General features: G+C 39.3%; 57 protein-coding genes, 1 tRNA gene, 1 pseudogene and 1 riboswitch (1 of these 60 running past the window's edge). Of the genes and pseudogenes, 47 read left to right on the forward strand and 12 right to left on the reverse strand.

Annotated features, from left to right (window positions below):
• The 3 genes from DFO72_RS12835 to DFO72_RS12845 all read left to right on the forward strand — a co-directional run.
• Nucleotides 1–432, forward strand: the 3' portion of a protein-coding gene (locus DFO72_RS12835; RefSeq protein WP_243856139.1) for a DUF6376 family protein. The gene continues 9 nt to the left of window position 1, outside the view; the window shows 432 of its 441 coding nt (coding positions 10–441); the start codon falls outside the window, past its left edge; the stop codon is at nucleotides 430–432.
• Nucleotides 433–538: 106 nt separating this feature from the next.
• Nucleotides 539–2,287 carry an ABC transporter transmembrane domain-containing protein gene (locus DFO72_RS12840; protein ID WP_113882055.1) on the forward strand — a complete coding sequence of 583 codons (1,749 nt, stop codon included), beginning with the start codon at nucleotides 539–541 and terminating at the stop codon, nucleotides 2,285–2,287.
• Nucleotides 2,288–2,291: 4 nt separating this feature from the next.
• On the forward strand, nucleotides 2,292–4,085 hold the full coding sequence (locus DFO72_RS12845) for an ABC transporter ATP-binding protein (RefSeq protein WP_113882056.1): 1,794 nt from the start codon (nucleotides 2,292–2,294) through the stop codon (nucleotides 4,083–4,085).
• A gap of 37 nt (nucleotides 4,086–4,122) precedes the next feature.
• Here the strand turns inward: DFO72_RS12845 and DFO72_RS12850 are convergent, their stop codons facing one another.
• Nucleotides 4,123–4,884, reverse strand: coding sequence for an MBL fold metallo-hydrolase (locus DFO72_RS12850; protein WP_113882057.1), 762 nt, complete (start codon nucleotides 4,882–4,884; stop codon nucleotides 4,123–4,125).
• Nucleotides 4,885–5,002: 118 nt separating this feature from the next.
• On the opposite strand from DFO72_RS12850, the gene DFO72_RS12855 reads away from it, so the two are divergent.
• Nucleotides 5,003–5,410 (forward strand): Lrp/AsnC family transcriptional regulator, encoded by a 408-nt coding sequence (locus tag DFO72_RS12855; protein ID WP_113882058.1) that lies wholly within the window; start codon nucleotides 5,003–5,005, stop codon nucleotides 5,408–5,410.
• Between the two features lie 60 nt (nucleotides 5,411–5,470).
• Here DFO72_RS12855 and DFO72_RS12860 read toward each other — a convergent pair whose 3' ends face one another.
• Nucleotides 5,471–5,641 carry an aspartyl-phosphate phosphatase Spo0E family protein gene (locus DFO72_RS12860; protein WP_009330553.1) on the reverse strand — a complete coding sequence of 57 codons (171 nt, stop codon included), beginning with the start codon at nucleotides 5,639–5,641 and terminating at the stop codon, nucleotides 5,471–5,473.
• Nucleotides 5,642–5,987: 346 nt separating this feature from the next.
• Here DFO72_RS12860 and DFO72_RS12865 point away from each other — a divergent pair, with 346 nt between their 5' ends.
• The 3 genes from DFO72_RS12865 to DFO72_RS12875 all read left to right on the forward strand — a co-directional run bounded on the left by DFO72_RS12865 (nucleotide 5,988) and on the right by DFO72_RS12875 (nucleotide 7,974).
• Complete coding sequence (locus tag DFO72_RS12865; RefSeq protein ID WP_113882059.1) at nucleotides 5,988–6,695, forward strand: cytochrome c biogenesis CcdA family protein; 708 nt, start codon at nucleotides 5,988–5,990, stop codon at nucleotides 6,693–6,695.
• Nucleotides 6,696–6,974: 279 nt separating this feature from the next.
• Nucleotides 6,975–7,334: a response regulator gene (locus tag DFO72_RS12870; protein ID WP_113882060.1), complete on the forward strand. Its 360-nt coding sequence runs from the start codon at nucleotides 6,975–6,977 to the stop codon at nucleotides 7,332–7,334.
• A 151-nt stretch (nucleotides 7,335–7,485) separates the two neighbouring features.
• The gene (locus DFO72_RS12875) at nucleotides 7,486–7,974 is read left to right on the forward strand and encodes a CcdC family protein (protein WP_113882061.1); all 489 of its coding nucleotides are present in this window, start codon (nucleotides 7,486–7,488) and stop codon (nucleotides 7,972–7,974) included.
• Between the two features lie 50 nt (nucleotides 7,975–8,024).
• Here DFO72_RS12875 and DFO72_RS12880 read toward each other — a convergent pair whose 3' ends face one another.
• On the reverse strand, nucleotides 8,025–8,519 hold the full coding sequence (locus DFO72_RS12880) for a DinB family protein (protein WP_113882062.1): 495 nt from the start codon (nucleotides 8,517–8,519) through the stop codon (nucleotides 8,025–8,027).
• 352 nt (nucleotides 8,520–8,871) lie between these two features.
• The gene (locus DFO72_RS12885) at nucleotides 8,872–9,297 is read right to left on the reverse strand and encodes a DUF2621 domain-containing protein (RefSeq protein ID WP_113882063.1); all 426 of its coding nucleotides are present in this window, start codon (nucleotides 9,295–9,297) and stop codon (nucleotides 8,872–8,874) included.
• Between the two features lie 331 nt (nucleotides 9,298–9,628).
• On the opposite strand from DFO72_RS12885, the gene DFO72_RS12890 reads away from it, so the two are divergent.
• From DFO72_RS12890 to DFO72_RS30580, 10 genes are all read left to right on the forward strand, one after another.
• Nucleotides 9,629–10,384: a tyrosine-type recombinase/integrase gene (locus DFO72_RS12890; RefSeq protein WP_113882064.1), complete on the forward strand. Its 756-nt coding sequence runs from the start codon at nucleotides 9,629–9,631 to the stop codon at nucleotides 10,382–10,384.
• 34 nt (nucleotides 10,385–10,418) lie between these two features.
• Complete coding sequence (locus tag DFO72_RS12895) at nucleotides 10,419–11,240, forward strand: phage portal protein (RefSeq protein ID WP_243856140.1); 822 nt, start codon at nucleotides 10,419–10,421, stop codon at nucleotides 11,238–11,240.
• A gap of 425 nt (nucleotides 11,241–11,665) precedes the next feature.
• Nucleotides 11,666–12,355 (forward strand): DUF4145 domain-containing protein, encoded by a 690-nt coding sequence (locus tag DFO72_RS12900; RefSeq protein ID WP_113882065.1) that lies wholly within the window; start codon nucleotides 11,666–11,668, stop codon nucleotides 12,353–12,355.
• 26 nt (nucleotides 12,356–12,381) lie between these two features.
• The gene (locus tag DFO72_RS12905; protein ID WP_113882066.1) at nucleotides 12,382–13,113 is read left to right on the forward strand and encodes a DUF4145 domain-containing protein; all 732 of its coding nucleotides are present in this window, start codon (nucleotides 12,382–12,384) and stop codon (nucleotides 13,111–13,113) included.
• A 225-nt stretch (nucleotides 13,114–13,338) separates the two neighbouring features.
• Complete coding sequence (locus DFO72_RS12910) at nucleotides 13,339–13,623, forward strand: hypothetical protein (protein ID WP_113882067.1); 285 nt, start codon at nucleotides 13,339–13,341, stop codon at nucleotides 13,621–13,623.
• 56 nt (nucleotides 13,624–13,679) lie between these two features.
• Nucleotides 13,680–14,027 carry a hypothetical protein gene (locus tag DFO72_RS12915; protein WP_113882068.1) on the forward strand — a complete coding sequence of 116 codons (348 nt, stop codon included), beginning with the start codon at nucleotides 13,680–13,682 and terminating at the stop codon, nucleotides 14,025–14,027.
• A 71-nt stretch (nucleotides 14,028–14,098) separates the two neighbouring features.
• Entirely contained in the window at nucleotides 14,099–14,443 is a 345-nt protein-coding gene (locus tag DFO72_RS12920) for a hypothetical protein (RefSeq protein WP_113882069.1), read from the forward strand.
• Nucleotides 14,444–14,809: 366 nt separating this feature from the next.
• Entirely contained in the window at nucleotides 14,810–15,220 is a 411-nt protein-coding gene (locus tag DFO72_RS12925) for a hypothetical protein (protein WP_134177244.1), read from the forward strand.
• Between the two features lie 131 nt (nucleotides 15,221–15,351).
• Nucleotides 15,352–15,448: transfer RNA gene (locus tag DFO72_RS29465), tRNA-Sec, on the forward strand.
• Between the two features lie 204 nt (nucleotides 15,449–15,652).
• A complete protein-coding gene (locus DFO72_RS30580; protein WP_309472960.1) occupies nucleotides 15,653–15,793 on the forward strand; it encodes a hypothetical protein in 141 nt (46 codons plus the stop codon).
• Nucleotides 15,794–15,965: 172 nt separating this feature from the next.
• Here the strand turns inward: DFO72_RS30580 and DFO72_RS12935 are convergent, their stop codons facing one another.
• A complete protein-coding gene (locus DFO72_RS12935; protein WP_113882071.1) occupies nucleotides 15,966–16,268 on the reverse strand; it encodes a hypothetical protein in 303 nt (100 codons plus the stop codon).
• 143 nt (nucleotides 16,269–16,411) lie between these two features.
• Here DFO72_RS12935 and DFO72_RS12940 point away from each other — a divergent pair, with 143 nt between their 5' ends.
• The 6 genes from DFO72_RS12940 to DFO72_RS12965 all read left to right on the forward strand — a co-directional run bounded on the left by DFO72_RS12940 (nucleotide 16,412) and on the right by DFO72_RS12965 (nucleotide 22,148).
• Nucleotides 16,412–16,906, forward strand: a complete 495-nt coding sequence (locus tag DFO72_RS12940) for a DUF1456 family protein (RefSeq protein WP_113882072.1) — start codon at nucleotides 16,412–16,414, stop codon at nucleotides 16,904–16,906.
• Between the two features lie 466 nt (nucleotides 16,907–17,372).
• Complete coding sequence (locus DFO72_RS12945) at nucleotides 17,373–18,644, forward strand: ABC transporter substrate-binding protein (protein WP_113882073.1); 1,272 nt, start codon at nucleotides 17,373–17,375, stop codon at nucleotides 18,642–18,644.
• Nucleotides 18,645–18,739: 95 nt separating this feature from the next.
• A complete protein-coding gene (locus DFO72_RS12950) occupies nucleotides 18,740–19,630 on the forward strand; it encodes a carbohydrate ABC transporter permease (protein WP_113882155.1) in 891 nt (296 codons plus the stop codon).
• Nucleotides 19,631–19,645: 15 nt separating this feature from the next.
• A complete protein-coding gene (locus DFO72_RS12955) occupies nucleotides 19,646–20,455 on the forward strand; it encodes a carbohydrate ABC transporter permease (protein ID WP_113882074.1) in 810 nt (269 codons plus the stop codon).
• Nucleotides 20,456–20,466: 11 nt separating this feature from the next.
• On the forward strand, nucleotides 20,467–21,207 hold the full coding sequence (locus DFO72_RS12960; RefSeq protein ID WP_113882075.1) for an MBL fold metallo-hydrolase: 741 nt from the start codon (nucleotides 20,467–20,469) through the stop codon (nucleotides 21,205–21,207).
• Between the two features lie 161 nt (nucleotides 21,208–21,368).
• Nucleotides 21,369–22,148 (forward strand): HAD-IIA family hydrolase, encoded by a 780-nt coding sequence (locus DFO72_RS12965; RefSeq protein ID WP_113882076.1) that lies wholly within the window; start codon nucleotides 21,369–21,371, stop codon nucleotides 22,146–22,148.
• A 45-nt stretch (nucleotides 22,149–22,193) separates the two neighbouring features.
• Here the strand turns inward: DFO72_RS12965 and DFO72_RS12970 are convergent, their stop codons facing one another.
• On the reverse strand, nucleotides 22,194–24,002 hold the full coding sequence (locus tag DFO72_RS12970) for a lamin tail domain-containing protein (protein ID WP_166672473.1): 1,809 nt from the start codon (nucleotides 24,000–24,002) through the stop codon (nucleotides 22,194–22,196).
• On the opposite strand from DFO72_RS12970, the gene DFO72_RS29470 reads away from it, so the two are divergent.
• The gene (locus DFO72_RS29470; protein ID WP_166672474.1) at nucleotides 23,995–24,171 is read left to right on the forward strand and encodes a hypothetical protein; all 177 of its coding nucleotides are present in this window, start codon (nucleotides 23,995–23,997) and stop codon (nucleotides 24,169–24,171) included. The genes DFO72_RS12970 and DFO72_RS29470 overlap by 8 nt on opposite strands.
• Nucleotides 24,172–24,503: 332 nt before the next feature.
• Nucleotides 24,504–25,040, forward strand: coding sequence for an MgtC/SapB family protein (locus tag DFO72_RS12975; protein ID WP_243856141.1), 537 nt, complete (start codon nucleotides 24,504–24,506; stop codon nucleotides 25,038–25,040).
• Between the two features lie 42 nt (nucleotides 25,041–25,082).
• Here DFO72_RS12975 and DFO72_RS12980 read toward each other — a convergent pair whose 3' ends face one another.
• Entirely contained in the window at nucleotides 25,083–25,652 is a 570-nt protein-coding gene (locus tag DFO72_RS12980) for a glycerol-3-phosphate responsive antiterminator (RefSeq protein WP_113882078.1), read from the reverse strand.
• Nucleotides 25,653–26,020: 368 nt separating this feature from the next.
• Complete coding sequence (locus DFO72_RS12985) at nucleotides 26,021–26,989, reverse strand: helix-turn-helix transcriptional regulator (protein WP_113882079.1); 969 nt, start codon at nucleotides 26,987–26,989, stop codon at nucleotides 26,021–26,023.
• A 97-nt stretch (nucleotides 26,990–27,086) separates the two neighbouring features.
• On the opposite strand from DFO72_RS12985, the gene DFO72_RS12990 reads away from it, so the two are divergent.
• Both DFO72_RS12990 and DFO72_RS12995 read left to right on the forward strand, forming a co-directional pair.
• Nucleotides 27,087–27,998 (forward strand): SDR family oxidoreductase, encoded by a 912-nt coding sequence (locus DFO72_RS12990; RefSeq protein WP_113882080.1) that lies wholly within the window; start codon nucleotides 27,087–27,089, stop codon nucleotides 27,996–27,998.
• A gap of 162 nt (nucleotides 27,999–28,160) precedes the next feature.
• Entirely contained in the window at nucleotides 28,161–30,206 is a 2,046-nt protein-coding gene (locus DFO72_RS12995) for a sigma-70 family RNA polymerase sigma factor (RefSeq protein WP_243856142.1), read from the forward strand.
• A 678-nt stretch (nucleotides 30,207–30,884) separates the two neighbouring features.
• On the opposite strand, the pseudogene DFO72_RS30695 reads toward DFO72_RS12995, so the two are convergent.
• Nucleotides 30,885–32,228 (reverse strand): annotated as a pseudogene (locus DFO72_RS30695) (purine-cytosine permease family protein).
• A 430-nt stretch (nucleotides 32,229–32,658) separates the two neighbouring features.
• Nucleotides 32,659–33,768 (reverse strand): carbohydrate kinase, encoded by a 1,110-nt coding sequence (locus DFO72_RS13005; RefSeq protein WP_113882082.1) that lies wholly within the window; start codon nucleotides 33,766–33,768, stop codon nucleotides 32,659–32,661.
• A gap of 311 nt (nucleotides 33,769–34,079) precedes the next feature.
• On the opposite strand from DFO72_RS13005, the gene DFO72_RS13010 reads away from it, so the two are divergent.
• The 6 genes from DFO72_RS13010 (at nucleotide 34,080) to rbsK (ending at nucleotide 40,518) form a co-directional block, all read left to right on the forward strand.
• On the forward strand, nucleotides 34,080–35,024 hold the full coding sequence (locus DFO72_RS13010) for an EamA family transporter (protein WP_113882157.1): 945 nt from the start codon (nucleotides 34,080–34,082) through the stop codon (nucleotides 35,022–35,024).
• A 246-nt stretch (nucleotides 35,025–35,270) separates the two neighbouring features.
• On the forward strand, nucleotides 35,271–36,365 hold the full coding sequence (locus DFO72_RS13015; protein ID WP_166672479.1) for a carbohydrate kinase: 1,095 nt from the start codon (nucleotides 35,271–35,273) through the stop codon (nucleotides 36,363–36,365).
• Complete coding sequence (locus tag DFO72_RS13020) at nucleotides 36,366–37,283, forward strand: pseudouridine-5'-phosphate glycosidase (protein WP_113882084.1); 918 nt, start codon at nucleotides 36,366–36,368, stop codon at nucleotides 37,281–37,283.
• A 150-nt stretch (nucleotides 37,284–37,433) separates the two neighbouring features.
• Nucleotides 37,434–38,615 carry a NupC/NupG family nucleoside CNT transporter gene (locus DFO72_RS13025; protein ID WP_113882085.1) on the forward strand — a complete coding sequence of 394 codons (1,182 nt, stop codon included), beginning with the start codon at nucleotides 37,434–37,436 and terminating at the stop codon, nucleotides 38,613–38,615.
• A 23-nt stretch (nucleotides 38,616–38,638) separates the two neighbouring features.
• The gene (locus DFO72_RS13030) at nucleotides 38,639–39,568 is read left to right on the forward strand and encodes a nucleoside hydrolase (RefSeq protein ID WP_113882086.1); all 930 of its coding nucleotides are present in this window, start codon (nucleotides 38,639–38,641) and stop codon (nucleotides 39,566–39,568) included.
• A gap of 68 nt (nucleotides 39,569–39,636) precedes the next feature.
• Nucleotides 39,637–40,518 carry a ribokinase gene (gene rbsK / locus DFO72_RS13035; protein ID WP_113882087.1) on the forward strand — a complete coding sequence of 294 codons (882 nt, stop codon included), beginning with the start codon at nucleotides 39,637–39,639 and terminating at the stop codon, nucleotides 40,516–40,518.
• 200 nt (nucleotides 40,519–40,718) lie between these two features.
• Here rbsK and DFO72_RS13040 read toward each other — a convergent pair whose 3' ends face one another.
• Nucleotides 40,719–41,435 (reverse strand): FadR/GntR family transcriptional regulator, encoded by a 717-nt coding sequence (locus tag DFO72_RS13040; RefSeq protein WP_113882088.1) that lies wholly within the window; start codon nucleotides 41,433–41,435, stop codon nucleotides 40,719–40,721.
• A 199-nt stretch (nucleotides 41,436–41,634) separates the two neighbouring features.
• Here DFO72_RS13040 and DFO72_RS13045 point away from each other — a divergent pair, with 199 nt between their 5' ends.
• The 10 genes from DFO72_RS13045 (at nucleotide 41,635) to argH (ending at nucleotide 54,236) form a co-directional block, all read left to right on the forward strand.
• On the forward strand, nucleotides 41,635–43,026 hold the full coding sequence (locus DFO72_RS13045) for an FAD-binding oxidoreductase (RefSeq protein WP_113882089.1): 1,392 nt from the start codon (nucleotides 41,635–41,637) through the stop codon (nucleotides 43,024–43,026).
• A 4-nt stretch (nucleotides 43,027–43,030) separates the two neighbouring features.
• Nucleotides 43,031–44,005 (forward strand): bile acid:sodium symporter family protein, encoded by a 975-nt coding sequence (locus DFO72_RS13050; protein ID WP_113882090.1) that lies wholly within the window; start codon nucleotides 43,031–43,033, stop codon nucleotides 44,003–44,005.
• A gap of 258 nt (nucleotides 44,006–44,263) precedes the next feature.
• The gene (glpT, locus tag DFO72_RS13055) at nucleotides 44,264–45,631 is read left to right on the forward strand and encodes a glycerol-3-phosphate transporter (RefSeq protein WP_113882091.1); all 1,368 of its coding nucleotides are present in this window, start codon (nucleotides 44,264–44,266) and stop codon (nucleotides 45,629–45,631) included.
• Nucleotides 45,632–45,831: 200 nt separating this feature from the next.
• Nucleotides 45,832–46,596 carry an NUDIX domain-containing protein gene (locus DFO72_RS13060; protein WP_113882092.1) on the forward strand — a complete coding sequence of 255 codons (765 nt, stop codon included), beginning with the start codon at nucleotides 45,832–45,834 and terminating at the stop codon, nucleotides 46,594–46,596.
• Between the two features lie 30 nt (nucleotides 46,597–46,626).
• Entirely contained in the window at nucleotides 46,627–47,322 is a 696-nt protein-coding gene (gene pnuC / locus DFO72_RS13065) for a nicotinamide riboside transporter PnuC (protein WP_113882093.1), read from the forward strand.
• Nucleotides 47,323–48,345 (forward strand): multifunctional transcriptional regulator/nicotinamide-nucleotide adenylyltransferase/ribosylnicotinamide kinase NadR, encoded by a 1,023-nt coding sequence (gene nadR, locus DFO72_RS13070; RefSeq protein ID WP_113882094.1) that lies wholly within the window; start codon nucleotides 47,323–47,325, stop codon nucleotides 48,343–48,345.
• Between the two features lie 45 nt (nucleotides 48,346–48,390).
• Nucleotides 48,391–48,490, forward strand: a riboswitch (purine riboswitch).
• Nucleotides 48,491–48,545: 55 nt separating this feature from the next.
• Nucleotides 48,546–49,547 carry an adenosine deaminase gene (add, locus tag DFO72_RS13075; RefSeq protein ID WP_113882095.1) on the forward strand — a complete coding sequence of 334 codons (1,002 nt, stop codon included), beginning with the start codon at nucleotides 48,546–48,548 and terminating at the stop codon, nucleotides 49,545–49,547.
• A gap of 320 nt (nucleotides 49,548–49,867) precedes the next feature.
• Nucleotides 49,868–51,181, forward strand: coding sequence for a hypothetical protein (locus DFO72_RS13080; RefSeq protein WP_113882096.1), 1,314 nt, complete (start codon nucleotides 49,868–49,870; stop codon nucleotides 51,179–51,181).
• Between the two features lie 190 nt (nucleotides 51,182–51,371).
• Entirely contained in the window at nucleotides 51,372–52,901 is a 1,530-nt protein-coding gene (locus DFO72_RS13085) for a Na+/H+ antiporter NhaC family protein (protein WP_243856146.1), read from the forward strand.
• Nucleotides 52,902–54,236, forward strand: coding sequence for an argininosuccinate lyase (gene argH / locus DFO72_RS13090; RefSeq protein ID WP_113882097.1), 1,335 nt, complete (start codon nucleotides 52,902–52,904; stop codon nucleotides 54,234–54,236).
• A 214-nt stretch (nucleotides 54,237–54,450) separates the two neighbouring features.
• Here argH and DFO72_RS13095 read toward each other — a convergent pair whose 3' ends face one another.
• A complete protein-coding gene (locus DFO72_RS13095; protein WP_113882098.1) occupies nucleotides 54,451–54,951 on the reverse strand; it encodes a GNAT family N-acetyltransferase in 501 nt (166 codons plus the stop codon).
• A 234-nt stretch (nucleotides 54,952–55,185) separates the two neighbouring features.
• Between DFO72_RS13095 and DFO72_RS13100 the strand changes: the two genes are divergently transcribed.
• The 4 genes from DFO72_RS13100 (at nucleotide 55,186) to DFO72_RS13115 (ending at nucleotide 57,565) form a co-directional block, all read left to right on the forward strand.
• A complete protein-coding gene (locus DFO72_RS13100; protein WP_113882099.1) occupies nucleotides 55,186–55,716 on the forward strand; it encodes a cell wall hydrolase in 531 nt (176 codons plus the stop codon).
• A 123-nt stretch (nucleotides 55,717–55,839) separates the two neighbouring features.
• Nucleotides 55,840–56,313, forward strand: coding sequence for an AraC family transcriptional regulator (locus tag DFO72_RS13105; RefSeq protein ID WP_113882100.1), 474 nt, complete (start codon nucleotides 55,840–55,842; stop codon nucleotides 56,311–56,313).
• Between the two features lie 115 nt (nucleotides 56,314–56,428).
• Nucleotides 56,429–56,800 (forward strand): DUF5367 domain-containing protein, encoded by a 372-nt coding sequence (locus tag DFO72_RS13110; RefSeq protein ID WP_113882101.1) that lies wholly within the window; start codon nucleotides 56,429–56,431, stop codon nucleotides 56,798–56,800.
• 285 nt (nucleotides 56,801–57,085) lie between these two features.
• Nucleotides 57,086–57,565, forward strand: coding sequence for a hypothetical protein (locus tag DFO72_RS13115; protein WP_113882102.1), 480 nt, complete (start codon nucleotides 57,086–57,088; stop codon nucleotides 57,563–57,565).
• The last annotated feature ends 106 nt before the right edge of the window (nucleotides 57,566–57,671 follow it).

The raw sequence follows: 57,671 nt of genomic DNA on the forward strand, positions 1-57,671 counted from the left end.
GTAATTCTAATAGGGCTCCTTACCGTTTCTATGTTATTAAGCGGCTGTTCCGTTCTGGGTGAAGTGAATAATTCCATTGACTATGTTAATGAAGCGACTGAGCATATCAATACATTAAGCGACTTTGCTGAAGAGGCGCCGCAAATGATTCAGGAGGCGGCAGCGGATCCGGCATTAAAGCAGGAACTTGAAGACAGATTGACGACACTTAAGCAGGAAGTTGAAGAATTTATCGCCCTTCAGGACATCCCGAAGCTGGCAGAAGATGTTCATCAGGAGCTGGTGACCCAGAATGAAGCGCTTCTGGCTGAGATCAATAAAGTATTGGAGAGCGGCAGCCTTGCACTGGATCAGCTGGAGAAATCAGAGCTGTTCACCACCATTAATGAGGCAACAAGCCTGTTAAACCGCATAGAAGCATTAGGGCAATAAAGCATCCAAATGGGTGCTTTTTTCTTGTGAGAAAATATCTTCCTTATTTTCTTAATATTTGTTAAACTATTTAAGCTATTATGTTTCGGATTTCGGAGGATGGGGAATGAAGGTTTTTTTGGATTTGATGTGGTTTTTTAAACAGGAGAAAAAGTCTTATGTAAACGGGATTATTCTGCTGTTATTTGTGGCAATGCTTCAGCTTGTGCCGCCAAAGGTGGTCGGCATTGTGGTCGACTCGATTAAAAATGGCGAGCTGACTGCAAAAGCATTATTAATGTGGATTGGACTTCTTGCTGTTGCCGCCCTCATGATGTATGTGCTCCGCTATTATTGGCGCATCATGATTTTTGGATCAGCCGTTAAGCTGTCCAAACTCCTGCGCAACAGGCTTTATCAGCATTTTACGAATATGTCACAGTCCTTCTACCAGAAAAAGCGGGTGGGGGACTTGATGGCCCATGCGACAAATGATCTGCAGGCGATTCAGCAGACGGCAGGAGCGGGGGTCCTCACATTTGTTGATTCACTGGCGACAGGCGGTTTCGTTATCATCGCCATGGCGACAACAATCAGCTGGAAGCTTACACTCATCAGTCTGATTCCGATGCCGTTTATGGCACTTTTGACAAGCTGGTATGGAACACTTCTTCATAAACGGTTCCACAAAGCACAGGAGGCTTTTTCTTCACTGAATGACAAAACTCAGGAAAGTGTTTCAGGAATTAAAGTGATTAAAACGTTCGGCCAGGAAAAAGAAGATATTGAAGATTTCCGCAGGCAGTCTGAAGATGTAGTGCAAAAGAACATTTCTGTTGCACGGGTTGATTCTTTATTTGATCCAACGATCAGCATTATTGTAGGAATCTCTTTCTTCCTATCTATTGCATTTGGATCAAGATTTGTAATTGCAGGAGAGCTGACCATCGGGCAGCTGGTTTCATTTACTACCTATCTTGGTCTCCTGATTTGGCCAATGCTCGCATTTGGCTGGCTGTTCAACATTGTCGAGAGAGGCCGCGCCTCCTATGATCGAGTCTCTGTGCTTCTTGCAGAAGAAATCGATATTAAGGATGATAATACAGGCATCAATGAAGTTCCGAGCGGTGATCTTGAGTACAAGATCGAGGAGTTCGCCTATCCGGGTGAACAGGAAGCGCTGCTTAAGGATATTCATTTTAGCCTGGAAAGAGGAGAGACTCTCGGCATAGCAGGTAAAACAGGTGCGGGCAAAACCACACTGCTGAAGCTATTGATCCGTGAGTTTGATGGCTATAAAGGGGAAATTCTTTTTACCGGAAATCCTATCAACCGCTATAAAATTGAAAAGCTGAGGGAAGCGATTGGCTATGTCCCGCAGGAGCACTTCCTGTTCTCGGCTACCGTTGCTGAAAATATAGCTTTCACGAGACCGGATGCAGACCTGGAAGATATATATGCGGCAGCGAAACTGGCCAATATCCATGAAGATATTCTCGATTTTACAGATGGATATAAAACCGTTGTTGGCGAAAGAGGGGTCTCGCTTTCCGGAGGACAGAAACAGCGTATTTCCATTGCACGAGCACTTCTGATGAAACCGGAAGTATTGATTTTGGATGACTCCCTTTCTGCCGTTGATGCGAAAACAGAGGAAGCGATCCTCACTTCATTGCGTGGTGAGCGGTCAGGTAAGACAACAATCATAACCGCTCACAGGCTGAGCGCCATTCAGCATGCTAATCTGATATTGGTGCTGGATGAAGGGAAAATTGTTCAGCGGGGTTCACATGATGAACTGATGGCAGAAGAAGGCTGGTATAAGAATATGTATCTGCGCCAGCAGCTGGAAGAGCTTGTGGAGCATGGGGGATAAGACGATGGAAAAGACACCGATTATGAAGGGGAAAGAGCAGCGGAAGGTCCTTTTCCGGTTGCTTTCCTATACAAAACCGCATAAGAAAACAATCATTCTTGCCTTCAGTCTGCTTCTGTTAACAACGATTGGAGACATACTGGGGCCGATTCTTGTCAAAATTTTTATCGATGATTATTTAACACCAAGGAATCTGGTTTTTGAGCCGTTATTTGCCCTTGGTGCAGCATATCTGGGCATTCAAATTATGAATGTGCTGGTATCCTATTTTCAGCTGCTGAAATTTCAGGAAATTGCGCTTAAAATCATTCAGCAGCTGCGTGTGGATGTCTTTTCAAAAGTTCAGTCACTGGGCTTGAAATACTTTGATAAAACGCCTGCCGGAAGCATTGTATCAAGGGTTACCAATGATACTGAGGCGATTAAAGATATGTTTGTCAGTGTCCTGGTTACCTTCATTCAGGGTGCCTTCCTGCTGACGGGGATCTTTGTGGCGATGTTTATCCTGAATGTGAAGCTGGCTCTATTCTGCCTGGTGATTCTCCCGATTCTTTTTATGATCATTCGTACGTACCGAAAATACAGTTCGGTATTTTATAAGGACTTAAGGGAAAGGCTGAGCCAGCTGAATGCAAAGCTGAGTGAATCACTGCAGGGGATGTCCATCATCCAGGTATTCAGGCAGGAAAGAAGACTGCGGAAGGAATTTGGCGATATTAATGAACAGCATTACCAGGCAGGTATGCGCAACATCAAAATGGATGGGCTCCTGTTAAGGCCAGCCATTGACCTTGTGTATGTTCTGGCACTTATTATTGTATTGAGCTTCTTTGGCATTTCTTCTTTTAACAGTCCGATCGAAATTGGTGTGCTGTATGCCTTTATCAGCTATCTGGACCGCTTTTTTGAGCCTGTAAATCAGATCATGATGAGACTTTCCATGTATCAGCAGGCAATCATTGCCGCTTCAAGGGCTTTTGCGCTGCTGGACGAAAAGGAACTTGCTCCGGCACAGGAGGATAAACTGTCTGATAGAATTATGAAGGGAGAGATTGAATTCAGGAACCTCAGCTTCTCCTATGACGGCAAAAGGGATGTATTGAAAAATATTTCTTTTACAGCCAAGCCGGGTGAAACCGTTGCCCTGGTTGGCCATACCGGCAGCGGCAAGAGCTCAATTATTAATTTAATGATGCGATTCTATGAATATGAGCGCGGCGATATTTTCATTGACGGAAAAAGCATTAAGTCTTATCCAGCGGAAGAATTGCGCACGAAGATGGGGCTCGTCCTTCAGGATCCTTTCCTATTTTACGGGACGATTAAGGATAACATCAGACTTCATAATGAGGAATTGACAGATGAAGAGATTAAAGCTGCGGCTCAGTTTGTTCAGGCCCATACATTCATAGATAAGCTGGAAGACGGATATGATCATGCGGTGGTTGAGCGTGGATCGACTTTTTCAAGCGGACAAAGACAGCTTATTGCCTTTGCAAGAACGATTGCTGCCAATCCGAAAATTCTTGTGCTGGATGAAGCAACAGCAAATATTGATACAGAAACAGAGGAAGCGATTCAAACTGCACTGGAAAAAATGCGGAAGGGCCGCACGACCATTGCCATTGCTCATCGATTGTCTACGATTCAGGATGCAGAATTGATTCTCGTTCTTCATCAGGGGGAAATAGTAGAAAGAGGAACACATCAGGAATTGCTTGCAAAGCGAGGCTTATATCACAAAATGTATCTGCTTCAGAATGGGTCTGCTGAAAAAGTGGAGGATGCAGTAGGTTAATAGAAAAGACGTGTGAATGCCACACGTCTTTTCGTCTCTAAAAGGAGCAGGATTCTCCATCTTCAGGCACTAAAAGTTGATCGGAAAAGCCTTTGTCTTTACTATAGCTTTTTAACTCTTCCTTCGATAGAGTCCAATGGTTGACTGCCTCCATATGGACTGAAATAATCTTGGCATCTGGGGCAGCTTTGGAAACTTCATAAATATCCTCTTTCCCCATAACAAGCGAGCCGCCTTCAAGAAACTGGTTATCTCCGCCATTTACAACAATGACTTCAGGGCTATGTGTTTCAATGAGTTCCTGAACAGCATCATACCAAACTGTATCTCCAGCTACATAAAGCGTTTTTTCACTGTAATGTTTGAAGACCACTCCACAAACCAGCCCGGCCAGTTTTAAAATTTCGCCCCTGCCATGTTCGCCCTTTGTTTTTATTAGTTGGATATCTTCAAAAACAGTTTCTTCATGGAGAACTTCAATATTATTAAAACCAGCATTTTTCACTTCAGCAGCATCTTCTTCATTTTGCACAAACATTTTAATGTCCTTTGGCAATGCCTGTTTGGCTGCATCATCAAAGTGGTCTAAATGCAGGTGGGTAACAATCACTGCATCCACATTTTGAATAATTTCATCAATGGAAACCGGAAGCTCTGTTAAAGGATTGTTTTGATCTTGTCTTAATGAATTTGGAAAAGGCGGGTAAGTCCCTTTTTCGGCTAAAAAGGGATCAATTAAAAACTTTTTCCCTGCATAATTGACAACTAATGTAGCGTTGCGGATTTGTTGTATATTCATATAAATGTACTCCTTTTCTTTGATTTACGTATAGTTTATACTAAGACCCATTGATGCTTACATAGATAAAATCAAGTTTTTTTGCCGTTTAACTTGAAAAGTGAAAGGAGTTGAAAAAATGCTGGATCACACAGATCAGCGTATTTTGGAGGAACTCTCCAAAAATAGCCGGATCACCATGAAAGAGCTGGGGGAAAAAGTCCATTTAACTGGCCAGGCGGCCGCATCAAGAGTGGCAAAATTAGAGGATCAGGGAGTAATTGAGGGATATACAATCAAAGTGAACCAGGAGAAATTAGGATATTCGATCCATGCTTTTATTACAGTTATTACTCAAAGTATGAATCATCAGCCGTATCTGACCTTCGTAAAAACACAGCAGGAAATCATACATAATTATAAAATCAGCGGGGATGGCTGTTATCTACTTGAATGCAAATTTCCGTCCAATGAGCGGTTAGATCAATTTTTAACCGAATTAAACAAGCATGCAAATTATAAATTATCGATTGTTATTAATAAATAACTGCTTAGACCAGAGGGATGAAATTTAAAAAACAGCCTGCATTGGTTGCATGGCTGTTTCTTAATGTGTCTGCACTTTTTTTATAAAGGTTCGGTTATATTCATTTAATAGGGCATCCAGTTCCTGGCTGTACCGGATTGCTGCGGCAGAGCTTAAGCCGCTTTTCATGGCCACTTGAATTAACTCTGTTCTTTTTTGTTCAATCAATGTAAGCAGTTCCTGTTTACACATGGCCAATAGTTCCTCTCTGATAATTTCCTATATGTAGGTTTTACTCTGCCAATTCGATTCCATGTCAAAAGCTGAAAGATAATAACAGAATTTGTTAAGTCCTATCCTAGTATATCGAATAATGGTAATTAATTCAAAAGAAACTTGTTTTAAACTTTATTAACATTTACATTAAAAATACATGTTTTAGGTTGAAATTTAATATGAATTAATATAATAGCAGGTGGTTTACTCAGAAATGTGTGAAATATTCGGGACACAAAATGTTCACATTCTATCCATTATCTTTTCTATATGGGATTTGTTAGAATGAAAAGGGAATGAATGAGTATCAGGAGTTGTGACTATGACAGATTTGAATGTATTTATTGCATTAGGGGCAGGGTTTTTAAGCTTTGTATCGCCTTGCTGCCTGCCATTATATCCGGCGTTTTTATCGTATATTACCGGAATGTCTGTAGGGGAGATTAAAGAAGAGAATGCAATGCTGCAGAGAAGGAGCATGCTTCATACGCTATTCTTCCTGATCGGATTTTCGGCCATTTTTATCGCAATTGGTTTCGGCACGACTTTGCTTGGCCAATTCTTTCAGCAGTACCAGGATTTAATCAGGCAAATTGGTGCTATCTTTGTATTCATCTTTGGATTATTGATCGTAGGTATTATTAAACCGGAATTTCTTATGAAGGAAAGGCGTTTTGAATTTAAAAACCGTCCATCCGGCCTTTTTGGCTCAGTTTTGATCGGAATGGCATTCGCAGCAGGCTGGACTCCATGTACGGGCCCAATATTAGGGGCAGTGTGGTCATTAGCTGTCACAAATCCTAATTCGGCCATGGTTTACATGTTTGCGTATATTCTTGGCTTTGCTATTCCATTCTTTGTTCTCTCCTTCTTTATAGGAAAAATGCAATGGATCAGGCGAAACAGCGCCAAGATCATGAAAATCGGCGGTGTTTTAATGATGATTATGGGTGTTGTCTTATTCTTTGACTGGATGACAAAAATAATCATATTCCTTTCGCCGTTTTTTGGCGGATTTACTGGTTTTTAAAAGCAAGAGCACATTCAATTATGGAATGTGCTTTTTTTTGCTATAAGTAAAAAGGGCTATGCGATCTGGTCGAAATTTGTCATATTCTTTCAATTGCTATTTATCTGATACTTAGATATATTCTAATATGTGTTCTTTGAGCGTGGAAGAGTGTTTTTCACAAAAGGAAATGAATTTATTCCCCAAGATGTTTATTAATTTGTAATTATGGGTATTTTTTACTATGATTATAGTATAATAGAGATATAGCTTCCAATGCACTACAAGGGGGAAACAGCGGTGGCGAGAATATTAATAGTAGATGATGCAAAGTTTATGAGGGTTACCCTTGGCAGCATTTTGAAAAAAGCAGACCATGAAATTGTAGGAGAAGGGGAAAACGGAAAAGAAGCCGTGCACCTTTTTGAAAATCTGAAGCCTGATCTGGTGATGATGGATATCACAATGCCTGAAATGAGCGGACTTGAGGCTGTCAGGGAAATTAAGAGGGACAACCCAAATGCAAAAGTAATCATGTGTTCAGCCATGGGCCAGCAGAAGGTAGTGGTAGAATCCATTGAAGCTGGCGCGAAAGATTTTATCATAAAACCATTTGATGAAGGCCGTGTATTAGAAGCAGTGAATCGGGTATTAAGCTAGGAGCTGACTCAGGGTACCCTGGACATACGGATGTGTCCGGGTATCAGCTGGAGTGGCTTTTTTTAATGACTTTTATCCTTCTGAGTACCTAAATCAAGCCTATTAAGATATAATATGGTTAGTAATCAAATGAAATAGAGGATGAAATCGAATGGACTATGTATTAATTTCATCAATCGGTGCCGTTTTTATGGCAATCTTCGTGATGTTCATCCGCATGAAGGCTGCAAAAAAGCCGGCTTCCGCCAAGAAAATCATCTTGCCGCCGATTTTTATGAGCACAGGTGCTCTTATGTTTGTCGTGCCTTATTTTCGCGTAACTCCAATGGAGATTTTAGAAGCAGCCACAGTTGGTTTGCTGTTTTCCATCCTTTTAATTAAAACTTCTTCATTTGAAATCAGAGACAGCGACATTTATCTGAAGCGTTCCAAAGCTTTCGCTTTTATATTGATAGGATTGCTTGTTATCCGGATCATTGGAAAAATGGTCCTCAGCTCATCGATTGATTATGGTCAGCTGAGCGGCATGTTCTGGATTCTCGCGTTTTCAATGATCTTACCGTGGAGGATAGCGATGTATATGAATTATCGGAAGCTTCATCAGGAGCTGCATGGATCGGGGAATCCGAAAACAACTTGATAGAATGAAAGCCGCCGGGCATTGCGCCCGGCGGCTTTTTGCGTTTGCGATTAATGGACCCCATTCTTAGGGTCCCAAAGTCCATACATTTTCCGTATTTCGACAATCTGTCCAATATGATAGGCGTTGTGGATGGTTAGATTGGAAATGACAGACGACCAGGATTCAATTGGTTCCTTATAGGCGGATAAGAGAAGCTTTTCTTCACTGCTTTCTTCCAGGGCTTTGATCCACTCAGATAATACGGTTTGAAGAGCCTTTATGGCAGATTGCCAATCCTCTTCAGTAACGGATTCATTGGTGCTGAATGTTTCGTCATTGGCGATATGGGTTTGGGCGAGCGGCAATTCTTTGAATCTTGTTAGATAGCGATCATTCCAGAAGGTAAGGTGGCTGACGATCTGCCAGACCGAATTGGCGGTTCCAGACTTGAATGATGCTTCTTTTGCTGATAGTCCTTCGATGGCTGCTAATAAAGGGACAAACCAATTGGGCTGGTCGAGGCAGGCGGATAGTTGTTTTAGTAAGACTTCTTTTGTGGACATTGGATTTCTCCTTTTTGGATAGAGTACTCTTCATTTCTATTCAACAAAGTTGGAGAGTATCCTTTAAAAATTCAGTTTGATGCTGGAATTTTGGTGTGTGTATTTCCTCTGCACGCACTCGCTTTCCGCGGGGCTACCGGGAGCCTCCTTGGCGTGACGCCTGCGGGGCCTCCCCTGGTTCACTACTCCCGCAGGACGATGAATAAACTTCCCCGAACATACACCGCACGAAGGAAATGCGGCAGCATTTTCGAGGATCTCGCGCCCTCCACTTCAATCCACACGTGCTGAATCGATGTTTGGCTCTTATAAACCCTGAATAATAAAAACCATTCCGGTGATCCGAAATGGCCTAAAATAAGTGCTCGTATGGAGTCATATTTATCTGTTTTTCTGTCAATTTCTTGCGCAGGAATTTATGATCCCTTTTTGGAGTGGCTAGAATATAGCCTCGAATCAGGAGGTCCTGATTAATTTGCGCTGCCTTTTCCTTTAGGGCAAGTTCACCGATTTTGCCGGCTATCTTCATTCTTGCTACATCTCTGAACAGTTCAGGAACTGGACTTACCAGATCCTCAAGCAGATCCTTTTCCTTCTGCTGCCATAGATGGCGCGTTTCATTAACGTAATGCTCTTCCCAATCCAAATCCGATTTGCCATCTTCTTTCGGCATGCGCTTTAAGAATTTGCGGAACATAAAAAAGCCGCCGATCGCGAAGAAAGAAATCAAAACAACAACCCAAAACAAAATAAAATACATAAACCAGCCTTCTAGCATTTCCTTCACCTACACACATATTTTCCTGTCCTTATTATAAGCCTTGTGCCGCGATACGACAAGAAAGGAAGCATTAGTCTTGAAAACAGCACCATTTGCCCTTATAATAGGAAGAGTCTTTACGGGGCTGATTGGGGTGCTGGTGCCCTCCACGGTCTTCAAAACCTGAAAGTTGCTAAATGTTGATATATCAAGGTTTTAAAGGTTTTACATAAAAAGTTCCCAACGGTCAAATATATATAATTTACAGGTTACACACTAGACCGACTATGTGTGACCGTGTGAATTCCTCGTCTACCTCCACTATATCAAAATAGTAGGAGGTTTTATTATGTCTTCTTATTTCACAAGAAAGAAAGTAAAAACTAAGGGTGAGCAATACACCACTAGAAAACCTGTTTCCCAAGTAGATTTAACTCTAACGGAAATGTTTGAACGATTCATGGACATCAAGAAAACAGAAGGGCTTGGAAAAAGAACAATTGATGACCATTATCTCCACTTCACTTACTTCTGTGAATTTACCCAACGTGATTTAAAAAATGAAGAAATAGCAGTTGAAGTATTCAGGGATTATATCGCTTATATGCTTGAAGAAAGAGATTTATCTCCCGTAACTGTAAACATTAGAATTAGACCACTGAAAGCATTCCTAAGATACTCACATAAGGCAGGGTTTTTAAACTCTCCAATTCATGAAGATATTAAAATTTTAAAAACTCCAGAGGATACTATAGAATCTTTAACACCTGCTGAAATCAAATTAATTCTAGGTCAAATAGATGACCGATATTATGCAGGGTTTAGGGATAAATGTGTTATTTTCACACCCCTAGATACTATGGTTAGAATATCTGAGTTATTGGCTATTAAACGTGAAAATGTAGACCTTAAGCAAGGAACAATTAAACTGGAAGCACATGAAACTAAAACTAAAAGGGCAAGGACTGTGCCTATTTCTACTAAATCAGTAAACTTATTAAGAGAATATATATCTGAAACAGAAGGAAACAATGAATTATTGTTTCTTTCCTTTAATGGGGAAGAACTTGCTGCAAATACAGTGAGAACTCCTGGCTTTTATTGAATCATTTGTTTGTGATGGTATCTCCTACTATGTAGTGTATGAGGAAGATGTAGTAAGTAAATATGATAATGCTGGTGGAGATATGAGGTTAGTTGAAAGGTTTGCTAATCTAAGTGGATTACCTATTGTTTATCATAATGACAATGAAATATCAGATGTTGAAGATCGTTCAGAGTTAGATGATTGGATAAGTATTCTCGATTCAATGGAGGATTTGATTAGTAAGTATACTGATTCCTTTTATAAGTTTATTGATCCAATCTTTGTGACTCAAGGACAACAGTTAAAAGGTGAAGCATTGCCTAGTGAAGTAATAGGTAAAGGGATTAATCTTGATGATGGAGCAGATGCTAAGTTTGTAGGTAATCAGTTGGATTATAAGTCATTTGAAACCATTTATAAGACATTGCTGCAATCTCTATTAGATACTTCTCAAACACCTGCTGTCAGTATGAATAAGACGGATATAAGTAATTTGAGTGAAGTAAGTATCAAGTTATTATTCCAATTGGCTAATATCAAGGCAGGTATGAATGAACAGTTTATAAGAGAGGGCTTGGAGGAACGGTTTGAGAAGATTAGAAAGTTGTTAGGATATAAAGGAATCAAGTTTTCTGATGATGAGTTTGAAACAATTGATGTAGTGTTCCAGTATGCAACTCCAAGTAATGATAAGGAAATTATAGAGAACTTACAGGCATTGAGGGAAATGGGAGCCATAAGTTTAATTGGAGTGTTAGAGGATAGTCCATATACTTCTGATGTACAGTTTGAATTAGATAGGATTGTAAGTGAGGGGAATAGTGTAGGGAATAATAAGGACACGAATATGGACAACAAAGATAACGAAGGGTAAAGTGAAAATACTTGACAATTAAATAGGAATGTAGGCGTGGCAAGGGATTGATATTGAGATTAATATATCCACTGTCACGCACATGTTATTAGAGGGCTGGCTATTGACAACAAATAATCAGTAAGTTAAATTATTGTAAACTAGACTACTTTTAAAAATCCTCATAAATTGCATTGTAACAACATTTTTTTGGGGTACAAAACAACTTCCTATAACATGCATTATGTAAACTACTTACTTAAAGGCGGTGGAATGAATATTATAGGGGTAATTCAATTGGTATATTTCAGGTGATTTATAACCCAGTAAATACCCTTAAACCGAAAAGTGAGCCGCCTAGCATACCACTTTACACACCCAAGAAAATATTGTTTTATTGTTCCCCTTTACAATTATTGGAGGTAAAATAGTATTGGGTGATGTAAATGGAATTTTTAGAGAATAAAGTTTTTTGTAGGACTTGTGGTAAGAAAACAAATCATTTAATTACTACATGTCACTATGAATCCATTAAAATAAGTAATGTACATGAATTTTTAATAACCCATGCCATTCTTAAGTGTGCTGGCTGCGATACAATTACATATGCAGATATTCATCATGATCCACATGTTGATGAACAAGGTAATCAAAAGGATTTAAGAATAATTATTTTTCCTGAAGAGCCGAAAGTCTCAATGAGAGTAACCACTAAGGGAGATATTATTTATTCCTCTGAGATTCCAAAAAATATATCCGAAATATATAAACAACTAGTTGCTTCTTATAATAGAAAGCATAATCTACTTTGTGCAATTGGATTACGTACACTTATCGAAGCAATTTGTAATGAATTGAAAATAATCAAAGGCTTTAAATATGATGAAAACAAGAACCCTCTAACTCAAGAGGGAAAAAAAGAGAGTATAGAAGGAAAAATAAATGGTCTTTATGAAAAAGAGTATATTATTTGGTATCAAACCCTCATTCTTCAAAGGATTCGGGAAATAGGTAATGCTGCTACTCATGAATTAGTTGAGCCGACATCAGAAGAATTATATAGTGCCATTGAAGTTGTAGAGAATTTACTTGAAAATATTTACAACCTCAAAAATCATAACTTATTAAAAAAATAGTATTAATATATTGAGGGGATAACTATATGGAAAAACTTGATGAAAAGGTTTACTGTTCGAGTTGCAAACAAAAGACAAACCACCAAATTTTATATACACATAGTCAATCAAGTGAAGTAAACGATGATTTTCATTGGCATGAAAAACACCATATTGCTCAATGCTTAGGGTGTGATGTTATTTGTTTCGTAAGACAATATGGTAGCGAGGATATGTGGGATATCAATAGTGGTGAACAAGTTTGGGTTGATGATTTCACTGTTTACCCTGAAGAACCCCAAAAGGTTAGTATTAAAGAAAAATTAGAAGAAAAAATGTTTCATAGAAAGGCAAAGCACTTTAAAAATGCACCGGAAAGTATCCAAAATCTTTACAATCAAATTATTGAATCCTTTAGTAAAGGTCATGATATTCTTTGTGCTGCTGGATTACGCACCTTAATTGAGGGAATTTGTACTCACTTAGGTATAAAAAAGGGTTACTTATATGACGAAAATGGAATTCAAATTCCAGATGAAGAAGGGATAATACGAAAACACGAAAGTTTAGGCGGGAAAATTTTTGAGTTATACGATAAAAAATTTATTATTCTTCATCAAGCATTAATTTTGCAAAAGGTAATCAAGTTTGGAAATGATGCTCTTCATAAAATGAAAACTCCTAGTTACTATACTCTTACTGAGGCAGTAGATATTGTTGAGAAGGTTTTATATGACATTTTTGAACTTAAAAATCACTCCTTACTGAAAAAGAGTTAATTCCAAGATTGAACTTCTAATACATTATATTTAGTCAATGCTAAAACTAAGTAGGAGAACAACGTTATAAGTTGAGAGGGTGGTTGCAAAGTCACTCTCTTTTTATATTAAATTATTTCATATTAAATATTTTTATAGATTTTTAGTATATTCTTCGTCTATTTGGAGACAAATGATTATTAGCAGCAGGACAAGCATAAAAAAATTAACGAAAGGAAAATGAAAATGACTCACAGACAAAAAAACATATTAGAGAGAAATTTAACTGGAGAGGGTCATTTTAACAATTTACCACGTGATGAGAAAGGAAGGTTTGTCTCCCAAAATAAATTACCAAAGAAACTAAAGAAACAGGAAGGGTATGATGATTTTCCACCTCGCTCAATCAAATTGAAAAAGGTTAAAGGTACATATGGTACATACATGGTTAAAGATAAACTCATACCTGATAACCTGAAAAGTTTAATCTATATTTGTGTAACAATTGGATCACTGATTGTATTGTTTTAAAAAGGGAATATATCCCTTTATGTCGAATGAAGTAGATAACAGGGAGGTGTCTTATAATGGGGGATAATGTCCAAAAGTATAAGGATATGGAAAAAAGACTAACTTTGATGAGGGATAAAGATTGGCTTAACGCAATTAACTCATTGAAGTCATTAATTATTGAAGAAGATAAAGAATACTCAGTAACATACAGAGAAAATAGACAAAGAAATAATAGAACATTTGGATTCCATAAAGTAAAATTTGTTGAAGATACACAGAGTTTTATCTTTACATCTTTTGTTTCAGATTGGGAAAGTGGAGAGTTAACAAATGAAGTACGAGATAAAATTACATTAAAGGATATTGACATCATTAAGTATACTGTGAGAGATAAACCCGATTTAGATGGATTAGTCTTTTAATTAGCACCACTAGTTTAAACCCTTCATATTTTGGAGGGTGTTTTTTTTTTCAATCAGAAAGGGATGATTATATGAACAACCTTCAACGTTTAGAATTAGAAACTAAAGGTATAACGCTAAGACAGGATGAACTATCTATTTACCTTCAAGAAAACGACTTACAGCCATTCCCAGAATACAACCCTGAATCAGCAACTAACAAGAAAAATATTTATCGTGCTGCATTGTCTATTCTTGAATCAATTGCAAATAATCCTGCCAGTATGAAGTCATACAAAATGGATGATATGACAGTTTCAGATTTCCATGAGAATTTAATGAATCGGATTGATCAATTAGAACGGAAAATTAGAACGCTAAAAACAGATGAACAATTACAGAATGAATCTAACTTTTTTATGTTGTTCTCTGATTGAGTTTATTTTGTAGAAAAGTAAATTTTAACTCTTGTTACCCGACAATCAAACTACCTAATTTTTGATTACCGAGGGGTCTGGGTAATTACCCGTAAGGCGGTAATCATTGCGGTAATGAAAAATACAAGCACTCGGTAATGATGCGGTAATAAGTGGGTAAGAAGGATAATCTATTTTAAAATAATATGGACGGGAGGTTAGAACAGTGTTTCAAGCCAATTCAGCCGACTTAGAATTTTTATTTAATGAAGCAGGACAAAAGGTATTAGTTAATGATGTGGTAAGAATTTTAGTTATTACTAACCACCTTTAATTGAATACGAAGAAAGACATATACATACTATTGATACTGTCTCACAAGGCGATATGGTGACGTTAGACAATGAGAAGTATTTAGTTATTACTGAATCCATTACTAAACGTGGAGGAAAGTATAAATCCTTAATGAGACATTGTAATGTAATGATTGACTTACCAGGTGAAGAAGTTTGTGAGAAAGTGGGAGAAAATGACTTTGGGGAACCAATATTTGAGTGTACTACTGGTGATCCAGTTTTAGTTCCTTCCATTGTAGATAATAAATCCTTTTCAGTTGAAGACTCTGCAGCAATACGAGTTCCTGATAATCAGATTATTGTAGTGGTTAAGGATAATGATTACAACAGGGAAAAATTTCAGTTGAATAACACTTTTACATTTGAAGGAGTATATAAGGTTATTCATAGGGATTTTACTAAAAGAGGGTTAATGATACTGACTTGTGAAAAGGTTAATTAGAAACTTCTTTATTGAAAGTTACTATTAAAAATAGTAATATGGTACTTGTGGTTCGTAGGCGAGTCCGTTGGGAACTTTTTTATAAGACCGAGTGAAACATGTCTAAGAACCTTGATAACATTACACTTTACGGGGCTGATTGGGGTGCTGGTGCCCTCCACGGTCTTCAAAACCGCTTGTGACCTGCGTGCCAGGTCAGCTGGGTTCGATTCCCAGGCGGTCCCGCCAAATATACATATATGAAAATAATACTTAATAAAAATAATAATATGCTCTAACGGTATTCGAGCAGTTTATCTAAAGACTGTTTTAGGCTTGCTGTAAACGATGTTGGACTATCTCAACAAGACAAGATAGGTGTCCATATGCAGGGATTATTAAATTGAGGATGGGCATTATTGATAACTAAGTGAACGTGAATGTTGGAGGCTAATGGGTTTTACTGATGATGATTTCGATGAGGTACTAAAAGAGTATCCAGGTAGAAGAAATTATAAAAACTCCACCTTATACAAATTAGCCGGTAACAGTATTGTAGTAAATGTATTAGAGGCAATTTTTAAAGTTTGTTAGAATTATATACATACAAAGAAGCAAATTATCTACATAAAAAAGGGTGGATTTAAGACTATCCACCCATACACCAAGATTTACCTATTGTCGCATTTCTGGTTGAAATCACCAGAACTAAGGGGAGGAAAGATGCCACCCTTAGTTAATCCATGATATGCCATTCCCTGCTTATTTATGTCCCAAAAAATGTGAATCCTGCGAACTTTGGAGAGTTTGAAGGCTTAAGAGGATAATTTGGTGTAGAACGACGATGGCCAGGAACCTTAACAGTTTTATCTCCCACTTTTTTAGTGTGAGGGTTGACAGATACGATTTTCTTGCCACTTTGTGTTTTATCCATTTTATCAACTCCCTGCTTCATCTGCGGGGTTCTGGTGCGTGCCAGCTCAGCTGCGTTTGATTCCCAGGCGGTCCCGCCAAATATACATATTAGTGCCGCACAGTGGAATGCTGTGCGATTTTTTATTTCATCCATATACTCTCTTTGGGTGCTAAAGCATATTAAATTATTTGTTTCCGAATTCTTCTCATTGTGAGGGTTCGGCTATGATAGACTTAAGATATTTAAATGGATACTGTTGTAATAAAGAGCAGTGAAAAATAGGAGGAAGTAAGCTGATGGATAATAATGATATATTAATTCGATTGAGATATGCGTTAGAAATCAAAAATAGTGAAATGGCAGAGATCTTTAAACTTGGAGGAATAGAGGTGTCCGTACCAGAGGTGGTAAAGATCCTCAAAAAGACAGATGATGAAGAAGAGAATGACAGCCAAATAAAATTAACAAATAGTATGTTAAATTCATTTTTGAATGGCTTCATAATTTATAAAAGAGGTAAACAAGAGCCAAAACCAGGTCAAAATAATACGCCAGAACCATCCATAGAAAATAATACAAATGTAAACAATATTCTTTTAAAGAAAACCAAAATCGCCTTGTCCTTAACAACAGAGGACATGATAGATGTATTCAAAAAAGCTGGATTAAACGTATCAAAAGGAGAACTCGGAGCTTTTTTAAGAAAAGAAGGACATAAAAATTATAAAGTATGCTTAGACAATTTTGCCAGAAACTTCTTAAAAGGACTAGCGATTAAATATAGGGGATAAGGAAGAAAAGAATTCGTGTAAAAACATATAAATAGCCTATAAAGCAAAGCTGTCTGAGTTCATTAAAAAGTGAAATAGTTCATGAAATTAATTTATCTTCAGGAGTCACATAAATGGACTCCTGCCCTAAAAACGAGCCTCAAAATTGATTGAGGAGGCTCGTATTTGGATTATTGGTGTCTGACCCCGGCTGCGTTAAAACGTTAATGCCTAAGGGGGCAGGCACCTTTTTTCATGATTTCAATTGTTTTAGTAAGATAAAAATTCTATGATAAAACCTTCAAAATTTTATTGCAAACTATTGGTTATTATTGTGAGTAATAAGACATATATATTAGACAGGTTATTGTCTAGGGTAGAGATGCGGAGATTCCCTGTGATCAATAAATTGCATGACACTTCTTTGTGATGCAGTTATTGTTCATGGGTTTTTTTATGAAAAAATGGATATTAAGGGGGAAATGGCATGAAGGTTAAGTTTTTATCATTCGTTTTAGTTTTACTGGTTGTCCTTGCCGGATGCAGCAGTGACACTAAAGTGGAAGAAACGGCTGAGATTGATTTCTGGTTCCCGGTTGCGGTTGGCGGGGATGTAGCGAACATTGTTGATGGAATTGTAGAAGAATTCGAGAAAGAAAATCCTGATATCAAGGTCAATGCGAAATATGGCGGCAGTTATGCTGAAACTATGACTCAGGTGATGGCGTCAGCGCAGGGAGGGAATCCGCCTGAACTTGCTGTTTTATTCTCAATCGATCTTTTCACCTTACTTGAGAACGACCTGATCGAGGAAGTGACACCTTTGTTTGACGAAGAGTACTTAAATGATTTTTACGATGGATTCATGGCGAATTCTTCTATCGGGGATAAGGTATACAGCTTGCCATTCCAGCGCAGCACAATTGTCCTATACTACAACAAGGACGCATTCAAAGAGGCCGGACTGGATCCGGAAGCTCCACCTGAAAACTGGGATCAGCTGGTGGAATACGGTAAGAAGCTGACGAAAAATGGCGGTAAGGACCAATGGGGTCTTGAAATCCCGAGTACTGGATATCAATACTGGATGTTCCAGGCTTTAGCACTTCAGACTGAAGACAACATCATGTCTGAAGATGGAAAGAAAGTGTATTTCAACGCACCTTACGCAAAAGGAGCGATGGATTACTGGTTGTCCCTTGGAAAAGAGCATAAGATCATGCCGGAGGGTGTCATTGAATGGGCGACAGTTCCTTCTGACTTCTTGAGCGGAAAAACAGCAATGATGTACCACACGACAGGTAATCTGACAAATGTGAAGAACAATGCAGACTTTGATTTCGGTGTATCATTCCTGCCGGCAAATAATCAGTATGGATCCCCGACTGGAGGAGGAAACATCTACTTGTTCAAAGATCTTCCCGAAGCTAACAAAGAAGCTGCGGTCAAGTTCATGAAATTTCTTACGGAACCTGAGCGTGTAGCACAGTGGTCTATCGATACAGGATATGTCGCCACTAGAGAATCTGCTTATGAAACGGACTTGTTGAAAAAGTATGTAGAGGAATTCCCGCCTGCACTTGTTGCCCGCGAGCAATTGGAATATGCGGATAGCGAATTGGCAACTTACCAAAATGGTGAGGTGCAGAAAATTTTCAATGATCATATTCAATCGATCTTGACTGGCCAAAGCTCAGTTGACGAAGGATTGGAAAAAGCTCAGGAGAAAGCAGAAGAAGTGCTGAAGCCTTTTCAGTAATAAAAGCTGCAGCAGTGGAGTGAATGGAGTGGAGCTCAGGTGAAAATATGCTGACTTGGGCTCCCTTTATTCACAAGAAAGGTGGGTTAGATCTGATGACAACGAAGCGAAGAAAATTCAGTTCCGGAACGAGGCACAATCTGTTCGCTTACGGATTACTGTTTCCTTCTTTCATTTTTTTAACTATGTTTACGTTTTACCCAACTCTCAAGTCGATCCAGTTAAGCTTCTACAGTGGTCCGATGACCCGGCTGCAGTTTTCCGGATTGGATCAGTATAAAGAAGTTTTAGCTGATGAGATATTCAGGAAGGTCATCCTGAATAACATCATCTTCATGATTGGGACAGTGCCAACGAGTTTGTTCCTGGCGATGTATCTTGCCATCTGGCTGAATAAAAAAATGGCCGGAAGCTCCTTGCTTAGGACATCGTTTTTCTACCCGACAATCATTCCGTTAATTGCGGTAGCGAATATTTGGCTTTTCATTTACACCCCTCAGTACGGACTGCTCGATAACTTCCTTCATTTGTTCGGGGCAGGGGACACGAACTGGCTGGGGAATCCCAATACAGTAATGATTGTAATGATTGTCATGATCATTTGGAAAGATGCTGGTTTTTATATGATTTTTTATTTAGCTGGTTTGCAAAATTTACCGAGAGATGTCTATGAAGCGGCTGAGATCGAAGGGGCGAAACCGCTCCAGATGTTCCGTCATATCACGTTCCCGCTACTGATGCCGACGACGCTGTTCGTCATGATCGTGGCGATTACGAATTCATTCAAGAACGTCGACCACTTGTACATTATGACTAAGGGTGGACCGGATAATGCCAGCAATCTGCTGCTCTATCATATCTATGAAGCGGCATTTACGAACTGGGATCTTGGCAAAGCTGCCGTTCTGACCGTGATTTTGATTGTCATCATGCTGGGGATCACAGCATTCAACTATTTGTACCTTGATCGGAAAATCCATTATTAAGGAGGGTGAGAATCGATGAAAAAACTGAACTATGGCATCATTATTGTTCTTGGGATCATTTCGTTTATCCCGCTGCTTTGGGTAATCATCACTTCTTTCTCTCCCGGGAATCAAGTGATCAATGGAGGTTTTCCGTTCTGGGTCTCAAACCCAACAGTTGAAAACTATGTGAAAGCGTGGGAGACTGCACCATTTATCCAATACTACATCAATACGTTCGTCATCGTATTTGGCGTGCTGATAGTCCAGTTGTTCACGATTACGCTTGCAGCTTTTGCTTTTGCGCGGGTGAACTTCAAAGGAAAAAATGTACTGTTCATCTTGTTTTTGCTCCAGCTGATGATTCAGCCTGAAATTCTGTTGTTCCCGAACTACCAGGTTATTAGCCAGCTTGGGCTCGTTAATACGAAGCTGGCCGTCATGATGCCGTATTGGGCATCAGCATTCGGGGTATTCCTGCTGCGCCAGACTTTTAAGCAGGTCCCGTATGATCTCGATGAAGCGTCGAGAATAGACGGCTGTAAATGGTATCAAACGCTGTGGCATGTATACATTCCATCAGCAAAACCGACATATATTGCGTTTGCGCTCGTGTCCGTCAGTCACCATTGGAGCAACTTCATGTGGCCGTTGATTATTACGGATTCTGTCGAGTCCCGGCCGTTGACCGTCGGACTTGCCTTGTTTGCGCAATCGTATGAAACGGGAGCACAATGGGGAATGGTCGCTGCAGGTACGGTAATGGTCATCATGCCATTGGTAGTTGCTTTCTTCATTTTCCAAAAACAATTCGTATCAAGCTTCATGCATTCAGGAATCAAATAGGTGGTGGTTAAATGGATATTCATTTTTTGGGAACGGGAAGTGCCTATCCCGGTTCCAATCGCGATAATACTTCAATTTGCTTTTCGAATGACGGTTATCATGTCCTGGTCGATGTCAGCGGCAATCCTTGCAGGAAACTGAAGCAGATGCAGATAGACTTAAGTGAGCTCGATGCAGTGGTGTTCACCCATTTTCATATCGACCATATATATGGGTTGCCATCTTTGCTGTGGGGGATGTGGCTGGAAGACAGGAAAAAGCCTTTACGGATTTTTTGCGATTACCGTAATGAGAAAAAGCTTCACGAATGGCTGGCGACAATGGAGGCTGACAAGTGGCCGATCGCCTTTCCCATTGAGGTGGAAACATTTGATGGTGATCAGGAAGAGGAGCTGCTGTCAGGCGGGGAGATGACGTTTTCCTGTTTTAAAGCGCTTCATTCTGTTCCTACTGTTGGGCTGGAGGTACGATGCCCGGGTCGAGTAGTCGTTTATTCAAGTGATACGGAAATCAACGCACGAATCGGACAGTATGACCATATAGATATGTTAATTCATGAGGCGACATCTGCCCGTAAAGTGGCCGGTAACCACAGCAGTCTTTTTGAAGTGGTAGAGAAGTATGATTTGGATAAGATCGGTGAGATTGTGTTAGTCCACTTGTCAGATAAAGAACCATATGAAGAAGAGGTGGCAAAGCTTAACAACTTGAAGGTCGTCATCGGTGAAGACATGATGACGAAAGCATTATAGGTAAATAGAAACAAGGATAGAGATGAGGAGATTCCTTGGGTTAGGCGGCATCCAATTATTAAATTGGAGGAATCGTCATGCTCAAGGAATTTTTTATTGAGTCTAACGTGCAGTAAGACACCAACTGATCGAAGCTTCACTTTATTGGATGGAGGAGACCAATGAGAAACTTGAAAGGATATATTTTTGACTTGGATGGCACCGTATATCTTGGGAAGCAATTGATTGAAGGAGCAGATACAGTGGTGAATTCCCTTTTCAATGAGGGGAAGAAAGTGCTATTCCTTACAAATAAGACGATTGAATCGCGTCAGCGTTATGTGGAAAAGTTGCGCCGCTTCAAGATCAATGCGAGACTGGAGAACATTTTGAATCCGACACTTACCTTGATTGAATATTTGCGGGAACATCATCCTAATGCCGCATTGTATGTGATTGGAGAGCAGCCAATCAAAGATGAACTGGCACTTGCCGGATTTCGGGAAGGGCTGACACCAGCAGAGATCGACGTCGTTGTGCTGTCATGGGATCGAGATTTTCACTACGATCATTTGAATTTTGCCTATCAGTCCGTAAAGCTTGGTGCAAAGATGATTGCAACCAATCCTGACAGAACCTGTCCCATGGAGGTCGGCGATGTTCCGGACTGTGCCGGAATGATCGGTGCGGTGGAAGCCGTTGCCGGGAAAACGATTGATGTACAGATCGGAAAGCCATCCATTCTAACGATTGAAACAGCATTGGGAATTTTGCAGCTTAAGCCGGATGAATGTGTGATGATCGGTGATCGCCTCGAAACGGATATCCGGATGGGAATCGAAGCTGGAATGAAAACAGTACTTGTACTTAGTGGGATTACTACCAAGGAGGACTTGAGGGTTTCTCCGTGGAAGCCAGATTATGTCTTACCCTCGGTGAGTGGATTGCTATCGTTAAAATGATATTAAAAAAGGAAGCGGTAATAGAATCCCGCTCCCTTTTTTGTGTTATTCGATTTCTTTATCATCCATCATCAATTTCTTCATATCAATTTTGAGCATCCTGTCCATCGGATAGGTGGTCGTATAGCGGTATTTATCTGCTCCGGACTCAAACACGACGTAGAGTTCTTTTTGTACTTCTACGATTCCTTCTGGCATTGGTATTGCTTCGATACTTTGGCGTGGTTTAGCAGAGTGCCCATCAAGGAACCATAGGGGTACTTCTTTTCCTTCAACAGTGGCATAGGAATGAGGGTCTTCTTTTAATGGGTATTCATAACGATATAGTACACTGTCGTTTGCTCTTCCGTAGGATGTACTTAGCTTGATGCCATTCCTTGCTGCTTTTTGTATAATGGCGCCTTGGACTTTTCCAGTTGTTGAAAGGACGTAATCCGGCACAGCATTGTGCTCAGGTGAGCCATCCCAATGGGCTCCAGCAAGCAAGTCGTTGTTTCGTTCCAAATTGAAGCCGATCATCCAGGCGTAGTGCATTTCTCCATCCCTGTTTTCAATATGGTGAGATGGATCGGTCGGATAGGAGCTTGCCTCATAGAATTCTCCGACCCAGAGAATGCCCTCATCATAAACTGTGTAAGCCGCCTCGACCGGTAATGGTATTTGTTTTGTGAACTGGATTTCTCCGTTATTTTCCGCTTCTTCCAGATCACTTAAATTGAAGCTGAACAAGTAATTCTCGGAAGCTACCCAGCCATGATCGCGACTGACGGTAACGCCGCCAGCGTGACCAGTATACGGTGTGCCATCTGTGTTGTAAAGGACAACGGATTTTAACAGTTTGCCTGTCGTGCGATCTGTTACGGTAATGGTACCAGGCCGAATTCCATCATCGACATAGCTTATGGTAAGCAGCCAGTCTTTTTTCTTATAATAGGTTAATCCTTGGGGGACCAGTCCTTGCGCTAGGCCAGCAATCACCGGTCCTTCCGAACTGATATCCCATAGACTTTGATAGGCAGGATCTTTTTGATGTTTCCATCGTTCAAGCTGAGTAATGATTTGGTGTTCTGGTATTACTTGTACAGGGGCCGATTTTTCCGATACATTCCCTGATGTATCCTCTGCGCTTACTTGTAATGAGTACGTTTGGTTGCCGATCAACATATAAAGGGGAAATTCTGTTTGTGATGCATCTACTGAATATTCGAAATGGCCATCTTTGTAAATATGATAACGGAATAGATCTGTTTCAGAAGATGCATCCCAGGTCAATGTAGCATTTCCACTGCCAGCAGCCGCCTCCAGGTTGACCGGTGGATGCGGTGCTTCTTTATCTATTACTGGACGAGCTGGGGCTTGATCTTCTACCAGCCATCCCGGAGTCGGGTTTTGGTTTATTGATAATTTTTCCATTTTCCGTGTATTGCCCTTAGGATAGGTAAAGGTGATTGTTTTCTTTAGAGAAACGTCCTCTGCTGCATAATCCGCTCTGACGACTTCATGGCCATCGGGGTCATAAACGGTCAGTGTGTTACCACCATTGACTAGTCCGCCGATGTTGCCAAGGATGATTGTATCCTCTTCTTTTAAATACTTACTTTTGTAGGAAAAGAAATAGTTATAGTTAAATGCATCCAGTAAAATAGGGCTGATTGATGCGGTTCTTGTCCAGACCACTACTGTTTCCCAAGGCTTCAAAATGTATGCTTCCTCGATTTCTTCGTCCCAATTACGGGAAGCGAATCGATATCCTTTCAGGTCGATTGGATCCGGGCTATTGTTATAAAGCTCAAAGTATTCAAATGCATCATAACCTGCGTAGTTATCGGTATTAGGAATCAATTCCGTGATCAACAGGTTGGGTATGCTTGCATCTTCTGCCTTGGCGTTTTGTGCTGGAATTAATAACATTCCGATTCCTAAAATGAGAATAAAAGCAGCTAGCCAGCTAATTGATTTAATTTTCAACCAACTTCCTCCTTTTAAAAATGTTTTTTATGTAAAAATGAAAAGAACCCCATGACAACAGAATGTACGATCATCGTACACACAATTGGCACAGGGCTCTCTTCATCTCCACCCACTATTTTATTTCCTAATTTAATCATATGGGGGCTTTGGTGTGACAATGCATATTCGGCAGGATATTTAAGTATATTCTGAATTATTAGAATAATACTTGATGTGGAGCAGCAAATGCTTTATAATTAATAGTAACGAAAATATACCCGGCTTGTAGGAAGAGCAAAAGAGATCACCTATGAAGCGAACACTATGATTTCCCCACTTTTAGTGGGGAGATTTAGCATTCGTTTCATGGCGTGGTCTCTTTTTATCGTGAAGGGAGTTGGTTGGATGGCGGTTTACATGGAGTATATGACTGAATTCTTCTGGCATTATGAGACTTATTTTCGGATTGTGGTCAGTGCTGTATTAGGATTTTTAATCGGATGGGACAGGACATCGAAAAATAAGCCGGCTGGTTTAAAAACGTATACGTATGTGTCGGTGGCATGTACACTGATTACGATTGTTTCGATCGAAAGCGCGGAGCTGCTAAGTCAGCCGGATAGCGGAAAAGTGATGGATCCTATGCGTCTGGCAGCTCAGATTGTATCAGGTCTGGGTTTCCTTGGTGCAGGTGTGATCTTGAAAGACGGGTTGAGAGTAAAGGGGCTGACTTCAGCTGCGATGATCTTTTACGCTGGGGGAGTCGGGATTGGAATTGGAGCAGGATTTTATACCATCGTCATCTTCGCAACGTTGGTTACATTCACCATTACAAAGATAGGAAACTACTTTGAAGAGAGGGAGATTACGAGAGTGCGTTTTCCAAGGTTTAAGAAAAAAAGAAAGACAGAAGAAGAAAATCAGGAAGAGGTTGGAACTTGAAAAGAGATAGAGCTCAACTCTTGTGAATTGAGCTCTATTTGGTTAAAGATCCAGGTTCCAGAGCTTTGGATCACCAGAGGAAATGGCGAGTGCACCGGCCCCTAATCCATTCAGAATGTCTTCCTTATGACTGATCAGGCCGCCAGCGATGATCGGCAGCGCTGTCATTGTCGTCAGTTTATCAATAACAGATGGCATAAGACCAGGAAGAACTTCGATTGCATCCGGCCTACAATTATGTGCGATATCGATACCCTTGACAAGAGCATTGCGGTCAATAAGAAAAAGGCGCTGGATCGTCATTAGGCCTTCTTCCTTTGCATATTTAATCAGGTTGCTCTTCGTTGTGATGATGCCGGCTGGCTTCCAGATTTCTGCTATGTATTTAATGGCACTCTTTGTGTTGGACAGTCCATCGATGAAATCAATATGGATGAAGGTAGTTTTGCCGGCTTGTTTTAGTTTTTTCAGGTATCCATTCATCGTAATCAAATTTCCAGTAAGGATGAAGACGATGTTGGCTTTTGACCGGACTGCCTTTTCAAGGTCGTCTTCTTCCTTGATTGATGCAATCACTTGTGATTGGACAATGTCAATAATATTTTGTTTCATCTGCTATGCTCCTTCAATAGTCTGAATATTCTATATTATAGCATAAATTTGAACTGGTTAGTTACTTTTGCAGTGGGTGATTAACGTATCGTTAATTAATTTATTCATCCAGGGCAAGAATAAAATAACTGCAAACTATCGTAGTTTATAAGGAATATAAAGATATGATTTGACAATTATAGAGTGAAATCTTTCCCTTTAAGGTTTTTTTAGTTAAACAGCAATTAAGGAGTAAACTCACCAAATCTTATGTATTGTGACATATATAGAATACAGTAGAGTGCAGAATGGAAGGAGTTGAGTTGACCTAGAGTTAGTACGTCAATGATTAAGAAAGGCACTACTGATCTCAAGAATACTTTTTCTGCTTATCTCTCATTTTCACTATATAAATTAACCACACCTTCAGCCATCCCCCTAACACTTTTCCTAAGCGAAACAGGCCTTACAATCTTAATTTGATTCCCAAACCCAAGTATATACTCTCTAGCCTCTTGTTCAGTATCAAAGCAAAGACTTGCCGGAATCCATCCATCATGCTTAGGGCTATCCAGGTGTATAACTTGTACAAATCTCCCAGTAAAATTAATACGCTGAATAATAGTTGGAGCCATCTCCACTTCTACCTCAAACCTAGGCAGGCTGCTAATAAATTTTTGCTTCGATTCCTGCCAATAGCCAGCGAGATCAAAGTCATTCGGCCTGCTGAAATTCTCTTTAAGCAGTTTTGCATCCACTATTCTTGAAACACGATAGCTTTTTATCTTCTCATCAGAAGCAGCTATAAGATACCAGATGTTCCCTTTAGCTACCAGTCCTAAAGGCTCAACAATTCTTTCACTCGTTTGTTTACCGGCCTTTTCGTATTGAATCTGAAGTTTTTTCTCCTCCCAAACGGCCTGCTGTACTATTCCAAATGACTTCATTTCCCGTGGTGTTTGTCTCCAAGTGCCGGTGTCAATATGAATCCGGTTGGAAATGTCTTTAACATCATCTTTCATTGGAGCGGGAATCGCTGCAAGGAGTTTCTGGCGTGCTTCTTTCCAATCATCGCTTATTCCTAGATCCGCAAGGTGCTGGAAAGAAGGGGAGAGAAGCAGTGTTTTAATTTCATCTGCTTTTAACCCGGTAAGATTTGTTCTGTATTTCTCAAGCAGTCTCCATCCGCCAAATTTTCCGCGTTCAGCGAGGACTGGAATGCCTGCAGCGCTTAAGGCTTCCATATCCCGGTGTATGGTGCGTTCTGTTACCTCCAATTCTTTTGCTAATTCCCTTGTGGTCATTCTTTCGTTATTTTGAAGCAATAATAATATAGAAATGAGTCTGTCAGCCCGCATTCATTTCACTCCTGGACAATAAAAATGTTAAATATGACATTGGATGTCAACATTAATGATTATAGTATAGATATAACACAAAAGGGGGCAGATAGGAATGACGGCATTAAAAGGAAAAATTGCATTGGTAGCCGGAGGAACACGGGGAGCTGGCCGCGGCATCGCCATGGAACTGGGGGCTGCAGGAGCTACAGTGTATGTTACAGGTCGTACCACACGAAATCAGATGTCGGAATATGGCCGTAAGGAAACCATTGAAGAAACAGCTGAATTAGTCAACGAACTGGGTGGTAATGGTATTGCTGTCCAAGTGGATCATCTGATACCTGAACAGGTGCAGTCATTGATTGAAAGAATAGAGAGGGAACAGGGAAGGCTGGATATCCTCGTCAATGATATATGGGGAAGCGAAAATTTGATGGAATGGGATATACCTGTTTGGGAGCATTCCCTGGAGAAGGGGATGAGAATGCTTCGTCTGGCGATTGATACGCATATTATCACAAGTCATTATGCCCTTCCGCTCCTGATCAAAAACAAAGGCGGATTAGTTGCCGAAATCACAGACGGAACAGAGGAGTACAATCAAAATCGTTACCGTCTTTCTCTATTTTATGATTTGGCTAAAAGCTCGGTTATCCGCATGGCTAAAGCGCTGGCACATGAACTTGCTCCTTATGATTGCACAGCGGTTGCTGTTTCACCTGGCTGGATGCGTTCTGAAATCATGCTCGAGGTGTTTGGGGTAACAGAAGAGAACTGGAAAGACGCAGCCGAAAAGGAACCACATTTCGTGATCTCAGAAACACCAAGGTATATAGGCCGTGCAATTAGTGCCATAGCAAAAGATCCTGATAATAAACGGTTGAATGGCGGGTCCTATTCTAGTGGCCAGCTGGCCAAAATGTACAATTTTCATGATCTGGACGGTTCGCAGCCTGATGCTTTCCGATATTTGGTTGAGGTTCAGGAGGCGGGGAAACCGGCCAATACTGAGGGATATAGATAGCTTTTTATTGGAAAAACTCCTTTGCAGAACTCCTGCAAAAGGAGTTTTTTAATTTGCCTAAGGGAGCCTGACTTTTATATCCAAATTTTGGTGAACAATATCACTTTAATCGTTATAATAAAACCAGGTATATAAATTAAGTAGTTATACATAGAGGGGAGAATGGTCTTGATCATCCCAGTAAAGAATAATCCCATTTTACCAGTGACGATTAGAGTGAAAGACATAGAATCCATTGTTAGCTGGTTTGAACAGCATCAGCAATCCTTTTATGCAATTGGCTGGTCTTATCTTGGGAACCAGCGCAAGATTGAGGAGCTTTTTTATCGGGCCATTTTACAGGTGCATAAGGAGCTGCCAAGGTTTAAAAGCCGCACATTTTTCGAAATGTGGGTTTTATCCATTTTTATCCGTATCTGCCGGGAGCATTCTCATAATAAAAGTTTACAAGCTTCGGAGGAAAGTGATTCCTATCAAGAGTTATTTCATGCACTCCATCAGTTAAAAGAGAAGGAAAGAGAAGTACTGGTTTTAACATACATAAAAGCTCTCACAAAGGACGAAACAGCACAGCTTCTCCAGGTTTCAGCCGAACAGGTTAAGGAGCTTTTATTCTCAGGACTCCAGTCACTCAGAAACGGAATGGGATATGGAGAGCACTATCACGGCTGTATCGAGTATAAAAAGATTTACATGGATTATCTGAAGAGAAACCTGGAACGGCCTGCGAAAATTGATTTTGAAATGCATATCTATCATTGCCAGGACTGCCAGGAGGATTTAGCTGCCTTACAGGAAGTTATGGTGAGCTTTACTGAAGCCATTGAGAAATTCAGTGTACCCGAAGGTTTTATGGGAAATATCAAAGAAAGAGTTGCACAAAGGGAAAGTCTCATTCAGCAAAAGAAGAATAAACGTAAAAGAAATGGGTTTATTGCGGCAAGTATATTCGTTTTAGCCATTTTAGCAGGGGGAATTACAGGTGTCTTTTCAAAACTTTATTACACCTGGACAGAGGAAAACCAGGAGCTGCGGGCCTTTCTGCAGGAGGATGTGGGTGAAAGGCTGAACCTGGAAGCAGAAAGTGATGGGGTGAAAATAAAGATTAAGAGTGCGATAGCTGATGATGTTCAGACCCTTATATTTTATGAAATAGAAGATACAAATGGAAACAATCAATTTTTGATAAATTATGATGATAGCGTTTATATTGAGGACAAACGAAAGATCATGAATGATTATACTCATCAAAGGTACTATCCTCCTGACTTTGAATCGGAGCTCAACAATAAGAAAAAGAACACTTATCATGGGAAGATTAGTCTGCCGCCGCTAAAAGAGGATAAAGGTACAATTAAGCTCAAAATTAATAATGTAATGAAAATAATACGTAAGACCTCTGATTCTTATATGAGTATGGAGCAGAAACCAGGAGAGTGGAACTTTGAAATTCCTTTAACAAAACAGCCTTCTACCGAGTATGCATTGGATGAAAATATAGAAATTGAGGGAGTTCCGGTTCGGCTGGATAAACTAATCCTTGCTCCGTCAGCGACAATTTTGCAATATGGCATTAATAATGAACAGTCAGCGAAGCGAATAGAAATGATTAATTTTAATGATCTTGAAGTTAACAATCAATTTTTGAAAGCTGATCAATATGGAAATTCTTATGTGCATAATCAGCCAGATATAAATTGGAGTATTTTTCAGGCGAATTTTGAACCTCTTTTTGAAAAAGAAACAAATGAGGTTAAGGTTCAATTTGGCAGTGTGTATTTATCAATTGAAGATCATAAAACAATTAAACTTGATGCTTCCAAGGAATACCCTCAAACCTTTAAATATGCAGGCAGCACCATCTCCATTGATAAGGTGGAAATTGGTCAGCCGTCCACCGTTGTCTTCAGCAATCATGAAATTAAGAATCGAGCGTATGAATCGCTTCATTACTTTATTGAGACTGAGCAAGGTGAAAATTCAATGGAGGGAGACTATGAAGGAGTGATTGTTGATAAAAATGGGAAAGAATATGATATGAATAAAGTCACACCAAAAATATACGAAGAAATGGAACAGCCCCTTCACTTCTTTACGGTTCAAAGCTTGAAGTTACATGGCGATAAAGTGATCCCTCAAAGTCTGAATATTACTGGATATAGCAAAACGAAATATTTGGATGATAAAGTGAGGATTTCGTTGGATTAGGTGTGGGGCAGAGGTCGATAACAGTGGTTCCAAGAAGATAAGGTTAATAGAGTTTTATGACTAACCCATACTATTGTGTTGTCTCATACATTCAATAGAGGTAGAGATTAAGACGGAGCTGATATTAAGAGATAAAGCAGGAACCCGATAAGGATTGCCTGCTTCTTTTCTTTTTTAGAATAAGGTAAAGGTGATAAATACCAATACTATTCTTAACCGCAGTTGAGTAATCATCTCCATTCCCTCAATATTAGCATAGTAGAATTGAATATTTTTCCAAAAAACACATATTAATGCCGTAAAGTGAACATGCTGTGCGGTTTTTTGTGTATCTTTTTAATTTCTTCAGGAGTAAAAGCATATTTAGGATGTGTTCCCGCATATTGTACTATTCGAGTGTTTCTTGCAGATAGTTTTTAAAGAAGCAGCAGGTCATAACAGAGGATTCCTGCTGTGTTTATTTAAATTTCGGAGGAGGAAAATTGGTTTTCTATCAGACTTAACTTTAATTACGCTTAACAAAGAGATGCATGATTCACTGTATTACTCCTGAGATATAATATCTTTCGCTCAGGAACCAAAGAACAAAAATTAGCTCTAACTATCCAAAAAATAAATATAATCCATGATAGAAACTTTGATTAACAAGGTTATCTTATAAGTAGAGAGTTAAAAAATCTATGCAATATATTCATTTTTTTCATTATCATTGGCTTCTTGCCTAATATAGTATTTTCCTTTGGTTGCAACAGCTAATATAATTGTTATGATTGATGCGAGCAGAGCTGCAAAAAATGCTGCAGTACTTTGCAGGAATGTTCCCATAAGCCCTAGTGCGGAAACCTTCCTAGGCTGGTTGCAATCAGTAGTGAGCCGACACCAACAGGATTCCATTTATATAAATTCTGTTGTCTGGCCTCATAATAGCCAGGCCCGATTCATAAAATTTTCTTAACGCAAACAGCATCTGTAACTAAAATAGCCGCCCAGGATAATAGGACTCCCTGGAAAGTCAGTACAGTTTCAAGATGATTCACAATATCTCCAAGCATCAGGATAATTGCGGATATTCCTGGAACCACTACCCAAAAGCGCCTGCCTGGTTTAAACTTAAAAACATTTTCGAAAAGGTTGGATAGTGACAATGAACCACTATAGATATTTGTCACATTAATTCTTATTTGAGTGATCATTGTAAATAGAGCTCCCCGGATACCAAGCAGCAGGACAATATATACTCCAGGATTTGGCTCTCCGAGTCGAACACCGAACCAAATTCCAATACCGCCCATCACACCAAAACAAAAAATCTGCGGAACAAATCCGATTGCGGATATTCCAATTTTTGTATCCTTTGGTTTCAAGAAACGAGCATAATCAGAAGCAAGCAGTGGTGTTAAACCCATAATTCCGTGCTGCATTCCAATACAAAGCAATAAGGCGGTCCCTCCAATTTGAACATTTTCTGGCATATAGGTCCAAAAACTCCAAAAACTCCTATCATAACTGGAAGGATTGAGAGCGCCACAACAATTGCAGCGATTAAAAAATACCGAATAGAGGCAATGACCATTTTTGCAATTTGTCCAATTGCTTGATCCCAAACCAATTTAACGGAATGACAATCGTACCGAAGTAAAGAACTAAAGCCCATTTTGGGATAGCGGGAAGGAATTCGTGTACTGCTGCTACTAGAATTAACCCTTCAAGCGCACAGTACATTATAAAATTAGTAGCATAAATAATGGAGGTTAATGATGCGCCAATATAGCCAAATCCACCGCCCCTTGATAATAAGTTCACAATCATTCCCGATTATGCAGATAAATAGGCAATGAATGTTCCAAGGATCCCGGCAACAAAAATGGCGTATAGAGCTGAAATGATGGCATTGATTGCACCAAATTGAAATGCCATAACACTTCCCATTTGGGAATAGAAGATAGCCGTTGCAATTCCAAATGTGATGTTAGTAAAACTTAACCAGCCCATGTTTCTTTTGTTAAGAGGTACTCTATCCAATGAGTAATCATCACTTAACTCTTCGTTTCGATTGTTACCTTTAGAGGTATCAAACTCAGCAGTATCAACTCCCTTTCGTGATGTTTTTCACAAGGATACCCTGCAAATAAGTTAATTCATTATTATTTTCCAATAATAATATAGTATTAATAATAAATTGTACTCAAACGTGACAATTCAACATATTCTGTTGTATTTCACATTTATAGCAATTCTAGACGTCATAGACTGCTTTTATCTCAGAAAGGCTCCAAACCCGTAAAATTGGCATATTACGTATTCTGCTATACTATTGTTTTGCATCTGGATTTAATGCAGGATTGAAAGAGCCAATCTTTTAAGCAGGCAACAACGAAGAGGGTGACCCAAAAGATAGTCATATAACGATCTTTTGAGTCACCCTCTTTTATTAAGGATCGATAATTGCAGCTTAAACCTTAGGATTTTCATCCCTAAAATTCCTTACTATTTCATCAAGTTTTTCAGGTTTTAAAAATGATGATATAGATTCATCAGTTTGAATGGTAAGAGCAGCACCAGCCAGTCCTAACTGGCAAGCACTAAACAACGATTCTTCGTTCATGAGTCCATTTATGACACATGAAGCAAAAGCTTCACCAGCCCCAGTGACATCAACAACCTCCGTTTTGACAGGAGACAAATGCCCGGATTCCTCATCAGAGAAATAATAAACCCCCTGATCACCAAGCTTTATAATAACGTTTTCAACGCCACGCTTTCTAATTTTTTCACAGGCAATTTGGCAGTCGCTGATTGAGTCAATTTTTGTTTCAGCAAGGATTTCTGCTTCTTCCCGGTTAGGGAGCAGCAGTTCAACACCGTCAAGACGCAAAGGAAGTTTTTGTGCCTTGGCTGAAGACACAGGATCAATATACAATGGAATGTTTACATCTCTGCAGCGTTTAATCACATAATTTATACATTCCTTAGGAAGATTCGTATCGAGAAAAACAGCTTGCGAGGCAGCAATATGGGACCATTTTTCCTCAAACATGGAAGTTGTTATTTTTTCGTAAATATTCATATCGGCCATAGAGACAATGCTTTCGCCATCAATATCTAACAAGGTTGTAAATGTCCCGGTCCGTTCTGCAGGCAGCACCCATACTTGACTAACATCAACCCCATGGCTTTTCGTTTCATTTAGGATCCAGTTGCCCTCTCTATCATCTCCCACACAAGCAATCAGAGAAGTGTTTACGCCCAGCCGACTTAAATTTTCGGCAAAATTACGTGCTACACCGCCGCAAGCCTCCGTTATTTTTACCGGATTTGATGAATACAGACGCACTTTATGATCTGTCCGTGCTTTCCGGTCTGTGTTGGCTCCTCCAATACAGACAATCTGCGATTCATCTCGCAGAATATAGCCGCGGCCTTTGATTTCACCCCGTCTCGTCAGGTTAGCAATATAATTAGCAACGGCAGGTCGTGATAAGCCTACTTTACTTGATAATTCTTGCTGTGAAATAAAAGGATTCATTTTTATGTAATGTAAAATTTGTTTCTCTTTATCCATGAAACAACCTCATTTCTCCTCAATCAATAGTTTGTAACTTATTAAATTAAGGACCCATTCTCACACATTTCACTTTCTTAAAAGTTTGATGAATGCATCTGCCAGACAACCATATTTGTACCTGGCAATACATAATAACCTGATTTTAAATGGACTGATCGGATTAATTAGTCAATCCATTATAACCAAAAAATACATTGCAAAAAAGTCAATCTGTGATTTATATTGGAGATTATGATTTTTTTTGGAATTTTTAAAATCATAGTTAAAGTCCATTCAAAAACATGTATGAGGAGGAATATATCATGAGAATTTATCTGTATCCCCTGCTGGTAGTGATAGCGGCAAGCAGTTATGGTGTTGTTTCTACGATTATAAAACTAGCAATGAGGAGTGGTTTTTCGGTTTCAGAAGCAGTTACAAGTCAATTTTTTATTGGCTTTTGCCTCGCTTCAGGCATATTCTTGCTTTCAAACAGAAGAAAATTTAGCTTTAATGGAATCAAAATTCTCATTATTGCTGGCGTTTTAACTGGTTTAACAAATATTGTATATGGACATTCCTTGAACTATTTGCCAGCTTCTTTGGCAGTTGTCCTGCTGTTTCAATTTACATGGATAGGTATGTTAATCTCTTGTATTACAAAACGTCAATTTCCAAGTCGAATTGAATCACTCTCTTTAATCATATTGGTAGCAGGAACAATACCCGCAGCTGGCTTAATCGATGTTGATTTATCTCAGATACCATTTCAAGGGTGGTTATGGGGGTTAGCAGCAGCTCTTTGTTATTCACTATTTTTATTTGCCAATGGAAGGGCAAATGCTTCTATGACAACTTCTAATCGGTTAGTATGGGTTTCCTTCTTTGCTTTTATGACAACTGCAGTATTTCAATCGCCGGAAATTATTTGGAATGGGACTTTGTTTAACGGAGGTCTTTGGCTTTATGGTTTAGCGTTGGGGTTATTTGGAATGATCATACCAGTTTTCCTGTTCACAATAGCCGTACCTAAAGTTGGTTTAGGAACGTCATCGATATTGAGTGCGATTGAATTGCCTATTGCCGTAATGGTATCTGTTATTTTATTAAGTGAAACAGTTACTGCACTTCAAATAGTTGGGATCGTAACCATTATTCTAGGAATGGGGCTGCCAGTCCTGATAAGCAGAAACGGATTAACAATTAATATGAAAAGTTTAAAAACAAAAAAACTGCCTGCAGTGTTAAAGGATTTGAAAAAACATAGCAGTTGATGTTTACATTTTCAGTAATTCGAAAAAAATTTTTCGCCCGCCGTTTTCCCTTGAAAGAGCGGGCTTTTTTGCATGGGAAACAGCATCCGTGTTTTAACAAAATCTTAAAAAAACGATAAAGTATGAGTTCTATTTTTCACAGCACTATTGACAATTCAAAATGAAAGCGTATACTGAACTTGTGTTTATCAAATAAACTTTTGTTTGGAGAGATTGAGAGAGAGGGGGGATAACATGACTATTGAAATGAGCGAAAATGAAAAATTAATCGCAGACTTGATCAGAGAAAATCCATTTATCTCTCAGCAAGAATTATCAGAAGCAGTTGGTTTATCCATGTCCTCCATTGCCAATATTATTTCCGGGTTAATCAAGAAGGAATATATATTAGGCAAAGCTTATGTGTTAAATGAAACAAATCCTATAATTTGTATTGGCGGAGCGAATGTTGATCGAAAATTTTATGCAAAACATGTGATCACTCATGAAACATCTAATCCAGTTAAATCTTCTACATCGGTAGGAGGAGTGGCAAGAAATATTGCGGAAAATTTGGGAAGGCTTGGTGAGGAAGTCATCTTATTATCAGCCAGAGGGAACGATTCAGAATGGAAAGAGATTTATGATTTATCATCTCCATTTATGAATCTGGAGCATGTTGCTGCCTTTGAACATTCGTCTACAGGTTCCTATACGGCAGTATTAGATAAAAATGGCGATCTATCAATCGCAGTAGCTGACATGGATATATATGAAAACATTACACCTGAGCTGCTGATCAAAAACAGCCATATACTCAGAAAAGCTAAATGTGTCATTGCTGATTTGAATTGCCCGAGTGAAACGATTGATTTTCTCTGTTCCTTTACTTCCAAACATCATATTCCATTAGCAATTATCCCAGTGTCAGTGCCTAAAATGAACAGGCTTCCAAAATCGTTGAATGCAGTGAGCTGGCTTATAGTAAACAAAGATGAAACCGAGACCTACATGAACATGATCATGAATGATAAGAAAGATTGGGAAGAAGCTGTTAAAAAGTGGTTGAAGCTTGGTGTGAAAAATGTGATTGTGACTAATGGATCTAAAGGTGTAATGGCGGGGGTTGAGAATGGAGAGATTTATTATTTCCCAGCTATCGAAACACCAAAGGTAGTTGATGTGACAGGTGCAGGAGATTCATTTTGTTCAGGAGTTATTTATTCCTGGCTGCAAAAGAAAGAATTGGACCACATTATCAAATCTGGTTTGGTCAATGCACATAAAACCATTATGTCAAAGTATACAGTTAGGCAAGAATTATCTCAAAAACAATTTATATTAGATATGGAGGAAATGTAAATGAAACAATATATTGAACTATCTGCAGAGGTACAGCAAGCAAAAACAGAAGGGAAAGCCATTGTAGCATTAGAATCTACGATTATTTCTCATGGTATGCCTTATCCACAAAACGTACAAATGGCTCGTGAAGTCGAACAAATTGTTCGTGACAACGGTGCTGTTCCAGCTACCATTGCGATCATTGATGGAAAAATTAAAATCGGTTTAACAGATGATGAATTAGAGTTATTTGGAAAAAGTTCGGGTGTTGCTAAAGTATCAAGGCGTGATCTAGCGCAAATTATTGCTACGAAACAACTAGGTGCAACGACTGTTGCAACAACCATGATTTGTGCCAATTTAGCTGATATAAAAATCTTTGTAACAGGTGGTATTGGCGGGGTTCATAAAGGTGCAGAAACGACTATGGATATTTCAGCTGACCTTGAAGAGTTAGCACAAACAGATGTGGCTGTCATTTGCGCAGGCGCTAAATCAATCCTTGATTTAGGTCTGACTCTTGAGTATTTAGAAACAAAAGGAGTTCCTGTCATTGGATATGAGACAGAAGTCCTACCTGCTTTCTATACAAGAAAAAGTGAACATAAATTAAATTTCTCTACAGATTCAATCGAAGTGATTGCAGATACCTTGAAAGTGAAATGGGAATTAGACCTTAAAGGCGGAGCGGTAATCGCAAATCCGATTCCTGAAGTACATGCGATGGATGAAGATTATATCAATGGAATTATCGATCAGGCAATCAAAGAAGCAGAAGAAAAACATATTGTTGGTAAAGATAGCACACCATTCTTGCTGGGTAAAATTAAAGAAATAACTGGCGGCAAAAGCCTTGATGCCAATATTGAATTAGTAAAACACAATGCTAAAGTAGGAACCCAAATTGCTGTTAGCTTCAATAACAAAACTAAATAATTTATAAATATATTCGCAGATAGGATAAATTTAACTTCTATAAAGTTAACTAATCAGACTATTGTTTACAATAATCGATAACAATCAAACTTTATAGAAGTTTTTTTTTGAAAATTTGAAAGCGTTGCCATATTAAGGGAGAGGCTGCACATGAATTTTATTTTCTTAATAACAGGAATTTTGCTTGTTTTTGTGGTTGGATTTTTAGTTAGTAATGATAGAAAACAAATTAAGTATAAACGAATCCTTATCATGTTGGCCGTGCAAATAATATTAGTGTTCTTCATGATGAATACGAGTATAGGTCTTAATGTTCTTACCAAAGTGGGCGCTTTTTTTGAAAGTTTAATGAAGATTGCTGATGCAGGAATTCAATTTGTCTTTGGCGGCATGGTAAATGAAGGTGCAACAACGTTTTTCTTTGTGGCGTTACTGCCTCTTGTTTTCATGTCGGTATTAATAGGAATCCTTAATTACATTAAAGTGCTTCCATTCATTATCAAATATATAGGTTTAATTTTAAGTAAAATAACAGGAATGGGTAGATTAGAAAGCTATTTTGCTGTATCTACTGCTGCACTTGGACAACCTGAAGTGTTCTTGACGATAATTAAACAAATTCCCCTTTTATCCCAACAAAGACTTTACACCATTTGTACCTCAGCAATGAGTGCAGTCAGTATGGCAATGGTCGGGGCGTATATGACCATGTTAGAGCCAAAATATGTTGTAACCGCTGTCGTATTGAATATCTTTAGTGCACTTATCGTTGCGAATATTATTAACCCATATGATTTAGAAGAAAATGAGGATCTAATTCAAGTGGAAGAAAATGAAAGAGTTCCTTTCTTCCAAATGGTTGGGGATAGCGTCATGGACGGTTTTAAAATTGTGATCGTTGTCGCTGCTATGCTATTAGGATTTATTTCCTTAATGGAATTGGTTAATGTCATTTTCCTAGGCGTATTTGATGTTTCTTTCCAAACGGTTATCGGTTATATTTTTGCCCCAATCGCTTTCATAATGGGCATCCCTTGGGCAGAAGCTGTACAAGCAGGCGGAATTATGGCTACAAAGCTTGTAACAAATGAATTTGTTGCCATGTTGAGTTTTGGTGATATTGTATATGGTCTTTCTGATAAAACAGTTGCAATCGTATCTGTTTACTTGGTTAGTTTTGCTAATTTTGGAACAGTGGGTATTGTCGCTGGTTCAATTAAATCAATCAGTGAAAAACAAGGAAGTTATGTTGCCAAATATTCTTTGAAATTATTGTTAGGTGCAACATTAGCATCTGTCATTTCAGGGACAATAATGGGAATTGTAATGTAATAGTATAATAGAGGTGAATCGGAATGAGTCAAAGAAAAATTATTTTAGATTGTGATCCAGGTCATGATGATGCCATTGCGATTATTTTAGCCGCTGCACGGCCAGAATTAGAAATTTTAGGAATTACAACAGTTTCTGGAAATGCCGAAATTGAAAAAACAACGGATAATGCGTTAAAAATTTGCGATTTAGTTTCCTTACACGATGTCATTGTTTCTAAAGGAGCGAGTGAGCCGATTGTCCGCCTTCGAGAAAACGCGCCAGGCATCCATGGAGAGTCAGGCTTGGATGGCCCGGAGCTGCCAGAACCATCCCGCAGCTGGAGCGACGAACACGGGGTCGATACAATCATCAGGCTCGTAAAAGAATCAAAAGAACCGGTAACCCTTGTTCCGACAGGACCGCTTACCAATATTGGACTTGCTTTAACAAAAGCACCGGAAATTAAGGATAATATTGAAGAAATCGTCCTAATGGGCGGAGGAACCATTGGCAACTGGACACCATCGGCTGAATTTAATATTTGGGCTGATCCAGAGGCAGCGAAAAAAGTTTTTGACAGCGGCCTGCCAATCGCTGTCATGGGCTTGGATATCACCCACCAGGCATTAGCAACAAAAGACGTGATCCATCAAGTGAACCAGATCGATAATAAAGTCGCTAAAATCGTCGGTGAATTATTAGTATTTTTTGCTTCCACCTATAAAGAAATGTTCGATTTCGATGGAGCACCAGTACACGACGTGTTGGCGGTAGCCTATCTTGTTGCCCCAGAACTGTTTAAGATGAAAGCTGTCAATATTGCCGTGGAGACAAAAGGCGAGTTCACTGCAGGAACAACATTAGTCGACCTGCATGGCGTCACGGGCAGGAAAATCAATGCCAAGTTCGGCATGGAGCTCGATGTCGAAGGTTTCTGGCAACTCATGATTGAAGCTCTAAAAAAATACTAATATCGAATATCGTAAGTGAGTTGGATGAAAAAAAGCTGGGTGCGGAAAAGTAAAAGTGAGGTGATTGTATGATTACCGTAATTGGAAGCATAAATATAGATTTAGTTGTTGAAACAAATCACGTACCTAAAAACGGAGAAACGACGTTAGGAACCTCTTTTTCAACATTTTTTGGCGGAAAAGGAGCAAATCAAGCAGTTTCGATAGCGAGATTAGGGAAGGAAGTTCAAATGATTGGTGCTTGTGGTGCTGATGATTATGGCAAGATGGCGTTGACTTCACTGAAAGAAGAAAGCATAAAAACAAATCAAGTGTTTTTATTGCCTGATGAAACAACAGGTATTGCTACAATCATCGTATCTAATGCTGATAATAGAATTATTGTCGTTCCTGGGGCAAATAATTCATTGACTTCCAAAGAAATAGAACTTGTTAAAAAAGAAATTATGAAGAGTGAAATGGTGGTCATGCAGTTGGAAATACCATCAAACACAGTTCATACAGCATTGAAAATATGTAAGGAACAAAATATTCCTGTGGTATTGAATCCAGCACCGGTCAATCATTTTCAACATGAATTTATTGATTTGGCAACTTATATAACACCAAATGAATCTGAATGTAGGAGTATTTTTGGTGAAAATATTGAACAATCATTAGAAAGGTATCCTAATAAATTAATTGTCACTTTAGGTGAAAAAGGTGCCCGTTTTTATAATGGTAAAAAGCATGTATTCATTAAAGGTTTTCAAACGAATCCTGTTGATACAACAGGTGCTGGTGATACTTTTAATGGAAGCTTGGCTGTTGCATTAACAGAAGGAAAAAATATAGAAGAAGCAGTAAGATTTGCAAATGCAAGTGCTTCTATAGCAGTTGAGAAAAAAGGGGCTCAAAGTGGCATGCCTTCTTTAGATGGAGTTATAAATAGGTTGAACTTAAAAATATAACAATTTTAAAAAGTTTATTCATAAAATCCTCCCATTCAAATATGGGAGGATTAATGGGTAGAAGTACGCATGGCCATTTAGAGGTGTTTGAATTTGAAGCCGATTATATTTGATGTTGATACTGGGATTGATGATGCGTTGGCGATCGATGTCTTACACATTAAACTCACCAAACCCCTGCCAAATAGAAAGTAGAATAATTAAATTTCTTTTCCTAAACCAAACACCATCGACACTACCAATTCCTCCCGAATCTTCGTAATATGACCCTCCATCAATTCCTTCGCTCTGTCTCCATTTCCAGAAGCAATAGCCAGATAAATTTCCTTATGTTCTTCCATCGTATCCTCGTAACGGGACGGATCCTTAAAGCGATGGCTCTGTGTAGCCTTAATCGTATCTTTCATATGCCCCCTAAGGGTATGTATCAATTCAATGAAAATCGAATTATGGGTGGCCTCGGCAATTCCAATGTGAAAGTCAAGGTCAGCTTTTAACCCTAACTCAGGGTCTTGTTTGGACAGAGCCATATGATTCAGAGCTATACGCAGCTTCTCCAGGTCTGCTGAAGTGGCTCTTTTGGCTGCAAGGAAGGCTGATTCAACTTCCAGTGCACGCCTGAGCTCTAACATTTCATAAACTAGCGGATTTTCTGCTTTGACAGCTGTGATGATTTCTTCTTTTCTTGAGATGACCTCAGAGACTTTAACGTAGCTTCCGCCTCCCTGGCGGATATCGATGAGCCCGTTCAGTTCCATGGTTCTCAGGGCTTCTCTGATGGTTGTCCGGCTGACATTGAACTGGCCTGCCAATTCTCTTTCTGAAGGCAGCCTTTCACCCGGTTTGAGATTACCTCCTAAATAGCGTTCTATAATTTTATCTACTAAAACAAGATAGGTCTTTTTTTTCTCCGACATTCCCCGTAACCTCTTTTCAGAATAGGCCTCATTCATTTTTCTAAATGTAACAGACCTAAAATCTATTAATCAATACTGAAAAAATAATTAAATTAATAATTGAATTTTTCTGATAAGTTAGTATAATTGACTTAACTTGTTGGACCAATTATAGCATTGGTTTGACCAAATTTTCAGCAGAAGAAAGAAGGAATATAGGATGGAAACAGCTAGTATGAGCCTCGTGCATGCTTTAAAGGAGGTTCTTTCTGAGCAGCAGGTAACAGAAAATCAGACAGTAAGAGAATTGCATGGAAGGGATGAATCATACCACAAGGAGAGCCTTCCCGATATTGTGGTTTTTCCTGAAACAGCCCAGCAGGTTAGTGAAGTTGTAAAGCTGGCAAACCAATATAAAGTTCCAATCGTTCCTTTTGGTCTGGGGTCCAGTCTCGAGGGGCACGTCATACCGTACGAACATGGAATTACGGTTGATTTTTCCTTAATGAATAAAATCCTCGAAGTGCGTGAAAATGATTTCCTTGTCCGGGTACAGCCTGGTGTGACCCGCACGCAGCTTAACAAGGAATTAAAAAAATATGGACTGTTTTTCTCTGTGGATCCGGGAGCGGATGCTACGCTTGGAGGAATGGCGGCAACTAATGCCAGCGGAACAACATCGGTGAAATATGGAGTCATGCGTGATCAGGTGCGTGATTTGGAAGTGGTTCTGGCTGATGGGGCGATCATACATACAGGAAATTTAGCTGCTAAATCCTCTTCGGGATACCATTTGAATGGCTTATTCGTTGGTTCAGAGGGGACGCTTGGCTGCTTTACGGAATTGACATTAAGAGTATATGGAATTCCGGAGCATGTGATGGCGGCAAGAGCCTCATTTCCATCCTTGAACGATGCGGTTGAAGCGGTTGTATCCATATTACAGGCAGGTGTTCCAATTGCCAGGGTAGAGCTTGTTGATGAACCATCCATGAAGCAGGTGAACCTGTTCAGTGAAACAAACTATAACGAAAGTCCAACACTCTTTTTGGAATTTCACGGCAATGAAGCCGGTTTGAAGCAGGATATCGCGTTCACAAGAGAAATAGTCGAAGACCATCACTGTCTTGATATTGAATTTGAAACCGATAATGCCGCAAGAAATCGTTTGTGGGAGGCCCGGCATAACCTTGCTTATGCTTATATCCACGGCCATCCCGGAAAGAAAATGATGGTGACGGATGTATGCCTTCCGATTTCAGAACTTTCTGGCGCTATAAGCCATGCAAGGGAAGCGGTAGATTCTTTGGGACTTCCTGGAGGCATCGTCGGTCATGTGGGGGATGGAAATTATCATACACTTCTAATGATTGATATGAGCAACCCGGAAGAGGTGGCTAAGGCTGAAAAGTTCAATGAACAAATTGTCCTTTATTCCCTGGAACGCGGCGGAACATGCACGGGTGAACATGGTGTAGGGGTAGGGAAGCAGAAATATCAGCAAAAAGAACATGGCCAGGCTCTTCAGGTGATGGAAAAAATCAAACAGGCCTTGGATCCAGATAACCTTTTTAATCCCAATAAAATCTTAAAGACAAAAGAAGGAGCGTGATGATATGAAGGTATTAGAAGCGGTCAGTACCATTGCAGGAAAATATTTTGCTGTGTGGGTTATCTTAACATCGGTTATTGCCTTTATGTTTCCAGACCCATTTTTGGGGTTAGGAGGCTATATTACCATCCTTCTCGGCGTCGTCATGTTTGGAATGGGACTTACACTGAAGGCAGTCGATTTTAAAATCATCTTTACCAAACCGCTGCCTGTGTTAATCGGAGTTTGTGCACAGTTCATCATCATGCCGCTGGTCGCTTTCGTCATTGCGAAACTGTTGAATTTGCCGGCAGAATTGGCAGCAGGACTAGTTTTGCTTGGCTGTGTACCTGGGGGAACGGCTTCTAACGTTATGGTGTATCTGGCAAAGGGAAATGTACCGTTATCCATCGCTATGACTTCCGTCTCAACTCTATTGGCGCCGATCATGACACCGCTGATTCTCCTTTTGCTTGCCGGCCAATGGATGCCGGTTGATGCTGTAGCCATGTTTAAATCCATTGTCCAAGTGATCATTGTTCCGATTGTTCTGGGTTTGGCCATTAAGAAATTCTTCCCTGTGGGAGTAGAAAAAAGTTTAGCTGTATTACCGCTTATTTCGGTAGCTGCTATTATCACGATTGTGGCTGCAGTCGTTTCAGGCAATTCAGCAACCATTGCGGCGTCTGGGCTTCTGATTTTTACAGCCGTTATGCTCCACAATGGATTCGGACTCCTGCTTGGCTATTTTGCAGGAAAAGTACTTGGTCAGGATGAAGTAAACCGAAGAGCGATTGCTATTGAAGTTGGAATGCAGAACTCCGGTTTAGGTGTTGCACTTGCAACTGCACACTTTGGTCCATTGGCAGCACTTCCAAGTGTGCTGGCAGCTGCCTGGCATAACATTTCAGGGCCAATTCTTGCAACTTATTGGTCGAAGAAACCTGCTGTAAAAAGTGAAGTAAAAACGGCAGTTAAGCCAGTTGAAGTGAAGCTGTAGATATGTATTTAGGTGTCTGGACCTTAAAAGAGGGCAGGCACCTTTTTTGTACCTCTCGAAAACAATCTAAATAGTCTTATAAGCTATTGACATCGTTTACAAATAATACTAGAATTTTGACATAACAAGTTAACTATGGTGGAGAAACGGAGAACCCATGCTTTTTTGCACTTTCATTCCTGGAAGTGTTATTAAAGTATGGGTTTTGTTTTTTTAGCAGTTAATATTGTTGTCAAATCTATCTTAGGGGGAACCTGAATGTTCAAACTGTTTAAGCCTGCTCCACCAATTGAAAGATTGCCTGAAGAACAAATTGATTCTGAGTATAAAAAACTTAGATTTCAAGTATTTCTGGGAATTTTCATTGGTTATGCAGCGTATTATTTAATCCGGAAAAACTTTTCACTGGCCATGCCGTACTTTATTGAAGAAGGTTTTTCTAAAACTGAACTTGGCTTTGCACTATCTGCTATTTCTATTTCCTATGGCATCAGTAAATTTGTCATGGGGACCTTTTCAGACCGGAGTAATCCAAGGATGTTCTTGCCTGCAGGGTTAATTCTTTCTGCTATTATTTCTTTATTAATGGGGTTTGTACCTTTCTTTACTTCATCTGTTGCTATAATGTTTATTATGCTTTTCTTAAATGGCTGGTTCCAGGGTATGGGCTGGCCGCCATCTGGCCGTGTTCTTGTACACTGGTTCAGCATCAATGAAAGAGGAAACAAAACAGCCGTTTGGAATGTAGCCCATAATGTCGGCGGGGGGCTAATGGCACCTCTTGCAGTGGCGGGTGCAGCCATGTTCGCAGGTATAGCAGGAAGCTCTTCTTCAGGCTATGAAGGTGTATTTATATTACCTGCACTTGTAGCCATTATTGTTGCATTCATTGCCTACTTCCTCATTCGTGATACTCCTCAATCGGTTGGGCTGCCATCCATTGAAGAATATCGCAATGATTATCCAAGTAAAACCAAGAAAACCTTTGAAACAGAATTAACAACAAAAGAAATTCTTTTCAAGTATGTATTAAATAATAAATGGGTTTGGGCCATTGCTATTGCAAACATTTTCGTTTATTTCGTCCGATATGGTGTACTGGACTGGGCACCAACTTATTTGAGCGAAGAAAAAGGCTTCGATATGAGCAAGTCCAGCGTAGCCTATTTTCTATATGAGTGGGCGGGTATACCGGGAACACTATTATGCGGCTGGATCTCAGATAAATTTTTCAAAGGGCGCCGCGGTCCTGCAGGATTTGTGTTTATGCTGGGAGTATTGATCGCTGTTCTTGTTTACTGGTTTAATCCGGCAGGAAATCCAACGATCGACATGATTTGTTTGATTGCGATCGGTTTCCTTATTTATGGACCGGTAATGTTAATCGGCCTTCAAGCACTTGATTTTGTTCCTAAAAAGGCAGCCGGAACTGCAGCAGGATTAACTGGATTGTTTGGTTACCTCGGAGGTACTGTAACAGCTAATGCATTAATGGGTGTCATTGTAGATGCATCTGGATGGGATGCAGGATTTATGCTATTAACCGCATCTTGTGTCCTTGCGGCCATAATCTTCGCTGTAACGTGGAATGTCCGTGGTCAAGAAGTAGTTAAAAACCAACATTAAGATAAAAAAGAAAGTGTCTAATGATTAGGCACTTTCTTTTTTTTACTCAAATCTGCGGTAAAAGGTAAATGAATGAGGGAATAGGCATCTTTTTCTTATAAGAAATCCTCTTTGTAAAATTATCTTGACTTACAGAAAATAATGGAATATATTTTAATTAACAATTAACAAAATGTTAATTAAAAAAGAGGTGAACCAATTTGAATAATCAATTTATTACCCCAGACGGTTATACAAGTGATATTGCCGTTTTTACAATCACATCTGAACAAGTTGGAGAGTATAAACCTCCAAAAAAAGAGCTGAAAATCATGCTGATTAAAAGAAGTGAGCTGGACCATGAAGGAAATTCGAACATGGAAGCAGGGAAGTGGGCACTCCCGGGAGGATTTGTCCTTCCCGAAGAGACAGCTTTTCAGGCGGCAGAGCGAAGGTTAGCGGAGGAAACCGGAGTGGAAGGATTGAAAATAAAGCATTTTGGTGTCTATGATTCTCCCGGGCGGGATCTGCGGGGATGGATTATTTCTAATGCACATTATGTCACTGCAAGTGAAGCGGCATTAAGGAGCCGGAAAAAGACTTATGATGCTTCTGAAATTGGGCTGTTTACTCTTGCAGAAGCACTTGAACTTGATCTTGCATTCGATCATCGGACCATTATGGATGATGCACTCTGGTTTATTAAAAAAGATATGGCGCTCACAACACTTGCTAAGCATTTTCTTCCTGAGGAATTTGTGCTTTCTGAACTTCAGGGCGTCTTATTGACAGTTTTGGATGATCCTTCGATCTCGACTGATGCTGCCTTTTTCAGAAAAGCACCGACACTGCCTTTTATTGAAGCGGTATTGGAAGACGGAAAGCCTAAGAAATCGAACCGATATTCCAAGACGCCGGCTCAGCTTTATCGATTTAATGACTTCCAGCCGATTGTGTCCGTTTATAGAAATAAGCTGCAAGGGTGAAAAGCAAATCATATAAGGGGAGAGATTCACATGGGGATTTTTAAGAACTGGACGCGGTTTGAAATGATATGGCTGATCACTTTTACATTGGTTAACATTTATCTTTTCTTTGCCTGGTCGGATTCACTGCTTGGCCTGATATCATCCATAAGCGGCATGTTATGTGTGGTGCTGGTGGCAAAGGGGAAGATTGCAAACTATTACTTTGGCATCGTGCAGACCTTAACCTATGCTTATATTGCTTACGGTTATGGGCTTTATGGTGAAGCCATGCTTAATGCCCTGTTTTATTTTCCGGTGCAGTTTATCGGAATTTACCTGTGGAGACAGCATAAAACAAATCGGGATGTTAGAGGGGAAGATGTGAAAGTTAAAAGTCTGACAAAAAAGGGCTGGCTTTATACATTAGTATCCATTGTCGGCCTTACAATTGGATACGGGTTTTTCCTTAGATATTTAGAGGGCAATTTTGTCTGGACGGATTCAGCTACAAACGTCCTATCAATAACAGCGCAAATATTAATGCTAAAGAGGTTTGCAGAGCAATGGCTCCTGTGGATTTCGGTTAATGTATTATCGATTATTCTTTGGGCGGGTGCTCTCATCACACAGGGCGGCAATGACTTTTCGATGCTAGTCATGTGGACTGCTTTCCTGGTCAACAGCATTTATGGTTATATCAACTGGCGGAAATTATATGTGAAACAGAATAAGGAGGCGGTTTAAATGACAGTCGGGTTTATTGGAGGCAAGTTTCTCCCGCTGCATCTTGGCCACGTCTATGCCATCGTCCAGGCCACATCCCTCGTTGACGAACTGTACGTTGTTCTGTCCCATAGCGAAATGCGTGACAGGCAATTGTGCCAGCATTCTAAAATGGATTATATTCTGCCTCATATCCGTTTGCGCTGGCTGAGTCAATTAACAAAAGATATGCCGCATGTTAAGGTCATTTCCATTAAAGACGATCAGGGGAATGAAGATTACAATTGGGCTGAAGGTGCCAGGAAAATTAAAAAGGCAATTGGAAAGCGCATTGATTATGTATTTAGTTCAGAGTATGAGTATAGCGATATCTTTAATGAACTTTATCCTGAGGCGAAACACGAATTAATTGATCCGAATCGGGGACATGTGAATATAGCGGCAACAGCGATCCGTAATGAAGGCGTCTTTCATCATTGGGGGTACATTCCTGACTTTGTTAAACCTTATTTTGTAAAAAAGGTTGTTGTCGTGGGAACTGAAAGCTGCGGGAAATCTACCCTGACAAGAAATCTTGCTAAAGTCTATAATACTTCCTATGTTGAGGAATATGGCCGAATTGTATGCGAAGAACTAGGCGGCTGTGAAGGTATCATAGTTAAGGAAGATTACCACAAAATTGCTTATGGCCATAAGCTTGAAGAAATTAAAGCGATTGAAAGAGCGAACAGGGTTGTTTTTATCGACACAGAGGCAATTGTGACTCAATTTTACTCAAATCTATACAACAATGAGCATCAAACAGTGCTGGATGAAATAGCGAGCCTCCAGGATTATGACCTGTGGCTATACCTTGAACCTGATGTGAAATGGGTGGATGATGGACTTCGTGTTCATGGAGAGCACGAGGTAAGGCTCCAAAACAACGATGCTCTAAAAACACTGCTGAACAATCATAAGGTTGATTACAAAACTCTGAGCGGAGATTATAAGGAACGGCTTCTTAGTGCAATAGGGCATATTGAAGAGCTGCTAAAATTTTAAATAAGTGATTGACAAAAAAGATAATATTATTTATCCTTTTAAAAAACCTAATGAAATACTTTCATTCGTATAACTCCAATAATATGGTTTGGAGGTCTCTACCAGGAACCAATAATTCCTGATTACGAAGAAGATACATGTGCTGTATTTTCTTCGTAATCAGGAATTTTTTTTTGTAAAAAAATCTAGGAGGTCCAGCTATGAATTTTGCTATTATGCCTAAAATTGAACTTCACTGTCATTTGGACGGGAGTGTCAGGCCAGAAACCATCATAGATATCGCGAAGAGAGAGGGCGTCAGCCTGCCTTCTTTTGATAAAGAAAAAATCAAAGAAGAACTAATTGCCCCGTTGGATTGCGAATCCTTGGATGAATATTTAAAAAGATTCTCCATTCCTAACTTAGTTATGCAGTCAAAGAAAAATTTAAAAAGAATCTCCTTTGAGCTCTTTGAAGATGCAGCAAAGGAAAATGTGAAATACATGGAGGTACGCTTTGCCCCATTACTTCATACGCGAAAGGGATTATCCGTAGCAGCAATCATCCAAAGTGTGATTGAAGGGATGAGAGAAGCAGAAGAGGAATTTGACATTAAAGGAAATATCATTTTGTCATGCATGCGAACGATGAGTGTGGAAAGTGCATTTGAGGTCGTCGAAAAAGGAAAGAAATTTCTGGGAAAAGGGGTTGTCGCCATCGATTTATGTGCATCCGAAGAGGAAGGCTTCTGCGGAAAATTCATTGAACCGATCGCGCTGGCCAGAGAATATGGATACAAAGTCACCATCCACGCCGGTGAAACGGGAATCGGTAAAAATGTGCTGGAGGCCGTTGAATGGCTGGGAGCTGAAAGAATTGGACACGGTGTATTTATTAAAGACTGTGAAGAGGCATACCAAATTGTGAAGGAAAAACAAGTGGTACTTGAGATGTGCCCAACCAGTAATGTTCAAACCAAAGCTGTTAACCAATTCAGCGATCATCCAATTTACGTCTTCCATAAGGATGGCATAAAAGTAACAGTTAATACGGACAACAGAACGGTATCAGATACAACGATGGCAAAGGAATGTGATATAGTCTCAAATGAATTTGCTATGAGTGCTGAGGATTATAAACATATATATATGAATAGTGTGGATGCTTCTTTTGCGAATGAAAAGATAAAGGGAATACTGAGGAAATATCTGCTGGACATTTAAAGTTAATATTGCCTAATAAAAGAGAAAAACAACTTGTGCAATTAAAGGTGCCTGACTCACGCCGTGATAATTTGTTGGACATGAATGAATATCGGGGCAGGCACCTTTAAAGCTTGTCTGATCTTTTTGTTTTTCTGACCTGTTCATCTAACATACCTTTGTTTTTATTGTTTAACTGTCCATCTGCTTTTGGCAAATTTAGATTAAGGAATAGAAGTGAAGTATAAAAAATAAAAATCAAACTTAATAATTTACAGAATAATGTGTATCATTAAACTGGAAAGAAGATTGTATCGCTATTATTAAAGGAGTGCTTGTTCATGTTTAGGGTGGGGGTCGTCGGTCCACAATCCTCAGTAGAAAGAATCATACATATCGCACAAGGTTTAAAGCTAGATGTAATTTATTTAACGTATCCGTATAAAGAAGTGCGGGAAACTGAAGAGATAATAAAAAATAATAATAACAATGTTGATTTATGGATTTTTTCAGGGAAAATTTCTTATACCATTGCATGTGAAGTGGCAGGAAATACTGAAAAACAAATTTATATCGACCATACTGAAGCTGGAATTTTCAAAGGGCTTTTGGAGTTCGCATACAAAACGGGTTCTTTTTTAGATCAATTTAGCATAGATGAGATTTCAAAAAGTCATTTAGAGACTGCTTTTAACCAACTCAATATTAAACCCGAAAAGATTTATGTGAAAACTTTTTCCGAAAAAACATCGACAGAAGAATTAATAGGTTTCCACAAACATTTATGGGAAAATGGTGAGACAAAGGGAGCAATCACTTGCTTTGAAGAAGTATATTTACAACTAAAAGAAATGAGTATTCCTGCATTCCGAATTTCAACAAGTGATATTGAAATCCGCCATACATTAAACATACTTTCTGAAAAAATAAAGACTTTTTACTTTATGGAGTCCCAAGTTGCTGTTCAGCTATTTGAAATGGGACATTTGGAAAATCACTTCAAAAGTTCAAAACAAACATATCAGCTCCAGTATATGGAATTGAAATTAAAAGAGATATTAATAAACCTAAGTGAACACTTGAATGGATCACTAATTGAAAAAGGGCTGGGCCGCTATTTAATATTTAGTTCTCGCGGTGATAGTGAACGGGAAATAGGAAAGATTGAAGAGACAGTAAACAAATTGATATTGGAGTCTGGGTTAAAGGTGGGGGTAGGCATAGGATTCGGCGAAACTATATTTTCAGCGGAACTGAATGCAAACAATGCACTAAAACAATCCAAAGAGAGATTTGGTTCTATTATTATTGTTCACGAAAATGGTGAAGTCGTTGTAGTAGATAGTGAAAACATAGAAAAGATTGATTTCCCATTTTTTAATGATAAAAACTTTATGACTAAACTTAAAAACGAGAAAATCAATGTTAAACATTATATCGAACTATTTGCTTTAATAAGGAATGCAGGAATAAAGGAATTCACAGTCAAAGAGATTTCAATTCAACTATCTAAGGATGAAAGAAATACAAGACGTTTCATAGAAAGTTTATGTGATGCGGGTTTAGCTGAATATACCGGGGTGGAAGAATACCCGGCGAGGGGAAGACCGAGACGAGTCTACAAACTGACAAACTCGCCAAATAAAATTGTTTAAGACTGTTGGGAATAATCACCTCAACAGTCTTTTTATATTGGAACTGAAAAATTATCTAAAAATTTTAAATTGTTATTGCGTTTAATAGAAGCGTTAAATATAATTTAATTTAGGGTAATTATTAAACATTTACCCTTATGTAATAGGATGTATAAAAAAAGCGCGACATTACTTAGTTTAAGGGGAGATTTTGTTTATTGATCACATGGGTCTGGTGTCTTTAATACCACCGATTATTGCTGTAATTCTTGCAATACTTACAAAGAATGTTATCGTATCCCTGTTCTCCGGAGTGTATATTGGAGTCCTGATTCTTGTGGGAGGCCGTCCTTTCGAAGCGACAATGGAAGTAATCGGAAATTTTATATTTCCGCAAGTAGCGGATAGTTACAATGCAGCAGTCTTAGTTTTATTATTTTTCATTGGCGGGTTTGTAGCACTTATGGAGAAGTCGGGTGGAGGGGCAGCACTTGCTTCAGGTGCCCTAAAGTACATTAACACACGAGCAAAAGCGCAAATCTCTGCGTGGTTTGGAGGAATTATAATTTTCTTTTCCGATTTGGGAACACCACTAATCGTTGGACCAGTTTTTGAAAAGATTTTCGATAAAGCCAAAATCTCAAGGGAGAAGCTTGCATGGATCATCGATTCAACGTCATCTCCCGTCGCAGTATTGATCCCATTCATCGGATGGGGCGTATATATAATGGGGCTTATAAAAAAAGAATTTGAATTGCTGAACATAAACACATCTGAATTCAGTACGCTTATTCAAGTCATTCCATTTCAGTTTTATGCACTATTGACCGTTTCAATGGTGCCTCTAGTGGCGTTGACAAAATTGGACTTTGGACCGATGGCAAAGGCGGAAAATAGAGTGCAGCAAACAGGCAATCTGTATTGGCCTGAGTCGAGACCTCTTAGAAAACCAGAAGGTGTGGAGGAGATTACAAAAAATGGACATGCCGTATTAATTTGGCTGCCGCTATTGGTATTATTCATCACCCTTTTTGGATTGTTAATTTCATTCGGCTTCCCGTTTGAGCCGGTACCAGGAAATGAATTCAGGGTCTCTTTAAGTGCTGCGTACCTATTTGCGGCGTTATCGATTGTCGTCTTAATGATTATTTATAAAGTGAAAAAGTTCGGCGAGATTATTGATATTTATACAACTGGAATGCAGAAAATGGTTTACGTTGCAGTTACACTTGTCCTTGCTTGGTCGCTTGGGAAAGTAATTAATGAAATGGGGACTGCAGGGTTTATAGTTGAGGCGATGAAAGGAAATGTTCCATCGTTCATCATACCTGCAATCTTATTCTTAGTCGGAGCGGGGATGTCTCTTGCATCCGGGACGTCATGGGGGACATTTGCGATTATGCTCCCAATAGCCATTCCCATGGCTGTAGGTCTGGATGCGCATTTGTTAGTTTGTATAGGAGCTGTTTTGTCAGGTGGTATCTTCGGAGATCACTGTTCACCAATTTCCGATACGACGATCTTATCGTCAACAGGGGCAGGCACGGATCATATCGATCACGTAAAAACGCAGTTTCCATATGCACTCATTAATGGATCGATTGCATTAATCGGATTTGTCGTTGCAGGGATCACAGGAAGTGCATTCACTTTAATCTTGACGATAGTACTGCTTATAGCAGCTGTTTTTGTATTATCCAAAATACACACAAGAAAGCATAGTGAAAGGGTTGAATTATAAGTGAAACTTTGGGGCGGACGATTCACTAAACGTGAAGATGAAATCATGGAGAAATTCAATACATCATTACCTGTTGATAATAGGCTGTATCATGAGGATATAACGGGAAGCATTGCCCACGTAAAAATGCTTGTAAAATGTAAATTACTTACAGAGTCTGAAGGTGATTTACTTATTAATGGGCTGGAATCGGTCAGAAGCGATATAGAGTCTGGTGCATTGAAAGTGGAAGGCGAATATGAAGATATCCATTCTTTTGTTGAAATGAATCTGACAAAGAGAATTGGTGACATAGGAAAGAAACTTCATACTGCAAGAAGCAGGAATGACCAAGTGGCGATTGACATGAGACTTTATGCAAAAAATAAAGCCGGAGAAGTGGTGACTGTCCTTCAGCAACTTATCCATTCGTTAAATGAGAAAGCAGCAAATAATAACGTCATTATGCCTGGATACACACATTTGCAAAGGGCACAGGTCATAACATTTGGCCATCATTTGGGTGCATACGTACAAATGTTTAGCCGTGACAAAAAGAGAGTCCAGAATGCCATTGACATTTTGGATGAAAACCCGCTTGGATGTGGTGCATTGGCAGGTACAACACACAACATCGACCGTCAAATAACCACAGACCTTTTGGGGTTCGCTAAACCGGTAGACAATTTTTTAGACGGGGTAAGCGATCGGGATTACTTACTAGAACTCATGTCAAGTTTTTCAATTATAATGATGCACTTAAGCCGCTTAAGTGAAGAACTCATTCTCTGGAGCAGCCAGGAATTCAAATTTATCGAAATGGATGATGCCTATTCAACGGGAAGCAGCATCATGCCTCAAAAGAAAAACCCGGATGGAGCTGAACTTATTAGAGGCAAGACAGGCAGAGTATACGGTTCTCTCTTTTCATTGCTTACGACACTGAAAGGATTGCCGCTCACATACAACAAAGACATGCAGGAAGATAAAGAACAGTTTTTTAATGCAGTCGATACTGTGATAGACTGCCTTGAAATTATGTCAAAAATGATTGATACGCTCCTGGTAAAGGAAGAAAACATGAAAGCTGCCATTAAAGCAGGTTTCTTGAACGCAACCGAAGTTGCAGATTATTTAGTGAGCAAAGGGACTGCATTTAGAGATGCTCACGAAATCGTCGGCAAGCTCATTATCTATTGTGAAGAGCAAAAGATGGCGATTGAAGACTTAACGGTCGAAGAGCTAGCACAGTTTAGCAGCAGCATAACAGACGATATTTACGAATACATTGACTATGAGAACATATTAACCAAAGGGAACAAAAAACTTATCAAACAGATTTTGGGGAAAAATTAAACAAACAGGACCAATCTGAGAGGGATTGGTCCTGTTTGCTTACCTATTAGCAAACGTCTTGGTGTGGTCCTGACCATTTTTTTGAAAGATCCTATTATAAGGGGCAGGATCGTTATTCATGTAAGAAAGGTGCCTGATCCTGGCTGAGTAAATATGTTATGAGCTAGGGGACAGGTTCCTTTTTTCAGGATAGAAAATATATTTCAATAATTCATTATATAGATGCAAACAATTTAAGTTCTTCCATATCCAAATAAATCGTTCCTTCATAGTCCATGCCAATCTTTTCAAGCAGCCTGGAGGAAGCATGATTGTCTAGGGATGTGATAGCCAGGATCCGCTTAAGAGCGAGTTGTTCATGTCCATATCTCAGTGTAGCAGAGGCTGACTCGTAACCATAACCTTTATTTTGATATTTGGATAAAAAAGCAAAGCCTATATCCACATCTTCTAAAGAATCTCTTTTTATCAAACCGCACATTCCAATAGGAGTGCTTCCTTCCTTGAGTTCTGCCATATAAAGGCCAAAGCCCATCTGCGAGTACATTTTCATGGGGCCGGTCACAATATAATTTTTAGCATTCTCAAGGGTACGTACACCTTTATCGCCAATAAAACGAATCCATGCAGGTTCATTTAAAAGTTCGAGAATGAATTCTGCATCATCTGGAGTTAACCAGCGAAGAATTAATCGATCTGTTTCAAGTACTTTCATTTAATTTAACACCTCATTTATTTTCCAGGCTGTTAACCATTATGTTTAATTATGTATTTTTCAAGGCATGCTATAACAAATATACATCTTAGTTTATTATTAGAGCAAATTGAATTTTCTTATTTCTTGACTGGTAATTCTCCCATAGATTCACTAATGAGTTATCAGTGTAAACCTGTTAGCCTTGTAAGTGGCCTGTTTTTGCCTAAAAAACTACAAACAGGAGGTTTACAAATGAAAAATTTAGTAACGTTTGTTGCTGCCATTTCACTCATTATGGGTTCATATAGCGTGTTTCCTGCTGATCATTTCGATGCTGAGACAATAGATCAGAAAGGTGCAGAAACACTGACATATAAAAAAGTTGAGGTTAACGCGAAGGAGTCATCATCAACGGATCACCGATTTATCCAAGAGGAAGAAAAAAAGCTGCTCGCCCGACTTGTACAGGCTGAAGCAGAAGGGGAGCCGTTTGAAGGGAAAGTTGCGGTTGCTGACGTGGTGCTGAATCGTGTCGAGCATGAACAATTCCCGGATACAGTCAAGGATGTTATTTATCAAAAGAATGCTTTTGAACCTGTTCAAAATGGTTCCATCAATGAACCGGCAAGTAATGAAGCAGTTCAGGCCGTTGAGACAGCTCTTGTGGATAAGGAGCAAAACGAAGAGCTCCTATATTTTTATAACCCTGAAACAGCTACAAGCCAGTGGATCTTTTCACGTGAAGTTGTGAAAAAAATCGGCAATCATGCATTTGCTATATAAAAGCGCGTACAGTTATAAAAGCTGCGCGCTTTTTTTATTGGAAAAAAAGCAAAGGGAGGAGGAAATTTAAAAAAGGTGCCGAAATTTGTTTGAGGTAAATACTTCCATAAAGGAGATGTGAAAATGAATATCATTGTAATGGAATTACCCCAAACTGAAGTTGCATATATCAGGCGTACCGGAAGTTATTTTGAACTGCAGGATCATTGGGGAGATTTGATTAGCTGGGCAAACACCTATGGGCTGTTGCCGCCAAAGCAATCTTTTATCGGCATTTCATTGGATAATCCTGAACTGGTGGAAAGCAAGGATTGCCGCCACGATGCCTGCGTTACCATTCCTGAGGGTTTTGATAAAGAAAAACATCAAAAAGTGAAATTTAGAAAGCTGCCTGGCGGAGATTATGCTCTGTATCATTTCTATGATATCCCTGATAAATTGAATCTTGTTTATCAATACATGTTTGGGGAATGGCTGCCAAATAGCGATTATGAACCGGATTATGATCGGCACAACCTTGAGTTTAATTTGAATAATCCCGCTGAAGATGAAGAGGGGAAATGTAAGGTTGATTTATATGTACCAGTCAGAAAATAATATCCTGATGCAGTGTAACACCTGAAGAATCTTTACATAAAATTCACCAATTATTAGCAGGAGGTAAACGATTTCCAGCGAATAATAAAGCACATCTTTGCAGGAGGTGTATTTTATGCTTAACATTGCATGGGGCGTTTTATTATGGATGTCAGCAACAATATTATTCCGTTTATTTGGGCAGATTTTTTTAATTCCGGAACAGGTATTTTTTGTGCTTGCGATTTTTATTCTGGCAATTCCTTTAATTACAATTGCAACCTATCCTTACTATTATTTTAGGAATATTCCAGAAACAGAGCGTTTAAAGGCAGCTGTGCAAATCGCTCTTCCAGGAATGCTGCTGGATATATTAAGCATTATTTATTTTGCAAAAGTTTTTCCAAATTTAACTGATGTTTCTCTTCCTTTATTCGCTTCCTGGCTGCTCTGGGCGTATAGCCTGATATTATTAACTGGATTTTCAATAAAAAATAATAACAAATGATACGTGATGTCCTTGATAAAAAGGGGCTAAAATTTGGAAGATCTTTTTAGTTACAAATCATTGATCTTTTCTCTTGATATTATGAAGAATGGTAATCACATACTTTTGTTTTAAAAAAGCGTGGACAGCATAGGCTCCGAGTTTTTTGTTAGCAAAAAAATACTAAATTTAATTTTTAAAATTAGATATTTTGCGAATTAGTTTTATGGGATTTATATAAGGTATAAAGGAGTACCCTTTGCAACCTGGGAAAATAATAATATTGGTACTAAAAAAGCGGGTGAAATGAACAAATTCCAGATCGAACTTGCAGAGATTCAAAAACTTGCGAAAGTAAAAGACGCTGAAGTAAATCTTGAAAGAGCAAAAGCAGAGTTCAATCAATTAAGAACTAAAAATCCTCAATTAGCGAAACAAAAACTTGATGAAGCCCATAGGAAGTTTGAGCAAGCAAGAGTAAGAGCCGGAGAAGAGTTTAAGCTTCAAGCACAGCAAATACAGACTGATTTCACAAGAGAGAGAAGCAAAATTAAGTCAATGACAGCACAAAACGATAAAGTGATAAAGGATAAGGGCACAAAGGTACGAAAGACTATGGGAGCTGAAGAGGTGCAAAATGCTATTGTCCTAGTCAATGAGTACAAAAATATTAAAGTGGGCAGTATCCAGGATCAGGCTGTGGCCGAAAGAGAAATAAATAAAATATCGGCTGAAATCCTAGAGCGCCAATATTTTATCAACAAATTAGATGTTGCTTTGAAATAAAGTTGCACCGTTTTGAAAAAAGTCGCACCGTTTTAAACAAAGTTTAACCGTTTATAAAAAAGTTCGATCAAAAATCCTGTATTGCAGGATTTTTTTCTTATTCAAC

The sequence above is a fragment of the Cytobacillus oceanisediminis genome (genome assembly GCF_004366035.1).
GTDB classification, from domain to species: Bacteria; Bacillota; Bacilli; order Bacillales; family Cytobacillaceae; genus Cytobacillus; species Cytobacillus oceanisediminis_C.

Bases quoted from the DNA above. Each gene is read 5' to 3' on its own strand.
- DFO72_RS12875 (WP_113882061.1), top strand. From the start codon at position 7,486: ATGGACTATGTATTAATTTCATCAATCGGTGCCGTTTTTATGGCAATC.
- DFO72_RS12980 (WP_113882078.1), bottom strand. From the start codon at position 25,652: ATGAAACAAAATATTATTGACATTGTCCAATCACAAGTGATTGCATCA.
- DFO72_RS12860 (WP_009330553.1), bottom strand. From the start codon at position 5,641: ATGTGTAAACAGGAACTGCTTACATTGATTGAACAAAAAAGAACAGAG.
- DFO72_RS13050 (WP_113882090.1), top strand. From the start codon at position 43,031: ATGAAGGTATTAGAAGCGGTCAGTACCATTGCAGGAAAATATTTTGCT.
- DFO72_RS13080 (WP_113882096.1), top strand. From the start codon at position 49,868: ATGTTTAGGGTGGGGGTCGTCGGTCCACAATCCTCAGTAGAAAGAATC.
- DFO72_RS13020 (WP_113882084.1), top strand. From the start codon at position 36,366: ATGAAACAATATATTGAACTATCTGCAGAGGTACAGCAAGCAAAAACA.
- add (WP_113882095.1), top strand. From the start codon at position 48,546: ATGAATTTTGCTATTATGCCTAAAATTGAACTTCACTGTCATTTGGAC.
- DFO72_RS12855 (WP_113882058.1), top strand. From the start codon at position 5,003: ATGCTGGATCACACAGATCAGCGTATTTTGGAGGAACTCTCCAAAAAT.
- DFO72_RS12945 (WP_113882073.1), top strand. From the start codon at position 17,373: ATGAAGGTTAAGTTTTTATCATTCGTTTTAGTTTTACTGGTTGTCCTT.
- DFO72_RS12985 (WP_113882079.1), bottom strand. From the start codon at position 26,989: ATGCGGGCTGACAGACTCATTTCTATATTATTATTGCTTCAAAATAAC.
- DFO72_RS13025 (WP_113882085.1), top strand. From the start codon at position 37,434: ATGAATTTTATTTTCTTAATAACAGGAATTTTGCTTGTTTTTGTGGTT.
- DFO72_RS12880 (WP_113882062.1), bottom strand. From the start codon at position 8,519: ATGTCCACAAAAGAAGTCTTACTAAAACAACTATCCGCCTGCCTCGAC.
- DFO72_RS12910 (WP_113882067.1), top strand. From the start codon at position 13,339: ATGACTCACAGACAAAAAAACATATTAGAGAGAAATTTAACTGGAGAG.
- DFO72_RS12850 (WP_113882057.1), bottom strand. From the start codon at position 4,884: ATGAATATACAACAAATCCGCAACGCTACATTAGTTGTCAATTATGCA.
- DFO72_RS12900 (WP_113882065.1), top strand. From the start codon at position 11,666: ATGGAATTTTTAGAGAATAAAGTTTTTTGTAGGACTTGTGGTAAGAAA.
- nadR (WP_113882094.1), top strand. From the start codon at position 47,323: ATGACAGTCGGGTTTATTGGAGGCAAGTTTCTCCCGCTGCATCTTGGC.
- DFO72_RS13115 (WP_113882102.1), top strand. From the start codon at position 57,086: ATGAACAAATTCCAGATCGAACTTGCAGAGATTCAAAAACTTGCGAAA.
- DFO72_RS13095 (WP_113882098.1), bottom strand. From the start codon at position 54,951: ATGAAAGTACTTGAAACAGATCGATTAATTCTTCGCTGGTTAACTCCA.
- DFO72_RS12865 (WP_113882059.1), top strand. From the start codon at position 5,988: ATGACAGATTTGAATGTATTTATTGCATTAGGGGCAGGGTTTTTAAGC.
- DFO72_RS13045 (WP_113882089.1), top strand. From the start codon at position 41,635: ATGGAAACAGCTAGTATGAGCCTCGTGCATGCTTTAAAGGAGGTTCTT.
- DFO72_RS12935 (WP_113882071.1), bottom strand. From the start codon at position 16,268: ATGGATGAAATAAAAAATCGCACAGCATTCCACTGTGCGGCACTAATA.
- DFO72_RS12905 (WP_113882066.1), top strand. From the start codon at position 12,382: ATGGAAAAACTTGATGAAAAGGTTTACTGTTCGAGTTGCAAACAAAAG.
- DFO72_RS12975 (WP_243856141.1), top strand. From the start codon at position 24,504: ATGGCGGTTTACATGGAGTATATGACTGAATTCTTCTGGCATTATGAG.
- DFO72_RS12890 (WP_113882064.1), top strand. From the start codon at position 9,629: ATGTCTTCTTATTTCACAAGAAAGAAAGTAAAAACTAAGGGTGAGCAA.
- DFO72_RS12960 (WP_113882075.1), top strand. From the start codon at position 20,467: ATGGATATTCATTTTTTGGGAACGGGAAGTGCCTATCCCGGTTCCAAT.
- DFO72_RS12955 (WP_113882074.1), top strand. From the start codon at position 19,646: ATGAAAAAACTGAACTATGGCATCATTATTGTTCTTGGGATCATTTCG.
- DFO72_RS12915 (WP_113882068.1), top strand. From the start codon at position 13,680: ATGGGGGATAATGTCCAAAAGTATAAGGATATGGAAAAAAGACTAACT.
- DFO72_RS13105 (WP_113882100.1), top strand. From the start codon at position 55,840: ATGAATATCATTGTAATGGAATTACCCCAAACTGAAGTTGCATATATC.
- DFO72_RS13005 (WP_113882082.1), bottom strand. From the start codon at position 33,768: ATGGATAAAGAGAAACAAATTTTACATTACATAAAAATGAATCCTTTT.
- glpT (WP_113882091.1), top strand. From the start codon at position 44,264: ATGTTCAAACTGTTTAAGCCTGCTCCACCAATTGAAAGATTGCCTGAA.
- DFO72_RS13015 (WP_166672479.1), top strand. From the start codon at position 35,271: ATGAGCGAAAATGAAAAATTAATCGCAGACTTGATCAGAGAAAATCCA.
- rbsK (WP_113882087.1), top strand. From the start codon at position 39,637: ATGATTACCGTAATTGGAAGCATAAATATAGATTTAGTTGTTGAAACA.
- DFO72_RS12995 (WP_243856142.1), top strand. From the start codon at position 28,161: ATGGTCTTGATCATCCCAGTAAAGAATAATCCCATTTTACCAGTGACG.
- DFO72_RS30580 (WP_309472960.1), top strand. From the start codon at position 15,653: ATGGGTTTTACTGATGATGATTTCGATGAGGTACTAAAAGAGTATCCA.
- DFO72_RS12845 (WP_113882056.1), top strand. From the start codon at position 2,292: ATGGAAAAGACACCGATTATGAAGGGGAAAGAGCAGCGGAAGGTCCTT.
- DFO72_RS13040 (WP_113882088.1), bottom strand. From the start codon at position 41,435: ATGTCGGAGAAAAAAAAGACCTATCTTGTTTTAGTAGATAAAATTATA.
- DFO72_RS13030 (WP_113882086.1), top strand. From the start codon at position 38,639: ATGAGTCAAAGAAAAATTATTTTAGATTGTGATCCAGGTCATGATGAT.
- DFO72_RS12885 (WP_113882063.1), bottom strand. From the start codon at position 9,297: ATGCTAGAAGGCTGGTTTATGTATTTTATTTTGTTTTGGGTTGTTGTT.
- DFO72_RS12840 (WP_113882055.1), top strand. From the start codon at position 539: ATGAAGGTTTTTTTGGATTTGATGTGGTTTTTTAAACAGGAGAAAAAG.
- DFO72_RS13110 (WP_113882101.1), top strand. From the start codon at position 56,429: ATGCTTAACATTGCATGGGGCGTTTTATTATGGATGTCAGCAACAATA.
- DFO72_RS13100 (WP_113882099.1), top strand. From the start codon at position 55,186: ATGAAAAATTTAGTAACGTTTGTTGCTGCCATTTCACTCATTATGGGT.
- DFO72_RS12965 (WP_113882076.1), top strand. From the start codon at position 21,369: ATGAGAAACTTGAAAGGATATATTTTTGACTTGGATGGCACCGTATAT.
- DFO72_RS12920 (WP_113882069.1), top strand. From the start codon at position 14,099: ATGAACAACCTTCAACGTTTAGAATTAGAAACTAAAGGTATAACGCTA.
- DFO72_RS12950 (WP_113882155.1), top strand. From the start codon at position 18,740: ATGACAACGAAGCGAAGAAAATTCAGTTCCGGAACGAGGCACAATCTG.
- DFO72_RS12940 (WP_113882072.1), top strand. From the start codon at position 16,412: ATGGATAATAATGATATATTAATTCGATTGAGATATGCGTTAGAAATC.
- pnuC (WP_113882093.1), top strand. From the start codon at position 46,627: ATGGGGATTTTTAAGAACTGGACGCGGTTTGAAATGATATGGCTGATC.
- DFO72_RS12925 (WP_134177244.1), top strand. From the start codon at position 14,810: ATGGTGACGTTAGACAATGAGAAGTATTTAGTTATTACTGAATCCATT.
- DFO72_RS12990 (WP_113882080.1), top strand. From the start codon at position 27,087: ATGACGGCATTAAAAGGAAAAATTGCATTGGTAGCCGGAGGAACACGG.